Source organism: Sporosarcina siberiensis (assembly GCF_042681925.1).
Taxonomy (GTDB): Bacteria; Bacillota; Bacilli; order Bacillales_A; family Planococcaceae; genus Sporosarcina; species Sporosarcina siberiensis.
The window spans coordinates 57,672-114,920 of record NZ_JBHUGI010000035.1; the positions used below are offsets into that span (position 1 = coordinate 57,672).

Consider the following 57,249-nt stretch of genomic DNA (forward strand, 5'->3'; position numbering starts at 1 on the left):
ACGGTATTGTAATTTATTTTCACAACATGTTCCCAAGAAGCGACTCCCACTTTTGGCAAAGTCATAAGCACAACTCCTATTAAAGCCGGGATACTTGGATGCATTCCATGGATTGGTTCAGTTAACCACAAAACGACCAAAAAAATCAGGATAATGAAACAGCGAATTTCTTCCCTGCCTACAGACCCTAATTCTTTGAGTCTATCATTCATTTCAGATTCAATTTCAGGAAAGAATTGCTGCTCCTTAGGCAATGGAAACACTTTTAGTAGGAGAAGCCATATGGATGGAATTAGGATCAGCCACAAAGGAAATGTATAGAAAAACCATTGGAAATAGGATATTTTAATACCCGCAAACCGATTTAGAAGTTCTACGGTTAAAATATTTCCAATTGCAGCAGTCATGACGGCGGTTCCACTAATAGTACCGCCATAAGCCACACCAAGTACAATCATTTTTCTTAAATTACTTCCAGGCTTAGCATCTACCGTTTCAATAATCATCTTAGAGACCGGCAACATAAGGGCCGATCGGACAGCGGTTGCAGGAATAAAAAATGCTTGAATTTGCTGAATGATGATAATGCTCCCTAATAACCCCTTTGAAGTACTTCCCCACCTTTTCAATATTTTATAAGACATTCTCTTAATCAGAGATGTTTCGTTCACAGCGGTTGCAAGCATCATCCCACCGACAATCAAATACGTAGCGGGAGAAGAAAATCCGCTAAAAACAATAGAGGTTTCCGCCACATTAAATATAAGCATTAATATTAAAATAATGAGTGCAGTTAGTCCCATAGGTATTGGTTCAAAGCTCCATAAGATGATTCCCAGAGTAATAATACCTGTCATTATCTTGGCAGAACTGGAAAAAGTATCGGGCAAGAATAAAATCATAACTAAAAAACCTGAAATAGCAAAGGCTAGACTCGTAAACGTTTTGATATTTTCATTCTTATATATTGTCAAAACTCTTAGCCACCTCACTATCAAACTATCAATAGCATATGTGTAATTCTAATTGTCTGTCAAGTTTGCATAGGAGTATTGCTCCGCAAAATAAAAAGCACAGTCAAAAGACAGTGCTCAAATTTAAATTCACATTTATATTTCAAATGCCCTAAAACTCCCTTCGTCATCAAAATCTTGAATTTGGACAACTTTATCTGAAAAGGATTCTACTGAATCTACGCAATCGCCTATTACTAGGGACAGTACATTAAACTCCTTTTCTTTCTTTTGCTTCACAAATTCTTCCAGAAATAAATTTTCTAAGCAATCTTCACCATCCGTAACAAAAATTAAATCAGCTTCTTTAAACGCACTTTCATTAATTGTATTCACCGCTTGAGTCAAAGCAAGTGTAAAATCTGTGCCTCCACCTAAGAATGTTTGGGCTAAAGTGATCATATCCGAACTTTTTATAGACCCTTTTCCATATGTCAGTACTTGAGTACGAGTAGAGAATAAAATCAAACAAAAATTCCGCCTTTGTTTTTTTGCAATCGACATAAGCGCTAGCGTAAAACCTTTAGACTGAGCGTCTAACTTATCCATACTCCCAGACTGATCCAAACAAAGTATGATGGGTCCTTTCCCTAACACCTCACGTCCCTTTTGCTCATATTGCATCGTTTGACCGTCTACAAAACGGCGTAAGAAATCCTTTCTTGTGAGTGGATGTATGTAAAAACCCAATTCCATTGGCAACAATCTTTCAATGTGATTCCCTAAAGTAACGCCGCTTCTTTCCATTGAAGTGCTGCGCTTGGTTTTTTGCTTTTTACGGACGACCTGTTTAAAACGACCGGCCCACTCTGCAATTTCTTTCATTTTTTTAGTTGATGCGATTTTTTCAGCTAACGCGAGTTGGTCTCTCAAGGGAATCTTTTTGAGTTCTGCTTCACCACTTCCCGCACTGCAGCCGCCAAACAAAGACTTTAAGCCTTCATTCACCTGCCTAGTCTCTTCTACAGCTAAAGCCAACTCTTGTGAAAAACTCTCACTATTGTCTTGAAGCATCTGTTTCAATTTTTCATTCAAGTTCGTGGAAGCTTCTATTAATTCTCCCTCCAATTGTTCATTCATTTGGAGTTCCATGTAAATTGGGTGAATTTGAGCCAGCTGTTTTTGAAAGTCATCATCATTAATTATTTGCTCTGCTAGCCACTGGTTCGTTTTCTCTCCCAATTTCACCGTACCAATTGCAGACGCCAAGTCATCCAGTTTCGTGAAATTCCTGAAGTGGGTATAGGACTCATCCGTCATAATTCTTTCTAGCACTAATTTATTCACTTTAAGGTCACTGTCTACTTCATCTACCGTAATTTCAGGTTTCATCTTATATAATGAAGCCCAAATATCGGCAAGTAAGTGCTCAAACATCGGTAAGACTCCTTCGCCCCTAATTCTTTGAAGGGCAGAAGACATCTCAAAGATTTCTTTGAAGCGTCTCTTGTCGAATGCATCTGTGTTCAGCACGGAATGATTGTCCTTGTGATGCTTATGGATCTTCACGGCGAACACTCCCTTTCATAGTTAAAAAAAGACGCTGGTAGACTTTCTTTTTCCCTTTTGTGCCTCAAAGTAATACGGATCTAAAATACGATCTAAGATTTCATGTTGCATTGAGGTCACTTTATCGATTAATCCATTGATGTCGGCTTTTCTACTTTGATTGTGGGTTTTAAGTTGATTCAAATCAGCTAATAAAGCTTTCATTTTTACATTCGCTTCCATTCCAGCTTCTGGCGAGTGATCTTGCACCATGGAATAATAAACGTCCGTCGCTTCATTTTGTATGGTGTACAGAGATTGAGTAACAGCGTTTTGAGAGTGATTTCGAATTACGTTAGAGACGGTACTTATTTGGTCAACCGTTTCCCAAAGAGCATTTTCAAGAATTTCGATATCGTCTATGTTGACAACTTGCCTTTGGTTAAGCAACGCCTTCGCTTGCAACACACTTAAGGACTGCTTGAACCTCCGATCTGACGGCCGAATGCCTTCATCTCGCAATTCTATGCGGATCCTAGATAGAGCTTCATACACTTCGTCCGGAATGAATACCTCATCCGTCAACAACTGAAGTTGCGTCAGTTCTTCCTTAGTGATGGACGGCATTTCCTGAGTTTGTCCAATGCCTTTCATCATAGAAACAAAGTTCGTTTCATCTGCGATAAAATCGATTTCAAAGCGTAAAAGGAAACGATCGAATAACGCTTCAAGCCCTTCCCCCTCCTCAGGGTATTCATTGGACGCCCCTATAACAGACATCAAGGGAACTTGAACCGGCGAGCCGTCGTTATAAAAGAGTCTTTCATTAATAAGAGTTAGTAGACTGTTTAAAATTGCAGAATTCGCTTTAAAGATTTCATCCAAAAAAACGAGATGGGCTTCCGGCATTTTTGTCGTTGTAACTCTCTTGTATATTCCCTTTTCAAGGTCTTTTAAAGACAGTGGACCAAAGACTTCTTCTGGAGTACTGAACCGAGTGAGCAACCACTGAAAATACGTCGTTCCATTTATAATCTTTGCCAATTCCACCGACAATGCCGACTTAGCAGTTCCCGCTGGACCAATCATCAACATATGTTGCCTAGAAAGGAGAGCCACAAGAATTCCCTCCACTTGTTTTTCACGTTCATAAAACTTTGAATTGAGAGCATCTCTAATTTCCGCTAACTTTCTAAGATTTGGATTCTTCATTTTGGTTAACTCCTTCAATTGAAATGAAAATGGCAAAGTCCCTCATAGTACAGTGTGTTTCAAAAGAAGTATTCTATACTTTTTATCTTGCGGTGCCAGTCACTCACACGATTTAGACTCAATTCAGAAGAACAAAACCTAAGTGTTCATAGAAACCGACAATAGAGCCAAAACCAGGCTTTAAAATAGAAAAAACCACGTATGCAATCGACGATGATTGCATACGTGGTTTTGTACATATTTCGTCAAAAAGCTCCTGAACCGCCACCGCCGCCTCCAGTTCCTCCACCTGAATAGGAACTTGAAGAGTCACTGGCTGCTGTGTTCGTATTCGCGCTTACAAAAGAAGAGGTCATCATAATTGGATTGAAATAGATGAAGCTCATGTTTCCAAAGTTGGAACTTTCACGATTTGTTCGGGTTTCGGCTTCTGCAAATTCGGTGAACTGTTTGCCAAAGCTTTTATCTCCACAACCGATTGCATACGTGTATGAACGGAACTTGTCATCTGTCGATAGTCGTTTCCATTCATCAAGGTCTAGATCACGAAACGCTTTTTTAAACTGATGCCATTCTTGGAATATACGATATCCCTCTTTGTTTCTGGGTTTATAAAAAATCGCAAACGATAATCCAATGATCATCAACACAATTGTAATCGCCATATACATAAAGAGGTCATAAATTCCAAACTGAATCGTGACAACAATCATCGCCGTACTCAACAAAGCGATAATCCATCTCAATCCCACTTTTTGCTCGTATAGCTCTTTTGACTTTATTTCCTCTGTAATGCCCTCACGCCATTTTAACAGCGCTGCATTATACGATGCATGATTCTTCTTGTTTTTCGTATACACTTCTAAATCCTTAATTTTGAAGATTTCATCTTTACCGATATAGCCAAATAATAACTTAATCAATCTTTCTTCATGAGGATAATCGACATCCCGACTAATACATTCGAATTCATCATCCGACAATTGCTTTACATACCCTTTTCGAACGAGATCGAGTAAAGCAGCCGACGTCGCCTCCGGACTGAAACCGTTACCCGTCGTATAATGGATTGTTGCCGGCATGCTCATTTCACCTGCCGGAACTGAAAATTCTGCTTCCCTAACTTTTACATTGCTCTTTTTCCGACGTGATGAAATCGTTCCCCAGCCGATTAAACCAAGAAGAAACACTCCGAATCCAGCCATTAGAGGGAAGCCATAGTTCGCCGTATTCGCACGTCCTACAATAAACGCCGCTTCCTTATCCGCCATCTTCGTTTCTTCCGCAATCAGTTCATCACGAATGGTACCTTTAAGTGCTGTCGCATCTGGAAACAATTCCGATTCATAAACAACACGCACATCACCATTTTCACCTGACGGAACATATCCCATCGCAAAAGTTACCATTCCTTCTAAATCCAACGAACCTTTTTTATAAGCCACATCGTAACCAAGGTACTGTACGTCATTTGCTGGTGACGGTGGAAATACTTCAATCGTCATATTTTTATAGTCTGTTTCATTTCGATTATCAAAGAATGGCCAGTAAAACTCAGCTCCATCATCATATTTCTGCACCGCATTCACAATCTCGTAATGCATTTCAACTACAACAGTTTCATCATTGCCCGATCTAAAAACCTTATATTCTCCCTTATTCTGTTCCACTTCAAGAGTTTCACCATTTTCATAAGCCTTGAAGTCTGCAATTGCCGACCCTTTTTTGGCAATCAACGTACGGATAATCCCTTTAAATTTACTGTCAAAGACATATGTATGCTTTTCAATAACAACCGCATCTCCGCTAGGTTGCAAATCGACAGTAATCATGACGTCCGATATTTCAAAATCCACAGCGAATGCAGCTGTCGGAAATAAAACTGCAACGAGAAATAGAAACAAAATCATCGTTCTCTTCATTACGGTCACTCCTTTATATACTTACGGATTTGCGATGAAAAAGTTTCAAAAAGAAAATGATATACAAATCAGACTTTTATCGGAATCTTAAGTAGTCTCACTATCGTCCTATTTGTAAGAACTAACAAGAAACGAGTGAATGATATGAAAAAGAAAATCGTTATTGCTGGTGGAACAGGCTTTTTAGGTCACTATTTTGAGAAGAAATTTACGAACTTAGGATATGAAGTACTGATTATTTCGAGGCAAGCACAACATCTTTCATGGACAGATCAGACGAGTATTATCAAAGCTTTGGAAGATGCGGAAATGCTTATCAATCTTGCAGGGAAGTCCGTCAATTGTCGTTACAACGAGAAGAACAAGAAAGAAATCCTTAATTCCAGAACCGAAACCACTCACATCCTTGGGAATGCACTGTTGGCTTGCAAAAACCCACCCTCTTTATGGATCAATTCAAGTACGGCTACAATTTACAGGCACGCTGAAGATTGTCCTATGACAGAATCGACAGGTGAAATTGGAACTGGTTTCTCAGTAGATGTAGCTAAAGCATGGGAAGAATCCTTATTTTCTTTCAATCTTCCTCAAACAAGGAAAGTTGCCTTAAGAATAGCCATCGTACTTGGGAAGGACGGCGGAGTGATGGAACCCTATCGCAACCTGGTTCGTTTCGGTCTCGGCGGTGTACAAGGATCAGGAAAACAAATGTTCAGCTGGATTCATATTGAAGATGTATTCCGCATTATTTTGTTCATTCAAAAAAACAAACAGTTGACTGGAGTTTTCAATTGTTCAGCCCCCCACCCCATCACGAACCAGGAATTTATGTCACAACTGCGAAAGTCGATGGACCGAAAGATAGGTTTTCCAGCACCGAAATGGATGCTTGAAATGGGTTCAGTCTTTCTGCGCACAGAAACCGAATTGGTGCTTAAAAGTCGTTGGGTTGTTCCCGAAAGGTTAGATAAGGAAGGATTTAAGTTTACTTATTCTACGATGGATAAAGCGTTGGAACATATACTGTGAAATCAGGTTTTGAAAGAGCAACATATCCATACGATTATGACTACTGGTGCCTGCACGTCTCACGACTGGTTAAACAATTCATTTGTTTACTAGTTGTGTGGCGAGAGGCATCATTTTCTATGATGGATGAAAAAATGAGAGTCCACTGCCTGAATTCCAAAATACCCTTGACTACATAAGCACATGCTTATATAGTAATAATGGAACGGAGGGTTATATTTGAATAAGACTGAAACGATTGATATTCATCGTGCGTCACAATTATTAAAACTACTCGGTGATCCAACTCGTTTGACGATGATGAAGTTACTCAAGTCACACGAATGCTGTGTGTGTGAATTTGTGGAGATTTTTAAAATGAGTCAGCCCGCAATTAGCCAGCACTTGCGTAAACTTAGAGATATTAAATTAGTAAAAGAAGAACGTAAAGGACAATGGATCTTCTTCTCAATCAATGAAAGCCATGAAGATTATCCATTTGTTAAAAGCATTCTAGAATATCTTCCAGAACAAAGTGATTCAATCACTGAATTGAAAACAAAAGGACTTCGGGTCTGTTGTGAATAGGGAGGAGAAAGTCCATTGGTTTCAGTTATTACCGCTTCATTAATTTTCATAATTACACTCATTTTTGTTATATGGCAGCCTAGAAACTTGTCTATTGGATGGTCTGCATGTATCGGCGCACTCATTGCTTTGCTATTAGGAGTTGTCAATTTTCAGGACGTCATTGACGTTACAGGAATCGTCTGGAATGCAACGCTTGCTTTTATCGCTATCATTATTATTTCATTAATTTTAGATGAAATCGGATTCTTCGAGTGGTCTGCCCTACATATGGCAAGATTAGCAAAAGGCAGCGGGATTCGCATGTTTATTTACGTCAGTATTCTAGGAGCTGCAGTTGCGGCGTTATTCGCAAATGACGGGGCTGCCCTTATACTAACGCCAATTGTGCTTGCAATGGTACGAAATTTGAATTTCAATGAAAAAATGATTTTCCCTTTCATCATTGCCAGTGGTTTTATTGCAGATACAACCTCGCTACCTTTAGTCGTAAGTAACTTAGTCAATATTGTCTCGGCAGACTTTTTCGGAATTGGCTTTGTCGAATATGCTTCTCGAATGATTGTTCCTAATCTTTTTGCTTTAGTGGCAAGTATTTTAGTCCTGTTGTTATTCTTCCGCAAAAGCATACCTAAAAACTATAATGTCTCCGATTTAAAACAACCAAAAGAAGCGATTAAGGATTTAAAAATGTTTCGTCTCTCTTGGGTAATATTAAGCGTATTACTCATTGGTTATTTCTCTAGCGGACTTACAGGACTTCCTGTTTCAATTATTGCTGGAATTACGGCTCTCTTTTTTATGATCATGGCGCAAAGAAGTGCTGCTGTTCAAACGAAACAAGTGTTAAAAAGTGCACCTTGGGCAATCGTATTCTTCTCTGTTGGTATGTATGTCGTTGTCTACGGATTGCGTAATGTTGGTTTAACAAGTGTCTTGGCAGATGTCATTCAAGTGGCTGCCAATCAGGGACTCTTTGTTGCAACGATTTCAATGGGGTTTATTGCAGCAATCTTATCCTCCATTATGAATAATATGCCTACAGTTATGATTAATGCATTAGCAATATCAGAAACGAGTACATCAGAGCCCATTCGTGAAGCTTTGATTTATGCAAATATCATCGGGTCGGATTTAGGTCCCAAAATCACACCAATCGGATCCTTGGCTACCTTATTATGGCTGCATGTACTCTCTCAAAAAGGTATAAAGATCTCATGGGGTCGCTATTTTAAGATTGGAATACTTTTAACAGTCCCTACACTCCTAATTACACTAATCGGACTGTATTTATGGCTATCATTTATTCAATAAACTAAAAAGGAGATGTTCATTATGTCTAAAAAGACACTCTATTTCTTATGTACAGGAAACTCATGCCGTAGCCAAATGGCTGAAGGATGGGGTAAGAAATATCTTGGGAACGAGTGGCAAGTTCTTAGTGCAGGAATTGAAGCACATGGTGTCAATCCAAGCGCTGTTAAAGCGATGAATGAAGCCGGTGTCGATATTTCGAGTCAAACTTCGGATCGTATTGATCTGGAAATTTTACACAATGCAGATTTTATCGTCACACTTTGCGGAGATGCCGCTGACAAGTGTCCAATGACGCCACCTGGAACTAAACGAGCTCATTGGGGTTTTGATGACCCTGCTAAAGCGGAAGGAACAGAGGATGAGATATGGGCATTCTTCGAGCGAGTACGCGATGAAATTGGTGCGAGAATTGAACGTTTTGCTAAAACAGGAGAATAACATCTTTTTATAGGAACAGTTGAACTTTACCGATATTGAGCACGTTTCAAAACTAAAAGCACTTATGAAATCAATAATGATTTCATAAGTGCTTTTAGTTGTTTACTCTATTAAATCATTGACACCCTCCTAAAATACACGTACACTATTAAAAGGTTTAACGGTTAAAGTATATATTCATTAAAGTGATTAGAAAGAAGGGTATAAATGGACCGACTGGAACAATTTCGTGAGTTTGAAATTCTTTTCTGGCAGTTATCTAGAAAAACGGAATATTTATGGAAAGATATTTATGCAAAAACCTTTCCAGGTTCACAATCGCGGATTATGTATTTGCTTGAACAAAATGGCCCTATGAAAATGTCCGAGTTTGCAAGTTCTTTGCATATTACTGCTGGGGCTGTCACAACTGCTTCAAATCTATTAATTGAAAATGGCTACATTTCTCGATTACGAAATGAAACAGATCGCCGAGTCGTCCGCTTAGTATTGACGGACAAAGGTAGAGAAACACTTAATGCTCTAAAAAGCGAAGGTAAAGAGATGATGAATTTAGTATTCAAGGACATCTCAGATTCGGACTTGAATACGCTACGCACAATCTTTAAACAAGCGACTATCAATATCGATACTATGTGAAAAATAGATTCACATAGTACCCGTTCAACTAATTTATTTTTTTAAAAAGGAAGCGATTATGATTAACAAAATGCTTAAACCAACAATTTTATCCATTGGGATGGCTACAGTAATGGCTGGTGCTGCAATTTCCCCCGCGCTAGCACTCATTGCAAAAGCCTTTCCAGAGGCAAGTCCGACGATGATTAAACTCATCTTAACCGCTCCCTCTATAATGATTATTCCATTTTCATTTCTATCCAGCTATTTAACCTCTAAGTTAACGAAGAGAACAATTATATTGATTGGATTGGTTATTTACTTAATCGGTGGGATTGGCCCACAGTTTGTACCGACGATTGAATTACTATTACTCTTTCGTTTAATTTTAGGTGCCGGTGTTGGACTTGTGATGCCTCTATCTATGTCACTTATCAATGACTATTATATAGGTAGGGAACGAACAAAAATGATGGGCTACAACTCCGCCTTTAGTAATTTAGGTGGAATCTTAACGATGTTACTTGCCGGTTGGCTTGCGACATTTGGCTGGCGAGTTCCTTTTAATGTGTACTTTTTAGGACTCTTCATCTTTATATTAGTTTTCTTCTTTTTACCTAAAGGTGAACTACAAAAGCCGAAAAAGAATGAGAAGAAATCGAGGCTACCGCTAGCTGTGTTCGGTTTTGCACTTGCAATGGGTGGGATTATGTTAGCCTATTATTCCATTGCCACAAACATCGCTATTTACTTAGAACAAAGCGAGTTAGGTGGCACAGCACTTGCCGGGACAGTCATATCTTTCACGACCGTTGGTGGTATGATTACGAGCTTATTACTCGTTCAAATTGAATTGACACTTAAAAATTACGCCATACCCATTATGCTTTCAGGGATGGGTATCGCTTTTCTTTTATTAACATTTACCCATAGTGTTCCAATCGTTATGTTAAGTGTTTGTCTCATCGGATTTGGACAAGGTTCCTTATTCCCTATCCTTGTCTTAAAAGCCCTTGATAGTGTACCCTTCCATCAGGCGGACCAAGCAATTGCAGTGACTTCCAGCTTTACATTTTTAGGACAATTTTTGTCGCCAATTGTGCTCGACGGAATCGGGAAACTTGCAAACCAAGACAGCATTCGCTTCCAATACGGAACACTTTCCGTTACGATTTTAATCATCGTTGCAATCAGTACTTGGACGATAGTACGGAACAATAAACAAACACCTTCTCTTACTTAAGAATGAGTTTTAGTGGGTTGTAAACGTATCATTTCATAGAAAAAAGCCTAATCCCTTCTACTTTTCAGTTGGGAATTAGGCTTTTTTCGTCTATATTCTTTATGCTCAAATCAATCATTCTCTCGGTTGTTCGGATTTTCTCTATACCCTTCCAACAGCTCATCATTCTCCATAATAAAAGGCTTTGCCGTTGGTTGGTCCCAAGAGATGTCGTATTTATTCATTAAGTAATCATTTAATTCAACGCGCTTGTTGAATTTCAATGCTTGATAAGGCTCTTGTAAACCTATCTTCTCAAGGAACAACAGCTTACCATCCTCAGTTGGTATGAGGACACCGATATGACCGATAAATAAGTATCCTTCTTCATCATGAAAAAACACAGAAATAAGTGAGGTCTTGTCATCGTTTGTAAATTGAATCTCTTTCTCTTTCCAGTCTTCTTGTATGTTCTTCACATGAACGGCTATGTCTTTAGTGCTTTCTGTCGGTACAAAAGAATATAACGTTCTAAATTGTTCTTGTTCGACTTCGTCAAATAACTTTTCCGGACTGTGCTCCAAAGCCATCTCATCAAACATTAACCAATCCGCATTTTCGACATCCGGTTGGCCAATCGATATCGAATCTTTCATTAAATCATACGAAGTGATCCGGCAATTGTATCCGAGGAACTCGGGGTTTTTTGCATCCCACATATCCAGCATTGCGAGTTGATCATATTCAGGTTCTAGGCTATCAATCGTTGTAAATCCTTTTTCAGTCAAGCCTTCTTCCTTAATTGTACTATTAAAATGGTCAACCCCTCGAAAAAAAGTATCGACATTTTCTGTTGGAACTCCAGCGTACTCAAGAGCTTCTTTCACTTCATCTCGACTTGTCGCATCCGTCAAATTTGAGTAGGTCAAACTCTGCGCATAGTCCTCTTCTTCTTTAGTGTTTGAAGCATTTGAACAACTCGCCAATGTTAACAAGGACATAACAGCGATTAGTAGAAACGATGTGTGTTTTTTCATAAATTTCCTAATCTCCTTATGTATGTAGATGGTGGACACAACTTGATGTAAGATATCGTTCTAGAACAGACTTACTTTATATGTCTCCAAACTATTGGACGTGAAGCTAGAACATAAAGTTTTCAAATCGAATGAAATAAAGTGCAAGTTTGAGAAACCTAAAACAAATACAACTCTCTTATTTTGTCTATGGATAGCTTTCCCACTGTACTCATATCAATAAAATAAGGCAACTGCCATTTTTGGGTGTTCTTCGCTTGGATACTAGTCGGGAAATCCCAACTCGGATAAACTCTGATTGCCATTTTGCCTTTTGTTGAAGCGGATTTAAGAATGTTTTGCTCGTAAAGGATTTCTTTAGGAAAAACAAATTGTCCTAATTCATTTTCATTATTAAACGTAGTTATCACTAATAAATCAGGGAATTCTTCATAGGAATAAGGTTGGTTTTTATTATTTTCATCTTTTTCCCAAAAAGCAACGAACTGTCCTATTTTAGTAGGAGTTATCTTCGCAACTCTAAATCGAACTGTTTTAGAAGATACCTCAAATCTACCCCCACCATACTTACAATTTTGTTTTTCTTCTTGAATCAACTTTACAGTTAAGTGATTCGGTTCATAAATCGTCTTATTAACATACGATAATGCAGTATGAAACTGCTTCATTTCTCCACTCCTCAAAACATCAACTATAATGCCCATACGGCAATGACCATATTTCACTGCAACTATGGATTCCGTGGCTTTTCTAATTTTAACGATATGAACAGGTAAATCATAATTCCTCCAAAAGTAATAATAGTACTTATAATTAATTGTGTTTCGTATTGTAGAGAACCTAAACTTAATACATATTCCGGAACTGTTAACAATACCAAGATCACAACTAGTACCCAAGACTTCGCCCAAATGGATATTCCTACTATGAATAGCGTTGTGATCACGCCGATGATAAGACTTCCTATACTACCAAAATGAATGGTTGGAGAGTCCATAATTCTGTTCAAATAGATCAGGCCCACAAATGAGGAGATTGGTAATAACGCTAGCCCAAAGTATAACAAACTTTGTTTTACAACTGATTTCCCCATTGTAGATATATATTTAAATGCAGTGAAAACAGCAGCAATAAATAGAGTTACAACAACCAAATGTCCCACAATTTCTAAAATAGAATAAGAGAGATTCCCTTGCATTAAATCTGTGAAAATCTTAAAGGAAAAGGACCCAAATACGATAAGAACAATATATTTCGTCCATTCTCGATAATCAACATCCATTTCCTTTGCAATCATTTCTACATATTCTTTAGGGGATTCACCTATTATCTTTTCAATTGATTTCCCATTTTTCTCGGCTTCCGATAAATGAGCTTCCAATTCATCTAATATCTCTTCCATCTCATCAGACTTTTTTCCACTAGAAAATAAATAAACGCGTAAGTTTTCTAAGAACTCTTGACTTTTCTTGGACAGTTCCACTTCATTTTTCAATTGTCTCATCTCCTTTAGCGTCTAATTCTCTTTGGAGCACATTGTTCACGTTTTTTTGTAATCCGCTCCAGCGATTCTTAAATTCTTTCAACTCAAGCTCGCCACGGGGTGTAAGTGAGTAATATTTCCTTTTCGGTCCAGCTGTGGATTTTTTCAACCTTGATGTTACCAATTCTTCCTTTTGCATTCGCATTAATAAAGGATAAATTGTACCTTCACTAAAAGACTCGAATCCATAACTCTCCAGTTTTTCAGCCAATTCGTATCCATAGACTTCTTTGTTTTTTATTATTGCGAGCAAACAGCCTTCAATTATGCCCTTCAGCATTTGTGTCGATGACAAATGGACACCCCCTTCACAGTACCTTGCATTGCAAGAGTATTGATTTCGAACTACCTTGCATTACAAGTTACTCTTACTATATCGCAAGCACTCTTGTATTGCAAGGTAGCTGTATAAGTGTATCGAATTATTTAAAAACTGCACAGAATTACGGTATCATCCTATGCCCTTCTTCTTAAAAAGACACTACGACCATTCTCTAGAACGTTTTGTATTATAGAAACCCAAACATTATGGTTTGGATTTGGAGATTTAGATTTTCCGATTCTGGCTAACTGCTGTTCATACCAACCAATTTCTAACAACGAAGCACTTTTATCTATTAGTTTAATCCCTGTTTTGATGGGTTTAGCATCAACAGTTTTATAACTGCCGTTAAAGATTCTATTTGCCAAGTCTGGCACTAAGACAAAAGGTCTTGCGATTCCAACCATATCAATTTCTCCGTTTGCAATAGCTTCTTCCATCCCTTTTTGTGAACGAAAGCCGCCTGTGACTACTATTGGAGTGGAGATTAATTCCTGAGCCTTTTGAGCATACTCTATAAAATAAGCTTCTCTTTTTTTGTTGAGTCTTTTACATCTGCACCCATCATTATCGGATTCTCGTAATTTCCACCCGAAATTTCAATGAGATCAATCCCTATTTCGGACATTTTCTGAAGAACATCCATAGACTCATCTTCAGTGAATCCACCTTTTTGAAAATCAGCTGAGTTCAATTTAATTCCGATTGGAAATGAGTTCCCGACTTGTTTTCGGATTTCATGATATGTTTCTTCCAAAAACCTCATTCGATTTTCTAAGGTTCCTCCCCATTCATCTGTGCGCTGATTGTGGTGAGAGGATAAAAACTGGTTGAAAAGGTATCCGTGTGCTGCATGAATCTGAACGCCAGTAAAGCCTGCTTTCTTCGCAATTCTTGCCGCTTCTCCAAATCGGTTAATCAAGTCTTCAATTTCCGACAGCTTAAGAGCACGTGGCTCGTTAAAGAAACGTTTTAACCCCCCTGTAAGAGGGACCGCACTTGGTGCTACAGGTTCTTTTGAAATCATTTTAGGTGATTGCTTTCCTGGATGGTTCAGTTGCATCCAAAGGTGGGTTCCATTTTCAGTTCCAGCTTTCGCCCATTCCATTAACATCTCTATATCACGTTCATCTTCTATAGCAACGTTATTCGGCTCACCTAAAGCATTTCGATCTATCATAACGTTACCCGTCATGACAATACCCGCACCACCGTCAGCCCAGGTTTTATATAAAGTAACCAATGATTGACTCGGATTTTGATGCGTCGTTCCCAGCGCTTCACTCATCGCAGATTTAAAAATTCTATTCTTAATGATTGTTCCATTAGGAAGTTGAAGTGAATTCCCCAAAACGGACTTTGACTGATTCATTTTTAGTCTGTCTCCTTAGTATTGTTGAATCCAATTTTATAGAAAATGTTGCCGCTTCTAAGCAAGTATAAGCCCAATAACAAATTAACGACTGTTGAAACAAGGTTCTGAACAATATAGTTCATTTGATTGCTTGTCCCGATTATTTTGGCTGATGAAATAAATAATACATTGGATAAAAGTTGAAATGCAGTTGGAATGGAATAAATGATTAAAACTAGCCCAGCAAGCTTCATAAACAACCTAAACAATTGACCAATACCCTCTTCATTTTTTTCATCCCAGCCACGAAAAGCGAATTGAATTAAAGCTTCACCACTTTTAAGCAAATAAACCCCAATACTCACAAGCACAATAGGGTAGACAACTTGAAAGATCAGGGACAACCGATAATTACTTAAATCGTTTGCCGGCATCATATCCGGCTGGTTATAAACATAATAAAACTGAAGAACTACTGGAGCAATCTGAACAAAACTCCAAACGATTGTTAACACACCGAGAATTTTCAAACCAGCTATAAAAAAACTTTTAGGTTGAAACATTTGGGACCCTCCTTCAATACTTTTATTCTGCACAATTTTTACACAATTGGTTATCTTCTATAGATTGTAACACTTAAAGTAGATACAGATATACGATTTTCCTGATTAAACATAAGACACACGATATCTTATAGCTAGTTTCAACTCAGAGCCTTTCGGATCCTGTTTTTTAAAAAAACCTAACCCAATAATGATGTGCACCTCGCTAGTTAGGATTACGATCTAACTTGCGGGATGCACATCTAAGGTGTGTTATCTATATAATACAATTCTAAAGTTCCCGGTTCCTTACCACTCATTGATTACTAAAGTAGTTCTTTGGATTATTATTGCTTCACTTACATTCACATCGATACGTTTCCGAGCATGTTGGACATACACCCGAGAGATCATTCACTTCTTTAGAAGAGGATTTACAAGTACATAACAATTTGCAATCGCATCTTCGCTCGACAACTTCGAATGGGCGCATCATATCATAATCTTCATGCTCTAAAATGTGACAATGGTATACATAACGACCTGTGAATGGACCGAATTTCATAATGACACGGGTGACAAAACCTGGGGGAGATTGAACTGTATCTTTCCAACCGCATTCATTTCTAGCAGGTGATTGCGGTGGACCCGTAAAGTGTAACAGTCCATTTGAAGTGAATCCTTGCACATCGAATGGGAGTCGATCTAGAATTTGGAATTGTATAAGGTGGATATGCATTGGATGAGTCGCACCTGCCGTATTTATAAATCGCCATATCTCAGTATCATTCAGTTTCGGCTTCACATCGATTCGTTCCATAAATCCCTTATTGCTTAATGAAAAATTAAAGCGTCCGTACATATCAATACTTGCATCCAAAGTTATATCGCGCGTGCGAGTTGCATCGCACTCCTTCAACTTGGGGATATTGCTTAGAATGAAAGGCACTTTGCTCGTATCCTTTCCATTTAGCTGAATTACTCTAAACTGCATGACGAGCCCATCTTTATTAGGGTCTGGGGGTGTACCAATTGGTGGCGGAAAATTGAATGGTGAGTTTGCTGTATTCTTTATGACAATTTCTGTTCCCGGCTCATATTTAGAAAAGTCTATAACTACATCCATTCGTTCAGACGGCCCTATTGTTAATTCATTCATATAAACAGGTTTCTCCAATAGTCCACCATCCGAGCCAATTTGGATAAACTTCTGATCATTTGAAAGGCTCATTCGATAGAAACGTTCATTGGATGAATTCAGAATACGAAATCGGTATTTTCGCTGTTCCACTTCTAAAAATGGCCACACCTTACCATTCACTGTAACGTTCTCGAAAGTTTCGCCTGGCGTTACTGAAGGTTGGGGGAATTCCTTGCCGGGTTCAAGTGTGCCTGGTCTTACATTCGTCGTATCAGGATAAAATAGCGATCCATCCTCATTGAAGCCTTTATCCGAAATGACTATCGGTATTTCATACGCCCCAGAAGGAAGATTCAACTTCCGCTCTTCTTCATCCCGAATAATATACATCCCAACAAGACCTGAATAGACGTTCAGACGAGTAATTCCAATTGCGTGGTCGTGGTACCACAATGCGCCGGCACGTTGTTTATTATTGTATTTATATATGGGTGAATCAAATACAGGTCCAACAAATTTATAATCATTCGTAAACCAAGCTTCCGGATAGCCATCACTTTCCGGCTCTACTTCAGCACCGTGTAAATGCACGACAGTCCGAACTTCTGGCATATGTTCACTTGTACCATGAAGTGTCCGGTCGATTGGTAACAGATGCTTCTCGGGCAGTTGATTCATCCACTTCACATGTGCACATTCTCCTTGATTGACATTGATGACGGGGCCTGGGAATTGACCATCAAATCCCCATATTTTTGTAGGGGCTAAATCTCGATGAAATGAATGATGAAATTCCTTCATAGCAATCTCGTAATACGTAAAATCTTTATGCCGTTCCTTTGGTGAAATGTATTGTGGGATAGGTAACGGATCAACAAAGGGTGTCAAATCCATAACATCGTGTCCTTTCTTTCAAATTAGGCTTATGGATTAGTTAATGCGAGGAAGTTGGGTTATGTGCAAAGAATTAAAATGGCTCTATTATTGAATGGTAGTACACTAATTATCTATATTATTTTAGCAGCAGTCAGTCTAATCAACGGTAGTCAAAAAGCTAGAACCCAATAATGCTTTTGCTTACCTCTTCCTACCCGTTCATCTTTTTCATCCATCATAGAAAAGGGTGCCTGCTCATCACACAACTAATGAATAACTTAAAATCTTTCACTAGTTATAGGACATACAGGCACCATTAATTAAACTTCTTTCAGCATGCGCAAGCCATTGAAGATGACAATGAGCGTGCTGCCTTCATGAATTATTACAGCGGAAGTCATGTCGATATTGCCTGTTAAGTTGACAATGACTAGGAATACAACAACCGCAAGCGCGATGAATATATTTTGTATAACGATTCTCCGTAATTTTTTTGCAACCCGGTGGGTGTAGGAAAACTTCATTAGATCATTTTTCATCAACACGGCATCTGCCACGTCAATTGCAATATCCGTTCCATCTCCCATTGCTATTCCAATGTCGGCTGCTACAAGTGCAGGCGCATCATTGACGCCATCGCCGACCATTGCAATCACGGGGTACTTTTGTTTCAACTCCGTAATGATGTTCGCCTTTTCTTCAGGCATCACGTTCCCACGTACTTCATCGATTCCAAGCGTGCGGCCGATCGCTTCTCCCGTTCGTTTTGCATCTCCTGTAATCATGATTGTATGGATATGTTGCTCTTTCAAGTATTGAATTGCTTCCATTGATGTCTCCTTAGGAATATCTTGAATAGCGAGAAGCAGAAGAACCTCTTCTTCAGAACCGAAGTAGACAACTGTTTTTCCTTCTTCTTCAAAAATTCTGGTCTGTTTTTGAAGAACATCTGAAATCTTTTTGTATGAGGTCGGCTTACCGATTTTGTATGTTGTTCCGTCCGCCTGAGCGAGTAATCCGACACCAATTACGTTTTCCACTTCCAGTTCATAAGGTGATACCATATCGTAGAAATTCAAAATCGCCTGCGCCAGCGGATGATTCGATTTACTTTCCATAGATACGATGAGCTGGATGAAATCTTCTAACTGTTCATCTGTCAATTCTTCCGCGGAATACGTATCCGTTACAACAGGTTTTCCTGTCGTAAGTGTACCGGTTTTATCGAACGCGACGGCTTTCAAATCAGCAAGGTTCGACAAATATGAGCCGCCCTTGAACAATACACCTCGTTTTGCGAGATTACTAATTGATGAGAGAGTCGCCGGAATATCTGTCGCAGCAAGTGCACACGGCGAAGTGGCAATCAGAAAAACCATCGTTCGGTAGAAGCTTTCGTACGCTGACCACTGGAGGATGTAGAAACCGAGCAAGAAGAAAAATGGTGTCAACATAAGGACAACATTCACATATATCGGTTCCACTCTTTTAATGAGTGCGGCAGTGCGTGATACGTTATTTTGCGTCTGACTCACAAGCTCGATAATCTTCGAAATGACCGTATCGGAGCTGTCCTTTGTAACTTCCATAGTCATTGTCCCTGTACCGTTGATGGTACTTCCGAACAGCACATCGTCTTCGAACTTTTCGACCGGTATGCTTTCCCCCGTAATGGAAGACTGATCGACAGATGAGCTACCTGAAAGGACGATACCATCCGTCGGAATTTGGTCTCCATTCAATATAGAAAGCCGATCGCCAATCTTTAACTCTGTTACTTCAACCATTTCTATATCTCCATCGGCTTTTATACGCCGAGCATTTGTAGGGTTCAGCTTCAGTAAGCTTGTAATCTCTTTCTTGCTTTTCGATTTGGCATAATCCTCGAGATAATGAGCTCCCGCAAAAATGAGTATCAATAGGGCTGCCTCTCTGTACTCACCAATAATAACTGCGCCGACTGCAGCGAGCGTCATTAGAATATGGATGTTTGGCGTGAGTTTCCTCTTCTTTACCGTCTGTCGAAACGAATCAAGAAATCCTTCAATGATAATTTGATAGCCGGACAAACCGAGCGTGATCAGATACAATATCGAACTCCACAGTTCGGAGCCAATCACCAGACCAACGAGAAATAGAACCAGCCCAATAAAATAGAACTTCGTCGCCACGGATCCACCATGAGAGTGATCATGATTGTCATTGTGGTCGTGCGACAAAGTAGGTTGATTCAATAAATGCTTACTCATAATTATAATTCTCCTTTACGTGTTCAATCGCCATGTCAAAAATCATATGGACGTGATCGTCATCCAATTGATAGATCATTTCCCTGCCATGCTTCTGATTCCGCACAAGCCGGGCAAACTTCAACTCTCGCAGCTGATGAGAAACTCCGCTTTGCGACACGTCGAGCCTATTGCAAATCTGTGTTACCGTAAGCGACTGCTGTTTCAGCAAATAAAGGATCTTAATTCGTGTTGGATTAGACAGCGCACTGAACAAATTTGCTACATCCACTTCGAGCTTCTGATCCAACATACCCGTTTCATTGACGTCTTCTTGTTCCATCATCTTCATCACCTATTCTATAGATATTAATACATGAACATATCCTCATATATTAATATCTTTTATTTTATCATGTATTATCTGAAAATGTTTGTCAATTGAACATCTGTTTTTTTTAATATTACTCAGTGCATACTTTCTGTACATATTGCAATACTAAGCATTGGATTACAATATGCACGGAGAGGAGAGAGGATAAATGGCGAAAAAATCAGATATAAGTTGGAAAAAAGATAATCCGAGTACTTTTTTAAACAACTCGGTTCAAAAGGCGGATCGTGCAGTAAAGCAAGTGATGTCACACCCAGAAGAGATTGCAGTTGAGCATGCTTTTAATTCAATAGCCCATGCAGAAAATGCGCTCTCAAATGCAGAAGAACGCCAGGAGCATATGAATACAGCGGAACAAAGTAAAGAACAGTTAGCGATGATAAAACAGCAATTGCACGAAGCTGATGAGATTATGAATAAATAGTTGAAAAATGAAAAATAAGCAAAAAGCTGTTCAATCAATGCTATTTAAAAGAAGTAGAAGAACTGAAAAAAAGTCTAGGTATACACAAAGGCGTTTTTCCGGAACGTAGACCACATTGTTCAAGGTACCTAAGGCTTTAATGACCTCGTTACACAGCGTCGTGGGTCTTGTTTCAAAAATACGAATAAAACACAAGACCATTCAAGTTGCGGAAAAACGCCATTATAGTGTTCTGTGATAGTTAAGTTTCAAAAAAACACCATTATGATGCTTTGGTTTCGTGAGCCAAAATCTATTTTCATAGTGCTTGACTTATTTCACATTAAACGCTGTGCATAAGGTAATCTGAATATACACTACAATTACATATTTATTAGATATATACTAAAAAATCACTACCTCAAAATTTTATCCATTGCTTTCCCTTTTGCCAGTTCGTCAATCAACTTATCCAAATAACGGATTTCCTGCATTACTGGTTCTTCAATATCTTCTACGCGGACGCCGCAGATAACACCTTTAATTGAAGCTCGTGAAGGGTTCATTTCGGGCGCTTCTGCAAAGAACGTTTCGAAGTCTGTCTGTTTTTCCAGTAGTCCTTCTAATTCTTCCTGACTATACCCCGTCAGCCAATGGATGATTTCATCAACCTCCGCTTTCGTACGCCCTTTTTTCTCTACCTTTGCAATATAAAGTGGGTAGACTTTTGCAAAACTCATTGTTTAAATCTTATGTTTTTCCATGATACATCCTCCTTTATTTATTCTTACAAATGGTTGTATTGTACGTTGTTGCTCCTGACATATATCTCATATCCTATACCGCACTCTGAAAATATTGAATGACCCCGACCTACTCCCACTTCTTAAACGAAACTTCAAGTATAAAGTCATCTCCAGTAACATCAGCGACCGCGTTACCACCTTGTTTCTCGATAAGCTGCTGAACAATATGCAACCCTAAACCAAGTTGCTCGCCGGTGCGACTGGAGTCCATCCTGAATGTCCTATCAAAAATTCGTTGAAGTTCTGTAACATTAAAAGTATCCACGTCATTTGTAACCCTTAATCGGATATACCCATTATCTTCTATCAGATTTATCGTTACAGTACTTTTACTGTAGAATAGCGCATTTTGAATGATATTGGCTACAATTCGTTCTGTAGCTTTCCTATCAGCCAGAACAGGTGAAGCTACATGTTCATCTATCTGTACTTGCAACTGCTTCTTCTCAAACTCACCATAAAACGTCAGCATTGCTTCCACCACTATTTCATCCAAAAAGTTCTTCTCCAAGACCATTTTTTTATCCAAGGAATCCAGTTGTGAGAGTTCATAGAACAAATCTACAACATTGGTCAGATTATCGATTTTCATTTGAACAACGGCCAGATACTCGTCCTTTTCCGGTTCAGTTAACAACGGATTAGATAACAATTCCGAAAACCCTTTGATGGACGTTAATGGTGTTCGTAAATCATGTGAGATATTAGTGATTTCCCTTTTCAGATTCATCTCTTTGGCGTGCTTGCGCTGTTGATCCTGCTTAAACAAATGAATGAGCTGGTTGATTTTTGCAGCAAATCGTGCCAGGTTCTTATTATGGGTATGGGTGCGAACGACTTCATTTGTCCCGAAGTTCTTAATGATTTCCTCTAATTGCTTCGTCATCTTTTTAATATCCCAATGAAGTACTAGAGATATTCCAGTCATAACGACCAGCAATGAAATTAGTAGGATCATCAACCAACTGGTCACATTGATTCATCCTTTCTTAAATCGTTTGTTTCGCAAACTTTGTGACACCCATCAGTAAAGCAATCACAGAAAGCAGCGCACCTATAATCCAGTATTGGTAACCGAATTGTACAGTTTGATTCATGAAGTTTAGTAAGTTATCTTGTAATAAGGCATCTGGTGCATACTTATATACGTCTTGTAAACTTGTAAACGGTCGAAATAAGATCCGCAGCAAGTCACCCAAAAATACATAGAAGAACAGCATAAGAATAAAGATATAGACTTCACCGACCTTCAACATTTTCAGTGAATGAATCATGAAGAATGCACTGAGTATTATCGGAACCATATTACTGATTGCTATCAAAAAGTCTTTGACCGACTCACGATCACCAGACATCAGCCACTCACCCAGCCCAATCATTAAACAAACCCCGATGACACTAATGAACAGAAAATAACTTAAAGTCAGGATCAGTTTGGACCAGAAGATGGTGTTCCTGGATATTCCAAATGACACTCCATTTTTCAGCACACCCGTATCCTTTCCTGTAAGACTGAAATTAAAAAGAAAACTTACAATGATGATAAGCCCACCGCTTCCGATTACATTTGAATAGAAAAACCGATTTGTAGCATATGGGAAATTCGGATCGGCTTGTTGAGAATAGTACAGCACAGCCGCTACAGCCACAATTAGCAATAAGCAAACGAGACTGGTAATATGCAGTGATTTTTTACGCAATAAGCGGTATTGTTCGCTTTTTAAATAATTAATCATGACCATTCCCCCCAACAAGTTCCAGGAAGTATTCTTCCAAATTCCGCGCTTCTATTCGGAACTCCCTTACAGATACTCCATTATCCAGTAGTAAACGATTGATGTCCCCGCTACTCTCGACATAATTGTGGATGATGATCACTTGATTGGGAAGCACTATGAATTCGATATCTGCATATGCACGTTCTAATAATTGCACTGTTTTGGCTGGATCATCGACCGTAAGTTGAAGTTGTTTCCGACTTTTTTCAAGCAGTTTCTCTTTACTGACATCCTCAACAATGACACCATTTTTAATAAAAACAAAACGTGTCGCCAGTAAATGTAGCTCGGTTAAAATATGACTTGAAATAAAGATTGTTATCTGCTTTTCTTGATTCAATTTTATCAACAAATTACGAATTTCCCGAATCCCTTCAGCATCCAACCCATTGATTGGCTCATCCAGCACTAAACAATCAGGACTACTCAACAAGCAAAGAGCGATACCTAATCGTTGTTTCATGCCCATAGAATAGTCTTTAAACCGCTTCTTCTTTTCTTTTGCGAGATTAACAATCTTCAAAACTTCATCTACCCGCTTCTTTTCAACAACGCCGCGCTGAATTCGGAAATACTCCAGATTTTGAGAAGCAGTAAAATCCGGAAAGAAGACAGGTGTTTCTACTAAGAAGCCCATCCTTCTCCTTGCCTGTTCTACGTCTCTCCCAGTTTTTCCAAACAAGTGAATGTCTCCTGTAGTTGGATGTAATTGGCCTGCAAGCATTTTAAAGAGCGTCGATTTCCCTGATCCATTCTGTCCGATTAAAGCACAAATTTCTCCTTTACGTAATGAGAAATTAAGGGGTTTGATGATGGTCGCATTTTTAAACGTTTTTGTTAGTTGATACGTTTGAATAATAGTCTCCATGTTAACGACTCCTTTGCTAAACTTCTTGATATCTATACTTTAGCGTAGAACTCTTTAACATACTTTAAGCTAACCATAAAGAAATCATAAGGAATTACACAAGCATGAACCCAATCCCCCAAATCGTCTTGATATACTCATCAGAAGTAAGTACCGCAATCTTCTTGCGCAGATTCGAAACATGAACACTTATCGTGTTGTCATCCCCAAAGTACGTTCCTTTCCAAATACTTTCATAAATTTCCTTTTTAGAAAACGCTCGCTCCGGATTACGCATGAACAAAGACAAAATATCAAATTCCGAATTGGTCAACTGTAATTCTTGTTGATCTAAAGACACAGACAGTTTCTCTGTGTTTAGATTCAGCTTTCGCCACACCATCTTCTTTGTCTGCAGCGATTGCAGACTCGACTTCCGTAATTGAACTTCCACTCTCGCTATGACCTCTTGTTGATTAAACGGCTTGGTTATATAATCATCCGCGCCCAACTTCAATACGTTCACTTTACTCTCAATATCCACTTTGGCTGATATAACAATGATTGGAATTGTACTATCTACTCGAATCTCTCCTATCAATTCTTCTCCGCTTTTTCCCGGCAGCATTAAGTCCAATACAATTAAGTCAAAACTAGTAGTTTTCAATTGCAGTAGACCTTCTGTTCCAGAATAAGCTAACACAGTAACTGTACCTGCTGTTGTTAACATAACGCTTAGCAGCTTACTGATTTCTTGATCGTCTTCAATTATTAAAACTCTTTTACCCTCAATCATTATGATCACCTATCTTTACCTGTATAGTGTGTGGTTGTATTTCTCTAGAGTATACCTAACTTTTGCTATTATCTCACCGACTAAAATACACCCATTATCAAAACTTACAATCTTAAGTGAACTCCATGACCAACAGAAAGTACCCGTGCGTGAAATCTTCTCGCACGGGTACTTTGTTTGCCTCTACGACATCAGATATTCCACTATCCGGCCAATTTGTTCCACATAAGAATGGTGGCTCTGCTCCAACTAGAAATCTAGAAGGGTCTTTTTCTAGCTGTGCAATCAACTCGGGATTGAGATTATAACCTACAAATTCAATTATCATTCCTCTTATACATTCGTGATTTCTTTATCCATTCAATAAATATAAATAGAAAAAATAGGAATACAGAAATTCCTGCATTTTCGGTCCAACGTATTTCTGGTTTAAATAACCACTGGAAAACGGTGATTATAATATAAAATGCTACAACAAATTTTATACCTTTTTTAATCATATTGCTCCCCCTTAATTACTTCTCTATATCGTTATTCATAATTCTACTACTGATACATGCATCTGCTGTAAAAGGTTTTATTTTCCAGAAGGTTCTGAACTCTAGACGCTGTGTTTAGTCTTCCTTATTAAGAGTTTAATAAGAAAGCATCGTAAAATGGTATGCTCATCAGCTTATCACTTCATTTTCAAGCCCCTTCAATCATATCCCGTTTTGAATACCCTAGGTACCCGACAACCATCAGAGCAATACTGATCACAGTTATTGTAGTAAATGTCAGTGGATCAAATTCCTTTAGTGGCATTTGAGGTATCCAACTTTGAATGGCCGTCTTGAAAAACCAGTCCGGTAAATCCAAGATACCCCCGAAATAATTTAATATAAAAGAATATCCAAGGTATGCATAAACCACTTTTCCTAGTTTCGGTGCCCAACCAAGTGCTAGAGAAGCTAAACCTATAAAAAAGAGTACTGATGGCAAAAAGTTGTAACCCGCTGCAAGAAAGTCCAATAGATTCATTGTGGAGCTCCCACCCATTGCTGCAAGAGCTGTACTTCCTAGGCCTACTGCAGCTAATAAAATACCAATTAAGCTTGCAAAAACTGCTATCCCAATACTCGTCCAATACAATTGACCACGAGATACTTTTGTCGCATGGAGCTGACTTAAATGTAAGCGTGTTTCTTCAGTGAACAATTTATTGACAATGACAATCGGTAATATTGAAACCAATCCTGTCAAGACCATCATGATTGTTCCGGTAAATGATTCTTCAATGGAAGCACCGGTTAGCGTAAACATCTGCTTTATCATTTCATTACTTTCAAGAAAGGTCTGCATGTCTCCATAAATCGCTCCATAGACGGCTCCCAAAATCCCAAAACCAATGAACCAGCTAATAATGACGCCTTTATTAATTTTGATAAATAATCCATGGACAGACAATAAAGAGTTCTTTGCATTCCCTCGACCTTCTCTTACCGGCAAATAGCCAGCCCCCATATCGCGGTTTCCTTCAAGAACAAAAGCAATACTTATCGTAATGACACTAAAAATCATAGAAAAAACAAGGGGTGTCCAATTATTTTCCGTAAATGGATACGTTAAATATGTCCAACTTAGGGGATTGATAATGGATAAGTCGACATTGGAGACGTCTGTTCCAGCGCGAACAATATAAAGAAATCCTATAATTCCAAGGGAGGAACTTGTTGCTCCAGATGACGTTGACATAATTTGAGCCATCACTAAAGCAATCCCAGCTCCGATGACCCCGGCCATTCCGACCGATGCTCCAAATAATAGGGAGCCTTCAACAGTAATCGTATCTCCACCAAAGCTCAACATTAGTCCAGTAATAAAAAGTGCTAATAAAACATTAATGAAAAGCGTCTCAATCATTGTAGCAAGAGCGTTTGCTTGTCGACCTACTTGAAAAGAGCGCACAAGTTCAGTGAGACCAAGATCTTCCTCTTTACGCGTATGGCTGATCACATGTAAAACGGAAATAATCATTGCAAATAAACCACTGAATAAGAGTATTTCATGTGCGTACATCGCTCCTAATGTATAGTCGATCGCAGTCTCCGCTGGTGTAGGTCCAACCATTGATATCATCGCAGGATTATTTAATGTTTCAAACATTGCCGCTAATCCTTCGCCTTTTGCAATTTCCTTAAAGGCTGGAATAAAAGCAGCTGAAAACAACCCAAGGCCCAAAACCCATAGGACAATTTTTCTCCAATCACGTTTTAGATAGTGCAGAAATAATGTATCCCAACTCGCGAACTTTTCGTTCATTATCGTTTCCCCTCCTTTTCAAAACCTACCCTTTATAATGACGCATGAACAAATCTTCAAGAGTTGGTGGTACGCATTCAAAACTTTTAACACCTAATGTACTCACCTTCACTAGCACATCGTTAAGAAATTCATTATCAGCAAAAAATGTTGCTTTATTACCTTTTAATGTGAAATCATGCACTCCATTTACAGTGATTATTTCATTCACATCCCCTTCTGTTGTTAACGTTATGGTGGAACGGGCTAAATGACGCAGTTCTTGAAGGGTTCCCGTTTCCACAATTTCACCTTGACGAATGATGACCACTTTATCCGCCAATCGTTCTACTTCGCTCAAAATATGGGAAGACAGTAAGATGGCCTTACCAGCTACTTTAATCTTTTCAACTTCTTCTTGAAAAATTGCTTCCATTAATGGGTCCAGGCCTGAAGTCGGTTCATCAAAAATATATAAATCCGAGTCAACAGACAACGCTGCTATCAAACCAACTTTTTGACGATTCCCTTTTGAATAACCTTTAGCTTTTTTCTTAGGATCCAACTCAAAGCGTTCAATTAAATAATCACGTTTTTGTTGATTTCCACCGCCATGCAGTTTAATGAATAAGTCAATAATCTCCCCACCTGTTAGACTTCCCCACAACGAGACATCTCCAGGTACATAGGAAATACGTTTATGAATTTCAATACTATCTTTCCAAACGTCCTTACCAAATATTTCTACAATACCGGCATCCCGCTTGATAATTCCCAATAAAGTGCGGATTGTTGTAGATTTGCCTGAACCATTAGGGCCGATAAAACCCACAACTTCACCAGCCTCAACCGTGAATGTTACGTTACTTAATGCTTGAAACTTTCCAAACCTTTTTTGTAAACCTTGCACTTTTATGATTTCTGGCATAACACCAACACTCTCCTACTTCAAAATATGATCACTTTTTATAAAAGCTGTTCTTCAGTAGTTCAGAATAACTCATCCATTCCTCGAGATATCGGTTCCCAAATTCCTTGATATTACCAATACCTTTTAGTTCTTTAATACCTTTCTCCCCGAATCCGGACATCGTCCAATTCAGTATTTCAATCGCTTTCTCCACATCGACGTCTTCACGGAACTTGGAATAATCAATGTGTTCATACATCTTATTTGTTCCTTTATCATAAATGGGTTCCAGTTTTTGTTTGACGATTTCCTTTACTTCAATCGATTCTTCTTGTATCGAAGAAGCGAGAAAATCAAATACTTGAGGATGTTCTAGCTGAATATGTAGTTTCTGTACTCCTATATTTTCGATTCTTTTAAAAATATCGGTTTCACCATAATCGATTTGTTCATAAACTTTCTCCGTAACTTGAATGCTGTAATCGATTAAAAATATATAAAGACCCTTCTTGCTAGTAAAATAATTAAACAACGAGCCTTTAGAGATTTTCGCACCTCTCACAATTTCATTTGTAGAGGCTTTTTCAAAACCTACTTGAACAAATTCCTTTAGTGCTGCGTTTATAATGAGCTCTTGTTTCTCGGTTTTCAAGTTATCAAACGTGGAATAAATAGTCATACTCTCCTTTCCATCATCGCAATAGTGACCAATCTGGTCAATCCTTGGGTTTCACTTCGGCATTGTTAGCCAAAATCCCTTTATTTTAATCAAATCCATCGAAAAAAAGGAACTTCCATAAGCAATGGAAGTTCCTTTTTCCTATCTTTTACAAAAGTCGGTTTGGATCTATTAGTGATTTAGCCAGTAAACGTTCTCTTTCTAATTCGGGGTCGAATTTTTCATGTTTACCAACAATATGATCTTCATTGAGCGCTGTATGTTCAGTTATTTCTATTTCATCTTCCATCTTGGGAATATCTTCAGCATCATTATGGACTGGTTGGCTTTCCATATTTACTTCATCAAAAGAGACAGGAACTTCCATTATCGGTTGTTCTGCAATGATAGGTTTTTCGGAATTTCCTTCGCCCGCTTGAATCTGTTCATTATTCCCCATTAATCGTCCTTCTTGCATACGCAGACGGTCTTCTTGCTCAATAGTGGCATCTATATCGGCATAAATATTCTTCGAATTGCCTGAATAATCTACAGTCGAATTTGAACCAACATTTGCATCTAAATGTTCATTTACAATTTCCGAGTCATGAGAATATGCTACGTGATTATAATCACGATCCACATACAACAAGATTCTACCTCGTTTTACTTCATTATAAAAACGATCAGACTCTTCTTCTGTGAAGCCCATATTTGAAAACGCAGCCTTTACGGGTTCGTCACCACTTATAAAAGCGATGAATCGATCCATCCAAGTCCCTTCCGATGATTTCAAATCAACATCCGTTCTTCCTCGAACCATAGAAAGTGAATCCGTATCACTTGTAACTACATAAATATCATTTTCTGAAAACCCTTGAACTCTTAACTCATCAATTTTATCCAATACCTCGTGTTCTGATTGGTACGTACCTATAATTTTTTTATCAGCCATTGTTAAATTTCCTCCTTATTTTTTTCAAGCAATTGTATTACTCTATAAATACCCGTGTTAATTGATTTGAAACAAAGCCTGACTTTTCAAAACAATTTCTCACACAAAGTCAAGATTACTTCATAGATGAATGTTTCAGTAAAAATGAAACCATTTCTTGAAATGCCATTTCAGATGATCCTTTATTGTAATTGGGTGAGTATGGGTCGGCAAATCCATGTTGTCCATTAAATGTATGGAGTTCAACATTTCGATAATCCAAATTAGAAACAAGTTCATCCACATTAAAGGACTTTTCCTCTTTCGGAAAAAAGAGCAGCGCGGGGCATTGAGGTGTTACTTCTATGTAATCTCTAATGCGCGAACCATAATAAGCTACGATTCCCTGAACACCTTTCAAATCGCTACACAACCAAGAAACAGTCGCACCTACACTAAATCCGATAACAAATACTTTTTCATAATTCTTCTTTACATCGGTCACCAAACTCTTCATCTTATTCGACGCGTTAATAAACCCCACATTTTCCATGAAGTTTTGATAGGCCAATTCTTCTTGTGAATAACTAAAAGGAATCTTTACATCCAACAAATCAGGACATATGACATCAAAATCATACTTCGATATCGATTCACTAAAATGTTCAATATGCGGGTTCACACCGTAAATTTCATGAATGACAATAACAGCAGTCTTATCTCTTTTAGTAGTAGTCATCACTTCCCCCTGACTTTCGTATCCTTTTTCATACTAGCTGAACTTGGAATGAATGATTGTACGTATGGAATCTGAAACTTGATTTGCATCAATGTCAAAAACACATTTTTCTTATAAACTAAGGTAACAAGCTCATTCTGTTTATCCAGTAGACCAATGCAACTAATTCTTTCATATATGAAAGGTGTGTTTTCGATGAAAAAAGTTCTTATTCTATATATAAGTACAACGGGTAATACTGAACAAATAGCCCATCTCTTAAATGAAGCTCTAAGTGACAATGATTTCGATATCACAACGATGAGTTTTGACTTCACTAATTTGGATGCTTTGGATCTTCTTCAATACGATGGCATTCTGTTTGGTACACATACGTATAACGACGGGGATTTACCTTTTGAAACCGATGTTTTCCTAGATACACTTTTGACATTAGACTTAAATAATAAAATCGTTGGTATTTTCGGTTCAGGGGATACCTCTTATTCCTATTTCTGCGAAGCAGTAGAAATAATGAAGGATGAGTTCGCACTTAGAAATGCAATCGTTCTAGAACATACTGTGAGAGTAAATCTTTATCCCGACTTGGATCAAGACCTATTATCGATTCATAAACTTGCGTCTTTATTTCAAGAAGCCTTATTGGAGTGAAATAAAAATCCATATAGAACTCCTATACGCAATTAAAAAATGACCTATCGAACTTCGATAAGTCATTCACACAGATTGTATATTACTTCGCCAACGCATTATTTATATGTGCTAAGTGGTGATTTTCATGCCAAGCCAACTTCGCAATTTTTTTCGCAACGGAGACTTCACCGTTTATCGCGTGAATAAAGGTCCGACCTAGTTGCTCTTCAGTCAAACTGTTCCCTAAAGCTACGATGCGTTCATTAATTCCCTCGAGCATCTTGATGGAACTTTCTACAGGAAGCTCCGTATCCGGCTCTACCGCCCATTTATCCTGATTAAAATCCGGTACTGTCGGATTATTGTCTGTTAAAGCCAATTTAAGTCTTTGGTACATGTTCAATTGGGAATCGGCAATATGATGAACCAATTGACGAACTGTCCAGCTGCCTTCACGATACGTTTTGCTTAATTCTTCATCCTTCAATGAATCAACAGCTTCTCTTAATCGAGTGGTGTATGTTTCAATATTTTTTAGCCACTCTTGAATGTTTTCTAGCGTCACGTGTTCAGGAACTTGTAATTGTCCAATCGGAAATCTAACATCCATACTATAATCCCTCTTTTCCTATTCTTCACTTACTCTATTATCGCACTAATTACCTGAAAAATCTATTTCCTCATCAGTAATGATTAATTTAAACTCGGGCATAATAATCCATATAGAAAAACACTTACTCTTTAATAAAGTAAGTGCCTTTCTATAACTTTACAATTTATAGTTTTGACAAAGCTCGTTTTTTATTTCTGCGATATGCCATTTAGTTCAGCAGTTTTAGCAGCAAGTAAATCCATTAACTCAGGTGAAAGGACATCATACGTAGGCAATCCAATATGATTTAACTCTTTTCGGATATCATCCATTTTTGAAGGGGGTGTGCCCGTTTCAATTATAGACGAAACAAATGCTGCAAATTGTGGTGCAGACCACCCTTTATCATCTGATAACTCCGTATGAACAAAATCTAAGCCATAAAATGCATGATCCTTATTTTCTATCCGACCAAATAAATGAGCGTTGCATTCTGTACAGAAATGTCTTTGAATTGCCGCTGCTTCATCAACAATCTTTAGCTTGTCAGCGTTATTAATAACCTGAACTTTTTCACGTGATACTACAGCAACTATAGAAAAAGTAGCTCCATCTGGTTTCCAACACTTAGAACAACCACATGCATGATTGTGCGCAGTCTGTGAATCTACGTGGACTTCGACTTTATTTGTTTCACAAAGACACTTTAGCGTTCCACCAGAAAAGTCTGGTACCTCTGGATAATCAGTAATCCCATTATCTAATCTCGGATGTAATTTAATAGTTGTAGTAGTCATATTCATTTCCTCCTAGAATATTTTTTATTTCTTCCAATTCCCCAACATGAAACAGTAGAAGATGGTCTATAATACCGCAATTGTAAAATAACTATGATCATTACCTTTTGCAATCGAAATAGGACCTCTTTATTTACCTGTTCCTCCTTGTAAATTCATTGTACTATATAGAGAATTATTAGTTAATACTGACAAATTCGTCACTATCATTTAAAACTAAGTAAAGAAAAATAAAAAATCCTGACTTAAATGAACTGTGTGATCACACTTCATTTAAACCAGGAACATTTTGTAGCTATAAATGAGCTCGAATACCGAAGCCCACTGTTTGTACTTGAATTATTTATTCATAAACGCTTTGATTTCATCTTCGGACATACCTGATTCGCATTTAACGTTTACTGTATCACCCTTAGTATAAATGAGACCAGGAACCGTCGGAATGCTGTATTTATTGCGGAAAGCCGAAATTCCATCCATATCATCGTTTTCAACACTATTGACATAATAAATCTGAGTGTCCGTTTCCTCAGCAACTTTTCTAAGTTTCGGAACGAATAATTGACAATAAGGACATACTGCCTTGCCTATATAAATGACTGCTTCGGCTTCACCATTTACCAAGGCTTGTGCTTGTGCAGAATCAATCTTTTCAAAAGCAGCTATATTTTTTTCATAAGACATTATTCATCAATCTCCTTTTTCTAATCTAATATTTTCTAAATAATAGATCTATGTTGAAATAAGTTATGTGTACATGCCTGAATATCCAATTTTATCAAAAATAAATATGAAATACAAAAAATTAAACTTCTACAGAATAGTTTACGACTTAATATTCAATGGGTACTTTATCAACCTGTTCACCAAAAACTTCTGCAAAATCATCTCCCCAATCACAGATTGACGTTACAACCGGTTCCAGGCGAAGACCAATTTCGCTTAGTTGATATTCAACTTTAGGAGGTACAACAGGATATACCGTTCGAGTAATTACTTTATCCTCTTCTAATTCTCTTAGTTGCCTAATTAACATGCGTTGATTGACTTGAGGTAATATTCTTTGCATTTCGCTCAATCTTAATGGAGACTGGTGTAGTAAACACCAAATAATCGCTATTTTCCAACGACCTCCTATAACAGATAAAGCTAGGTCTTTTCCATTGAAAAAAACTTTTTCTTTATAATGAATCGACATTTTTTTTCACTCCTTAGACTAAGCATACTACACACTGACAAATTTGTCAGTATTGTTTAATACTGACTTGTATGTAATTATGGATATGTAGATAAGATAAAAATAGAAAGAAGGAATTCATATGAAAAGTAGAGCAGCGGTAGCATTTGGACCAGGAGAACCACTCAAAATCGTAGAAATTGATGTAGAAGCACCAAAAGCAGGAGAGGTCTTAGTAAAGATTTTGTACACTTCCGTCTGTCATACAGATGCTTACACATTATCAGGTGCTGATCCAGAAGGGGTATTTCCTGCCGTACTCGGCCACGAAGGTGGAGGCGTTGTTGTCTCTGTCGGCGAAGGCGTAACTTCAGTAAAAGCAGGAGATCATGTTATTCCACTTTACACACCCGAGTGTGGTAAATGTAAATTCTGTCTTTCGGGTAAAACGAACTTATGCGGTGCGATACGTGAAACACAAGGTAAAGGGTTAATGCCTGACGGAACGACTCGTTTTTCTTATAACGGAGAGCCCATTTATCACTATATGGGAACAAGTACGTTTAGTGAGTACACAGTCGTCTCTGAATTCTCCTTAGCATTAGTAGAAAACAAAGATGTACCTCTTAATAAAGTTGCTCTATTAGGATGTGGTGTTACTACAGGGATTGGCGCCGTTCACAACACAGCAAAAGTTGAAGAAGGTGCTGTGGCAGCGGTATTTGGTTTAGGAGCTATTGGATTAGCCGCAATTCAAGGATTGGTTCAGGCGAAAGCAAGTCGAATTATCGCCATTGATATGAATGAAGATAAGTTTGAATTAGCTAAAAAAATGGGCGCGACTGATTTCCTTAATCCCTCTAAGTTTGATAAGCCAATCCAAGAAGTCATTGTTGAAATGACGGACGGTGGAGTAGATTACAGCTTTGAGTGTATTGGTAATGTTGATGTCATGCGCTCTGCCCTTGAATGTTGTCATAAAGGTTGGGGCGAAAGTATTATTATCGGTGTAGCAGCTGGTGGAAAAGTGATTCAGACACGTCCATTCCAGTTAGTAACAGGTCGAGTTTGGAAAGGTTCAGCTTTCGGTGGAGTTAAGGGAAGAACTGAATTACCCGGAATGATTGAAGACTTTATGAATGGTAAGATCGATTTAGATTCGTTTATTACACACAACTTAAACTTTACGGATATCAATGAGGCATTTGACTTGCTTCACAAAGGCGAATCAATTCGCACAATGTTAACATATGGAGAGTGAAATAATGAGTCTTAAACTAATAGAAAATAAACGTTCTTTTGATGGAGAACAATGCAAGTACACCCATTATTCAGAGGCCTTACAATGTGATATGACATTTAGTATCTATTTACCTTCAAATAAGGAAAACAAAGAAATTCCTCTTATTTGGTGGCTGTCTGGTTTAACTTGTACAGATGATAACTTTAGCCAAAAAAGTGGCTTTCAAGCACTGGCTTCAAAATACCAAGTAGCTGTTATGATTCCAGACACTTCACCGCGTGGAGAAGATGTTGCAGATGACGAAGCTTACGATCTTGGAAAAGGTGCAGGTTTTTATGTAAATGCAACTCAAAGTCCATGGGCAAAAAATTATAATATGTATACGTATATCACAGATGAATTATCAGAAATCGCTTCCACATTAGTCCCTAATTTTTCAGGAAAAGAAAGCATTATGGGACACTCAATGGGTGGTCACGGTGCTTTAGTAATTGGGATGAAAAATGCTTCGAGATTCAAAGCGATTTCCGCTTTTGCTCCTATTACAAATCCGATTCAAGTCCCTTGGGGAATTAAAGCATTCTCTACTTATTTAGGTGAGGACAAAGCAACTTGGAAAGAATGGGATGCTTCAGAACTCATTAAAGAAACAGGCATGCCACCCATTCTTATTTCACAAGGAACTGCAGATAATTTTTATCCAGAACAATTAGAAGAAACTACTTTCTTAGATAATGCTCGAGAAAACAAACAAGAAGTAACATATAAAAAAGCTGAAGGTTATGACCACAGCTATTTCTTTATCTCGACTTTCTTAGATGAACATTTTGCTTTCCATTTAAAGAACTTAAAATGACTTTCTTTTAGTAATAAGGTATAGAATGAAGAATATCCACGTTTGGGTCAAATGTGGATATTCTTTATATTTCATCATTTATAAAAAACGAGTGAACTAGGAGGTGTAGTTGATATGGATATCAAAAAAATGTTACAGAGTGACCATGTTAAACCTTACATATCAAAAGCACGATATGGTATTGAGAAAGAAGGACAAAGGGTTGATTTATCAGGTGATTTAGCTACAACTGATCACCCTGAAAAGATTTCAATCAATGATGAAAACCCATATATTCAGCGTGACTTTTCGGAAACACAAATGGAACTCATCACACCGGTTACGGATTCACTTGAGGAACTGTTTAGTTACTTATCTGCTATCCATGAAGTTGCGTACCGTTCAATGGATGAAAATGAGATGCTCTGGCCATTAAGTATGCCACCAAGCCTACCTAAAAAAGAAGAAGACATCATTATTGCGAAGTTAACAAGTGCTGACAACGTTTTATATCGCCGGCATTTAGCTACTACGTATGGCCGTCGTAAACAAATGATTAGTGGTATTCATTTCAACTTTCAATTCGGCGATGAGCTCATCGAAGCCCTATTTAAATCTCAATCGGAGACGAATGATTATAAACAATTTAAATCCGATATTTACATGAAAACCACACGAAATTACTTAAAGCATCAGTGGTTAATTACTTATTTATTTGGTGCTACTCCTAGCAGCGAAGAGAATTTTTTCGAAGAAAACTCTGTAAATGAACCCGTAAGGAGTATTCGAAACAGTAAAAATGGATATACGAATGATGAAGACGTTCAAGTATCGTTTATCAGTTTACAAACCTATATAGCCGATATTTCTTCTATGGTTCATAAAGGACTATTGATTGAAGAAAAAGAGTTTTATTCAGCTGTGCGCTTGAGAGGCGGTCAGCAGGTTTCAGATTTAGAAGATGATGGTGTTAAATACATCGAACTCCGAAACATCGATTTAAACCCTTTTGAAACGTATGGAATTAGCTATGAACAAGCAGAATTCCTACATCTTTTCTTACTTTATTCACTATGGAAAGATGAAGGCGCGAATTGCGATGAATCCATGAATGTAGGTGAATCCAATAATGAGATTGTCGCACTCGAACATCCATTAGAACCTACACAATTTAAACAAGAGGCTGAACACATTCTTGATGAATTGGAAAGTTTAGTAACAACTTTACATCTCACAGTTTCAGAAGAATTATTTGTCAACTTGCGTGAAATGTTAATAGATCCAAGTAAAACTTTGGCAGGAAGACTTTATTCCGAAAGTAAAAAAAGCAGCCAAGGTCAAGTTGCTACAAGTATTGCTAAAGAAAACTATGACAAGTCATGGGATAAACCCTATCAATTAACAGGATTTACAGATATGGAGTTGTCCACTCAGAATTTAATGTTTGATGCAATTCAGCATGGCATCCAAGTTGATATATTGGATCGACATGACCAGTTTTTGAAGCTCCAATTAAATGATCATGTAGAATTTGTGAAAAATGGGAATATGACAAGTAAGGATAGTTATATTTCTACTTTAATTATGGAAAACAAAACAGTTACGAAGAAGATCCTTCATCAACATGGGTTTCGTGTACCAGGCGGTGAAGAATTCAACAATATAGAACAAGCTATGCGTTCATACGAACTGTTCTCTTCCAAACCTTTTGTTGTGAAACCAAAATCAACGAACTACGGTTTAGGGATTTCAATTTTTAAAGAAGGCGCAAGTTTCGAAGATTATCAAAAAGCTCTCACAATCGCATTTAAAGAAGATTCATCTGTATTAATAGAAGAGTTTCTTAATGGCACGGAATACCGTTTCTTTGTGTTGAACGATAAAACGCTTGCCATTTTATCACGTATTCCAGCGAATGTTAAAGGTGATGGTACACTTACAATCGAGCAGTTGGTCAATCAAAAGAACCAAGATCCACTTCGAGGATTAGACCACAGAACACCTTTAGAAACGATACAATTAGGTGAACTGGAGGTTCTTATGCTCAAAGGACAAGGCTATGAATTGGATTCGATTCCCAAAAAGGATGCCATCATCTATTTACGTGAAAACTCCAATGTCAGCACAGGTGGAGACTCAATTGATGTGACCGATTTAATTTCAGAGGACTACAAAAAAATCGCAGTAGATGCAGTATCTGCACTTGGAGCTAAAATTAGTGGAATCGACTTGATTATTGAAGACCTAAAAGTTCCCGCCGCGACTGAAAATGCGTATGGAATTATAGAAGCAAACTTTAATCCATCCATGTATATGCATGCTTATCCCTACCAAGGAAAATCTAGACGTTTGACTTTGAATGTATTGCATTACTTATTCCCTGAACTTTTACAAAATCAAGAATAATATAGAATTCAAAAAAAGGAAGACCCCTTTGCTGGAATTAGTTATTGCAATCTAATTCCAGCAAGGTAAGGTCTTCCTTTTCTATAAAGAAATTGATTTCTCCATCTGACTGTTTCAATTTATGTCTGTTACATACACGCCTAACCGTTATATACACTCTCACAAGTCCCTCCGATAGGCTCATAGAAGCAATGGTCTTTGAATTGACCCGTAAAGGGCTGATTGTACCATGTTGGAGGACAGGGTGCATAAGGGTTGAAGTACCAAAGTGCATAATGCGCTGGATGCTGTCTCCAAGAATCCAAGTTTTGTTTTGCTAATTTCTTTTCGATACCTCTTGCCCGTTGGTAAAACAAATTTCCTTTTTGAACGGCTTCGAACGAATAATTCCCTCCTTGTATCTGAAAAACAACATCGTTTATTGTGCGTACCTCTTTAAAATCTAAACAATCTGCTACCGCTCGATTTACAATTACATTGCCAACATACAGCATTCCTTGTTTCCCTTCACCCTCGGCCTCAGCTCTCATCATCCTAGCCATTACATCAATATCTGAATCCCTGTATTTGACTCTCGGCATTTTTTCACCTCAACCCTATACTATGATAAAACATTTCAATTGTTGTCAATCCTTGATTAGACTAATCGAGTTATTTTCAGAGTAAGAATTTTTATTTACTTTTTACAACTGTTATACTGGTTAATCAAACAATACAGTAAATTAGAACGAGTAAAGGAGTAAGGTATCGTATGAAAAAATTTATTAATGCGAATATATACGGCAATCCAGGATCCAATGAGTTTTTAGTAGAAAATGGTCTATTTAAAGAAGTTGGTAACAATTTAGGAATTGCAGATGAAGTGATTGATTTACAAGGACGTTTAGTGTTGCCTCCTTATGTTGATCCTCATTTACACTTGGATTATATCTTTTCGGGGTTAGGTGAAGGAAATGCGAATGTTTCCGGCACGTTATTTGAAGGTATACAGCGCTGGAGTGATAATAAGAAATCATTGACTGAAGAAATGGTACGTGAACGTGCGATTAAAGGAATACAAAAAGAATTGAGTAAAGGCGTTCAATTCATTCGTACACATGTGGATATTACGGATCCTAATTTAACAGGGATGAAAGCTTTAATTAAACTGCGGGAAGAATTGAAAGATATCGTTACATTGCAAATTGTAGCATTTCCTCAAGAAGGGTTCTTTAGATATAAAGGGGCAGAACAGTTAATGGAAGATGCACTCGAAATGGGTGCTGACGTAGTCGGTGGGATCCCTCACTTTGAAATCTCATATGAACAAGGTGTTGAATCATTGCGACGTATTGTCAACATGGCGATAAAATATAACGTGATGATTGATATTCACTGTGATGAAAACGATGACCCAAATAGTCGGTTTTTAGAAGTGTTAAATGCGCTTGTAATGGAAAAAGACTATGGTGAATATACAACAGCAAGTCATACATGTAGCTTTGGTTCAGTAGATAACAGTTATGCCAATAAAATGTTAGGCCTATTTAAAGAATCAAAAATCAACTTTATTTCTTGTCCAACTGAAAACGCACATTTACAAGGACGTGGCGACAGTTATCCTAAACGCCGTGGCTTAACACGCGTAAAAGAGTTATTAGCTAATGGCAATAATGTTGCATTTGCACAGGATTCAATTGCAGATTACTGGTATCCACTAGGCAATGGAAATATGATGAATATTTTAGACAACGGGATCCATTTAGCACATTATACACACGTTGATGAAATCAATAAGGCGCTCGACCTGATCACATACCACGGTGCAAACCTTATGAGAGTTAATGATGAGTATGGTATTGAAGTGGGAAAACCAGCGAATTTTATCGTCTTAGATGCACAAGATCCTTATGAAGCCATTCGTGAACGTGCAGAAGTACTTCTATCTATGAGGAATGGTAAATACCTATTTAAACGTGAACCAAGAAAAAACGAAATTGAAATTGATTTCTTAAAACAATAAGACACAATCGGAACCAGTTCATAAATTAAATCGATTTAATCGTGACAGAGGATTGAATTAGAAAGGGCCAATCGAATATAATCGATTGGCCCTTTATTACTTATTGATTTCCCTTTTTAACCCATTCGGCAACAGTTGCTGTACGTTTTGCTTGATATTTTACTGCTGCTTCAACGTCCTCAATCATTTTACCGTCTTGACCTACTGTTACACTTGTACCATATGGGTTTCCGCCTGCTCCAAATACAACTGGATCACTGTATCCCGGAGTAGCAATAATTGCGCCCCAGTGCATCATAACTGTATATAAAGAATGCAATGTAGCTTCCTGACCACCATGCGGGTTTTGTGCAGATGTCATACCACTCACAACTTTATTGATTGTTTTACCGCTTGCCCATAGTCCACCTTGAAGATCGATGAACTGTTTCATTTGTGATGCCATCACACCAAATCGAGTTGGTGTACTGAAAATAATTGCATCTGCCCACTCAATGTCTGCTGAGGTAGCTACTGGAACGTCTTTTGTTGCATTTACAGTAGCTTTCCATGCTTCGTTGCCTTCAATAGCAGAATCCGGCGCTAATTCTTGTACTTTTAAGACTCTAACCTCAGCACCTGCTGCTTTTGCACCTTCTTCTGCCCACTTTGCTAATTGATAGTTTGTTCCACCCATACTATAAAAAACAACTGCTAATTTTACATTCGACATTTTTTCGATCTCCTTTGATTTTCCAAGTATTTTGTTTAAAAACCACATATTCACAGATTTTTAAATAGCTCCTTAACAACTCACCTCTCCGATATATAAATTCACAATACAGTACTGTTATACCCTTTGAAGAGGTACTTTAATCTAATATTGAATTTATATTTCTTCGGTTCACACTATTAGAGGTTATTAGAACTTCGTTAAGTTGGCCATTTAATAATCCGCTTTATCACTAATTAATTACTATTTACAGTAGAATACCATTTGCTAGCGGCTTCAACTTCCTCACCTGTTAGTTGATGACCTCTATCTTCCCAATGAAGTTCAATATTTGCATTCGCCTTTTTAAATATCTCATGCAGTTCTACCGTTTCTTCCGGGGGACAAATTGGATCGTTGCTGCCTGCTGCAATAAATACATTCTTTCCAGATAAATCCGGGAGATCCATTCCGCGTCTAGGGACCATTGGGTGGTGAAGAATAGCACCCTTTAAAGAATTTTGATAGTGAAACAATAAACTCGCAGCAATATTTGCACCGTTTGAGTACCCAATTGCAACCATATTATCTCTATCAAATTCGTACTTTTGTGCTGCTTCATCAAGGAACTCATTCAACTCTTTAGTTCGGAATATAAGGTCTTCTTCATCGAAAATCCCTTCTGCTAACCTCTTGAAATATCGAGGCATTCCATTTTCCAAAACATTTCCTCTTACACTTAATACAGATGCTTCCCCGTCGACTTGTTCCGCAATGGGTAACATTTGTAATTCATTTCCACCAGTTCCATGAAGTAAAAGTAAAGTTGGCTTATTCGGATCTTTTCCTTTATTAAATATATGTTTCATTCATTTTCCTCCTCTAAAATTTGAACCTTCTTAGAAGGCAACGTATTTTATAGTTCATATCGTTTGAATACTAACCACGAAAAACAAGAATTTACTACTTAGGTCTCTCAATTGAAAAAATATCACCAATTGCTGCATAACTAGAGCCTGCTAAACGACTAATAGCGTTTAAACCTCTTGGATCGATTCTTCCATTTTCATAAATTGCTTCATCAACATGAAAGCGAACAACTTCTCCTATAAATAAATCACTACCTGCTCCATCTCCACCTAAAGGAATAGCTTGTACTAGTCTGCATTCCATGCGAACTTTCGCTTCCTTTACTCCTGGCACAGATACATTTTCGCTGTCTACAAGCGTTAATTTCGCCAATTCAATTTCACTTTCAGTTGCAGGTAATGAAGCTGCTGTTTCATTGATTTTTGCTACATTCTTATCATCCACAATATGCACAACAAATTCACGACTGCTATAAATATTCCGAGCAGTGTCTTTTGGTTGATCATTAGGTCTTTGGATGGAAAGTGAAACCATTGGTGGGTTTGATGAAACAATATTGAAATAGCTAAAGGGTGCCCCGTTAACAATGCCATCTTCAGATTGAGTTGTGACAAAGGCAATAGGTCTTGGAATGATGGAACCAATTAGAAGTTTATAATTGTCTCGCTCACTATTTTTTTGCGGATCAATCGAAATCAATAAATTCATCTCCTTATTGCTTAACTTTTTCATTAATATCACGAAATAACTTATTTAAAAACCGATTATTTTACAAGTACTCTTTTTCTATTTCAAGTGTGCTACGCACTGTATCAATTGGTCTCACTAATGACTCAATTTCTTCACGTTTCGCCTCTAGAAATGGCGGTAACGATAAAATTTCTCCCACTGTTTCGTAAGGCTCATCACCCATAAAACCAGGACCATCTGTTGCCCACTCAAATAGGAGGCCAGGTGCTACACGTGCATATAATGATTCAAAGAAAAAGCGATCCACATACCCAGAAGTATTGAAACCAATAGCTTCCATGTGGTCAATCCATTCATGTAATACTTTTGCATCTTCTACACGAACAGCTAAATGATGAACGGTACCATAGCCTTGACGACCTTCCGGTAAAACCGTATTATGTTCTACAATTAGTTGTGCACCATTTCCGCCTTCGCCCATTTCAAATAAATGGAACGAACCTTCTTGTGCAATTTCACGCATGAACATCGCTTTCTCCAAAACCTCTTTAAAATTATCAAATTGCGCGATTCGAACATGAACCGGACCTAATCCTGTAATTGCAAATTCCAATGGTACAGGACCGTTCTGCCAAGGTGTTCCTGACTCAATCCCTTTGTTAAATTCGTCAGAAATCAACATATACTGCTGATCATCAAAGTCTACAAATGAAATGGTTTTCTTACCGAATACTTCTTCAATACCTGTGTTTTTCACTTCATACTTATCAAAACGTTTCAACCAGTAATCGAGAGCAGCATCTGTTGGGACACGGAAAGCCGTTTTATAAATCTCATTCGTTCCATGTGTCCCTTTTGGAATACCTGGGAAATCAAAGAATGTCATATCCGTACCTGCAGAACCTTTATCGTCCGCGAAGAATAAGTGATACGTTTGGACATCATCCTGATTGACCGTCTTCTTTACGAGACGCATTCCCAATATATATGTGAAGAACTCATAGTTCTTTTCTGCACTACTTGTTATCGCTGTTACGTGGTGAATTCCTTTTAAATGTTCCATTATGTTTCCTCCTATTAGTACCTAAGAATAAATGATTCTCTAATCCATTGCATTTTTCCAAAGGTTTTATATTATCTTTACATGTTGTCCAATTTTGTCTGAGCAATTCAATCTCATTCATACTATTTCCAGCTGTAAGCTGTTCAAATGTTATTTTCTTCTTTTTATACTGAGGAACAACTTAATCTAGAAGTATCTCGAATTAAGTTATCTTGAATTCAAGCTAAATATAACATGAATTCATTTCAGCGTCAACACTTTAGTTTTCTAACAATCCGTATTGAAGTCAGATCAGTATTTGTCAGAATAAATACTATACCCGTATATATAAATAAAAAACCTACTTGTAACCACAAGCTGTTCTTAAATTCACTTTAAATTCCAATGTTAATAAAATTACTTCTATAATAATAGGTAAAATAAATCTAAACGTAAATAGAGATGCAGACTTTCTACATCTCTAGCATTTCCTATAATGGGCGTTCACATAAATTATTTGCATCCATTCGCAATCCCCTACTCAGTTTGGAGAAGAGCATTTGGTTCTTTCATTTCTACTTCTTTTTTAGAATACCGAATTAATCTGACTGCGTTAAGAATAACGATTAATACACTCAATTCATGGATGAGCATACCTGATGCTAAGAATACTTTTCCGAATAGGACACCGGCAAGAAGGAGGAAAACCGTTCCGACTGCGAAATATGTGTTTTGCTTCATGTTGCGTATTGTTGCTTTGGCAAGAGCGTGCGCATGAGAGAACTGATCCAATCTGTCTGCCATCAGAACAACATCGGCAGTTTCCATTGAAATATCAGTTCCACCCTCACCCATTGCAAGCCCGATATGTGCCGTTGCAATTGCGGGTGCGTCGTTAATTCCATCACCAGCCATTGCGACTATATGACCTGCATCTTTTAACTTCTGAATCCAGGCAACTTTGTCTTCTGGCAGTAATTCCGCATGTATTTGATCAAGCCCGAGCTGTTTTCCGACAAGTTCAGCCGTGTGACGATTGTCTCCCGTTAACATGATGATTTGTTTAACACCATTTTGACGGAGCTCTTTGATTGCGCCCATGGCTTCAGGACGAATTTGGTCTGCAATCGATACGATGCCTTGAATCACACCATCAATGGCTGCAAATATGGCCGTGTTACCGGCTTTTTCACGATTTACTGCATAGGCTTCAACAGTATCCCCGATGACTATTCTATTCGCAGCCATCAGTTTACGATTTCCAACTGTAAGGACTTTACCTTCGATTTTAGCTCGAATTCCATTACCTTCAATGACTTCGGCTTCTTCGGGTTGATTGACAAGAGGTATTTCTCTTCTTCGAGCTTCTTTAACAATTGTTTGCCCGAGATGGTGTTCTGAAATCATTTCAGCCTCAGCAACAAGCCGTAGAAATTCATTTTCATCTCCTGAAAGTATATGGATATTTGTTACTTCAGGACGTCCACGTGTGAGTGTACCTGTTTTATCAAAGACGACTGTATCTATTTTAGCGAGGTTCTCCATAATTTCGCCGCCTTTGACGAGTACGCCGTTTCGAGCCCCATTTCCGATTCCAGCTACGATTGATACTGGAGCAGAAATAACGAGTGCACCTGGACATGCGACAACAAGGAATGTTAGTGTCATTTCAATGTTACGTGTAAAGATATAAACAAGTATAGATAAGATCACAATTGAAGGCGTGTAGACGTTTGCGAAGCGATCAAGAAACTTTTGTGTTTTCGATTTTGCTTCTTGGGCATCTTCTACAAGTTCGATAATGCGTGCAAATGTCGTATCGTCGCCTACGCGTTCTGCAATGACCTCAATATATCCATTATCGACCATCGTTCCGCTAAATACACGGTCTTCAATTGCTTTTGTCGCAGGAACTGATTCACCAGTAATTGCTGCTTCACTTAATGCCGCTTTACCTGCAACGATCACTCCATCTATGGCTACTTTTTCCCCAGAGCGGATTACGACCCGATCACCTTCAATTACATCTTCCACTGAAATGGTAATTGTTTCGCCATCTCGGATGACAGTTGCCTCGAGAGGTGCCAAATCGATAAGAGATTGCAGTGATGAGCGTGTTTTTTCTAATGTACGTACTTCGAGGTAAGCACCAAATAAGAAGAGAAATGTAACTGCGGCAGATTCCACGTATTCACCTATAAATAACGCACCAACTACCGCGATTGTTACAAGAAGTTCAATACTGAATGCTTTCATGCGCAAAGCTTGAATTGCTTTCCACGAAATCGGTAATCCAGCAATTACAGTTGCCGTAATGAGTGTCCATTGCCGCCATTCGTGAAGGCCTCCGAAATGGAGGCCGATTGCAATGGCAAGAAGTGCACCAGTTAAGGCGGTAATTTGAGAAGTTCTTTTAGCATTCACGTTGTTCCCACCTTTTTTTTTCTTCTGAACTCATGAGACTTTTTGTGATACTACGGGGTAACCCAGTTTAACAATTGTTTCTTGAATCTTATCTGCACTGACAACTTCTTCATCAAACTGTGTGCGTACTTTGTTGGAGTTGAACAGTACTTTTACCTCTTGTACCCCATCCATTTTGCTTAATGTGCTTTCAATTTTCTTAATACAAGTTGGACAGCTGAGTGGTTCTAAACTAAATACACCTTTTTTCATTATTTTCATCCTCCTAGTTTTTTGCTTACTTAACTTCTAACCTTAGTATAAAACGATTAGCGGAATCAAACCTTGACGTACATCAAGAGTCTGAATATAGGATAGGTTACAATCTCAAAAACAAAAAAGCATTCCTAGTTATATAGAAATGCTCGACAACTATTAACTATTCAATTTATATTTTGCAAATGAAATCGTATTTCTTCGTTTGTAACTATTTCAGATTACTCCGGCAAGTTCAACTGCCAGGATACTCCAAACTGATCATTCAACCATCCGAATTTCTTGCTGAACCCATAGTTATTGATTGGCATGAGTGCTGTGCCATTTTTCATCATTTTTTCATAAAGGTTGTCAATTTCCTCTTCGGTATCACACGTAAGATAGATAGAAAAAGACGGAGTAAACGTAAACTCGTGATTAATATGGCTATCGATACACATGAACTCCTGCCCTTTTAATGAAAACACAGCTTGTACAACGGTTCCTTCTTCACCAGGTCCTTCAGCACCATATCGAGTAATGCTTTTAATTTCTGAATCCTCGATAAGCGATGTGTAGTATGTCATAGCCTCTTCTGCAATACCGCCTTGAAACATTAAAAATGGTTGTACGTTCTTCATATTTAACTTCCCTTTCTTCATATAAATTTTATTTTCAGGTTACACCTATACTGGGAAGCGAACTTTAATGATATCACGAGTAGCTCCCCATTTTTAATATATAATAACCTAATATACATTTTTATCCGGTATGGCTAATTTTTAAGTTTACAGATTTTATTTTCGTGAAAATTTGGCTCTATTGAATCGTAACTCCAATTCAACAACAAAACACTATTATTCCGTTTTAATTTTCTATTACCGCAAAAAATCTTATGATTTATTTTATCTTGAATATTAAATTCAATCATTTTCTGAAGCAATTCATAATTTATCGGCTCATTCCACTTAATTCTAAACAAGCTTTTGGTAGCACTGTAGCCAGCTTGTGCAATGTCATCTGAAAAATTCGCAATTCCTAAATGTTCGGACGCTACACTAAAATGATGCTTTCCTGTGGAGAAACTAATAATAAATGTGCCAAGATTAGAAAACATCGGTGTATTCCATTTGATTATCGGTTCTAAATTTGGAAATTCATTAGCAACCCACTTTAAAACTTCCTCCTGAAATATATTACGTTAAGAACACGGCAAAATGGCACTATTACTGAATAGTAGCAGATCTTTTATTCCAGAATTGCACTCATTTGTTTGAGTGCAATTATATTCTTCGCCATAAAACATATGAAGAAGATGTCATAACTTTTAAATAGGACGTAGTTTTCCGGCTAAATCTTAAGCATAGATTGTTTTCTAAATGTCCTGAAAAGAATATAACTGCCTAAAACAAAAATAGTGAAAGCAATAATAAACTGAATTGCAAATTCATCTATTTCCGCTACTTGTTTTAACAATTGCAATGGGTTGAAGAGTATATCCCAACTATTGAAACGTAAAAACCTTCCAATATAGACGCCTATTCCTGTCAGTAAAGCTACCCCGAAAATACTGACATAACATATAATCTTTGAATAATTCTTTCTTATGATCTGTTCAAAAATATAGAACGACTCCAGTCCGACCAATATGGAAAAAAAGAAACCCATTCCAATAACAAACAACTTTGCCCAAACCATAATGTCATTACTGTATACAACACCTGAATCTTGGGAGTACCTTTCTACCTCTATCATCCACATGAACTTTTCGTTTGATATATGGATGAAATCAGTTACCATATATACTGAGTTTGGAAAGAAAAATAACCATAGAAACATCCAAAAGATAGACCCACCGATTTTCCTCTGCCCTACAGTCACTATAGCTTTTCCTACAATAAACAGCGGTAATACAGCCAACAGGACATTCCACGAAAGCATTGCATAAAGGAAATCAGTACTCTTAAAAAGCATTACGAGACAGATACAAAAATACATAAACATGAACAATAATATCCCTTTATATTTCTCAAAAAAGCTTCCCATAGAACCTCCGACTAATATGAATTCTATAAACTATGTATGTTAACCCTTTTATAAAAAAATAATAGAAAATCTCTCTTGAATGAAACTGCATAATCGCCCACGATAACTGAGTGAAAGAATAGTTCATTTAACTTTGTTGCGATTTTTTTCTCTTGAATTTATTATACGTTCAACAACAAAACCAACGACTAAACCGATTGCGATTGGTTTAATATATTATAGTTTTGCTAGAACAGAGCTAATAAAATCAGTTTTTTCGTCTGCATATTTGTGTTTATTATGTTTATTGACCTTCGAAAGCTTTATTTTAAGTTCTTCATACTCCATTTTTGCGTTATCATTGCTACGCAGGTAATTTCTGAATTTTAACTGCTCCACTAAAAACTTATTTCCTTTTTGGTACATATGAATTTGATGTGTCCTCGGTTCTGCCTTATTAAAGTAGTGTCTATCCGGGAGTATATTAATTCCCCTGTAAGAGTAACCTAGACTTTCCAAAGGAGCGATACAATGCTTACCATCGTTAAAATCCTTAATCTCAACAGCAATGTCAATGATAGGTTTAGCTTTTAGCCCTTTTACTGCTGTGCTGCCGATATGGTGAATACCAACAACATATTGACCAATTTCACTTTGTATTCTATCTTTCTCTAATAAAAATTCTTTTGGCCAATCTTCTGTCCAAGTTACTAAAAAAACCTCACCTTTAGGTAATCCAAGCATCTTATTATCCTCCTAACATAGACATCTATTGATTAATCTTTTTCCATTAAAGCTAGTTTGTATTGTATTAATTTAGTTTCAATATCTAAATATTCCTCAGAACCTATTCTGCTAACTTCCTTAAATCCTATTCTTTCCAGCATTCTTCTCGCTCGAATATTCGTCTCGTGTGTTTCAGCTTTGAAAACTGTAATACCAAAATGTGCAGAAGCATAATCAATCATACGTATACTGGAATTAAATCCAATTCCCTTTCCCCATAATGCACTTTCACCAACTGCAATTCCCAGTTCAGCTGAATTATCCTGAATATACGCTAAGTCTACATATCCGATTAACTTGTTTTCAATTTCGATTCCCATACGAATGAAATCTTCGGATAGATTACTTACGCAATGTAACCACCATTTATATAATTCCTGCTCGTTTCTATTTATATCCCAGTCGTTTGCCAAACAAAACCTATCGTTCGTACTCCATTTTAAAACGAAACCAAAGTCTTCTATAGTTATCGGTCTAATTCTTATAAGGTCACTAAAATCAGTCTTGAAATTCTTTTTCAATTTCATCATCACTCACCGAAATAACTTCATCTTTTACCCCATACTTCATTTTTATCAACTTACCAACCTCTGATCTGTCAATTCCATCCTTTACTGCTGTAAATATGACTACGTACAAAACAAATAAACCTACAATCCATAGTAAAATAGTTCCGAATATCATTTATCTTCCCTCCAGTAATTCGTTTCTTTATAACCGTTTGAAGTAACCTTATAGTATATTTTCAAATCTATTCCAAAAACTGTTGTTTTCTATTATGTAGTTGCCAGCAGATTTTGAGTTCGAGTTAAAGTGTTCTATCTTCATAAATAAATAATTCATCAACTGTTGTATTTAAAGTAGTTGCTAAGTCAAACGCAAGCACCAATGAAGGATCGTATTTGTTGTTTTCAATGGCATTAATTGTCTGACGGGAAACTTTACATTTTTTGGCCAACTCTTCTTGAGTTATCTTTTTAATTTTGCGTAAACTTTTTATTTTATTTTCCATTATAATCCCTACCTATATCTTTTCATTATGAAAAACTGGGTAACAGGATTCACAATGAAAAATAACCCCATAACTAGATACAGTGCCATTTTATGGCTCAGCAAAAAAATGTCAGAACTCATATAAGCTAATAATACTGTAATGACCAACATGATGAAATAACTAATATTCGAACTGGTCTTTTTGATGTGATTCCCCATTTCATCACTAGCTTCTTCAGATTCAGGTCCGTAAATACTACTGCTACCCCAAGTGATTAAATAAAAGAATCCACCAACCAATATGCCAATTGTAACGACATCATACATACCTAGCTCTTCCCCTTGATAAACTTGGATAACAGCAAAGGAAATAACGGCAATAATTGCAAGACTGAGTATGGAACCGAGAATTAATTTAGTCTTTTTGTTCATCTTATTAAAACACTCCTTTTATTTGAAATGTAAAAAGTCTTTGACATTATTAACTTTAAATTAATCACACAAGGATGTCAAACATGTTTTACATAAATGAATTAAAGTCATGCTATAACAAGGTATTTTATACAATGAATGGTAAATAACTTAAGATTGATGTTTTTTCAACTTCTGCTGCAAGTACTCTTCTGATTTTCCTTTTCGAATACTAAGTGTTTCCCAGTCCTCATCTTTTAATTGCTTCCCAATATAAACAATCTGACCAACATGATAAGCATAATGAGCCATTTGCCTTTCGATTGCTTCTAGAACAGTGAGGTTCTCACCACGAATGGTTATACTTTTCAACAAATCCTTACCCTCTAATTTGTTCAATGTATCTAGAAGTGTGGCCCACCCTTTTTCCCAATTAGTTTTCATTTCCTGCTTTGAAGAAATGTCATCTTCAAATTCCTGATCACGATTTCTTGAAAGTTTTTCTCCATCTGTTGTTAAAAAGTTCGACCATCTGGATATCATATTTCCACTTAAATGTTTTGCGATAGTCGCAATGCTATTTGAAGACTGGTTTAGCCTCCAGCGTATATCTTCCTCAGTTAATTGACTTATTGTTTTATCACCTAGATTCTTGACGCTTTCAAATCTTTCCTTCACGATCTTTAAGTATACATTTCCAAAATCCATCAGAATACTCCCCCTTCTATTCCCGAAAGTTGGTCCTATTACTGAAACGGTAACTATCCAACAAAATGAACCGATTCCAAATTATCATTCTTACAGAATATTCAGTACTACATTAGCAATTATAGCACTCGCAATTGCAAGTTCTAATGCTATCCATCTTTACCATTCATATTAAATTTGCAAAAGACACATCAAGATATTCCCGTTCTATCTAATTATCACCACCTATATAGGGTCAATTTGAAAGAATCAAAATAGCATTAACTATAAATAGTACGTTGTTTATTGATTGTGCTTAGAATAAGGCAATTATTTAATTTCAATTGGCGCTCTTTATCCAGAATAGTTTGAAATCATTAGATTTTTTTGTAATAATGAATACAATAGATCATTAAACCAGTATTCCGATACCAGGCCATTTTTTCGAAGAAGGGACGGGGCTTTATGAAAAGAATTGTCTTAATTGGATCAGGTGGATCGGGTAAATCAACCCTGGCTAGACAATTAGGAGATAAGCTTAAATTAAAGGTATATCACTTAGATGCACTATTTTGGAAGCGCAATTGGGTAGGTGTTCCAAAGAATGAACAAAAAGAAGTACAAAATGAATTAGTAAAAAAAGAAGAATGGATTATTGATGGAAATTATGGTGGAACGATGGATATAAGACTTAAATCGGCAGATACGATAATTTTTCTAGACGTTCATAGAATAATTTGTGTTTATCGTGCTTTTAAAAGAATGTTGCAGTACAGAAATAAAACTAGACCAGATATGGGTGAAGGTTGTAAGGAGAGGCTTGACTTCGGTTTTCTAAAATGGATTTGGGATTATCCGAAGACAAAAAGACCGGAAATTTTGAAGAAGATAGGGCAATTATCTAAAGAAAAACAAGTTATCATTTTAAGAACCCCTAAACAAATTCGAAAACTTTTGGAAGAATTATAATGTATTTGTATCCAATCCTCAGAAAGGTGCAATTACCGAAGAAGAATTAAGCCTACATCCGAGCACTTTATAACATATGTAAAGGAGAACTGAAATGGAAATTAACTTGATAGAAGTGCTATTTTTAATTATTGTTCTTTCTATACTTTTTACTGTTCTGAAAATTAATCGGCGTGTTAAAGGTATAAAATATAACCTATACCAGTTGTCTAAACAGAATGAAGTTCCAGAAAACCCGATAAATGATGAGTTACGGGAATTCATTGGCAAAGGTGACGATATTAAAGCGGAAAAAATAGCACGAAAACTATTGGGGCTTTCATTGCTGGAAGGCAAGCAATATGTTGATGATTTGAAGTTAGAGAAAAATAATTTCAATTGAAGGTTCGGTGACTTTGTAAAACTTCATAAACCTAGTTCCATAAAAAAAAGAAACGAGCTTATCGGGATCTTTCCGCTTAGCTCGTTTCTTTTGTTATTTTATTATAGCAAACCTATGCCCAAAGCCATTTCCCGAATTGATTTGAGTGCATCAAGAAAGGGATGATGTCGGCTGCTTATTCATCACGCCCCATTCACGTATTTCAGTAAAGTTCTGTGCCAATTGATTGGCCTGGGCAGTAATACATTCAGGATAATCAAGGACCTCTAACAGCTTAATAGCATTTCTTGTTATTGAAGGACCTGGATGAATTTTAAAATCAAATATCACTTTTCCATTTTCAATGGATTCCCTGAAATGATAATTCGTGTATACCTCTCTCGAAATTTCGGTAAGCTCGATATCATGTGAAGCAATTAAGGTCATGCCTTTGTTGACGGATAGCCACTCCATAATTGCAGCAGAAGCAGAAATTCTTTCAATCGTATTCGTTCCTTTTAAAATTTCATCTATAAATGAGATAATCGGCTTTTTTTCTTCACTGAATTTTATTATTCTTTTTAGCGATTTAATTTCCGCGATAAAATAACTATCCCCGTCCAATAAATTGTCCTGAATGGCCATTGATGTGACGATATAACTTGGTTTCATTGTCCATTCTTTGGCCAACACGGTGTTTATTGTTTGCGCCAAAATGGCATTTATTGCGACAGATTTTATGTAAGTAGATTTTCCAGAGGCATTAGAACCTGTAACAAGCACCGCTTTACCGAGCACTGAAGAATTTGTCACTGGATTATCTAGTAGGGGATGCGCCAATTCTTCAAATGAAAGTTCCTCCTTAGTCACAAAACCAGGTTTTGTATAAGAAGTAAGCGATCTTCGGTAAAATGCTACTGCAATCGCAGCATCGAGTTCACCAGTCATCTCCCATAATTCCTTGTAAGCATTCTGATGAGTAACAATGGTTTTTACGATTTGATTATAAGCTATAAAATCCAGCAAAAATAGTATGCGAATGTATTCGAACAGCACATCAAAATCTCCGCCACTATTGCTTCCTAGGGACAACACTTTGCCAAATAAAGAAATTCTTCTTAACCCTTTACCTTCTTCTTTAAACAGACGACTGAATGTTGTAAACTTCGGATGGCGAATAGCAGCTAAACTTTTTCCTGCATTTACAATTGAAGCTACGTAGGTAATTGAATGTAAATCATTTTCTAATGATCGCTGATTGCGATAATAAACAAAAACATTTAGTAAGAACGCGCAGAACAAACTGGCTAGTCCATACTTCAAACTAAAAAATATAAGAATGATGGATAACACCGGTAAACATGCCAGAATGATATACAAATACGCATGTTTTATCTTATGGTTTTTGAATTTATAAAAGTAAGAGGAGGAATCTGTATAATTACGTTTTCCAAGGCTTATCAAAATAAGTTGCACTTTCTCCCTAAGCTGTTGATCAGTTGAAAACAAAGTGTATAGTTGTTCTTTTTTATCCGTGCGTGTATGTTTCGGGTCGATGTCTCGTAATTGGTTAAATAAATATTCCGAACCTACAGTGGACTTTGTATAATTAAGCTTTTCAAATACGTCCTGCATGGATAAGTCATTCCAAGTAAGCTGGTCAACACCTGTATAAAACGTATTGGTATCTTTCTTATTCATCCAATAGGAAGAAACGGATTTAACGTCCTCACTTAATGCAAAATACACCCCATTTTCCCACTCTTGTCGCAAACTTTTTAATTTCCTTTTATCTCTAATTAAAAAGTTATACGCAATCACAAAAACCACAGCTATAATAAATAGCACGATTACCTTCTCCAAGACAACACCTTCTTTCTAATACTTTTTAAAAGATGTGATTATTTTTTCAACCGATGATATACGGTGGCCAAATACGTCATAACGGAAGGAACCGCGAGAATGAGAGCACAATTGAAGAAAAACAGACTAACATTTTGAATCGATCCCGATGTGAATTTCATCAGTATCCCAAAAAGGATGGTTAAGCCAACAATAAGAACGGTAAATTTCTTCACCGGGATAGCCAAACGGTTGATTTTATCACGCGCAGACTCCGCATCACTGTATATCGGCACAGTCCCTTTATCCGCTTTGAAAATATGCATATTGTATTCCGAGCAAACAGGCGTCCAACCGCCTACGGTAAACATTTCAAAGTATTCATCTTTCTCGTCGGGCTCCAATAGACGATAGTCAATACTATAGATCAGATCTTCGCTTTCGCCTTTTTCAAACTCATAACCAGCACAACGAAATCGTTTTAGATGCCATCCTTCTAGCGATTTACGTCGTAATTTTTTCATGTCGGCCGCCTCTGTAAAAGCCAATCCACCCGACATCATATACTTTGTCTTTCCCATTATATACTCCCCCTTTCAAGCCCTTTTTCGGCTATCTCAATCATTACTTTGCGGCGTGCGATATCCGCCTCTAGCGTTTGCCTTCCCAAGTCTGTTAATACGTACACTTTCCGGCGGGAATCCGATTCATTGTGCAAAACGATCATCTGCTCCTTCAGCAGTTTCTTAATAATCGTATACAACGAAGCAGGACCAATCACGAATGCTCCTTTTGTCGTTTCTTCAACCAAACTCATCACGACATACCCATGTCGAGGCTCGGTAAGCAAAGCCATTATATAAAAAACAGAATCCGTCAATGGCTCAAATGATTTCAATCTGTTAACCTCCTCATGTATCGCTTTGTGATATACCTAATTATGTTATATCACAAAGTGATACATCATAGCAACATAAATCCTTCTGCTATAAATCAGCTTTCATAGATGCTTTTCTTTCACTACATACCCAATTAAACTTCCTCAGTCTTAACCTCTCGTTCATGTTGCGTTCATATTGGAGGTTTAAAGTAAGAGTATATTCAGAAATGAACAGGGGGAATAAAGCATGCAAGAAAAATGGAGTTTACGGCTTATTCGTATTGCGGCACTCTTTGGTTTGATTGGAACAGTATTAGGATCTCATATGGCGGGATCAGGTTCTTACGCATTCCGTCCAATTCACGCACATATTTTATTAGTCGGTTGGCTGTCGATGTTCGCATGGGGTGTGTTTTATCGCATCTATAAAGTACATGCGATAAAACTTGTGACTGCACACGGTTGGACGGCGATTATCGGTTCAATCGGACTTACAACAGGTATGTGGCTGCAATTTATGAAACCGTTTAGCGTGAATGAAACACTAGCACTTATCTTCTATATTATTGGAGGAACAATTTTACTCGTAAGTTTTGGACTATTCGTTATCATTACATTTTTAACTGACAAGGGAGGAAATAGATGATGGCCAAAGGAAAACGTATATGGTGGTTGTCTTTAAGTATTTGGATAGCATTAATGGTGATTCTATCGGGGTTTGCACCCGGAGCCAAGGAGTTCGTTCAAGCTAATAAAGACGCAGGGCTTCCTGCAGATGCCGAATCCATTATTGCGGATCGGCAGTTAGAGAAATACTTCCCTTCTGAGGGTGGTATGCCATTATTTGCAGTGTTTCATAATGAGGATGGATTAACGGAAGAAGATGTCCTCTCCTACGCAGCAGTGCTTGAATCGCTTGAAACGGAATCGTCTCATGGCGTTGTAGATGTCATTCCATTGACTGAACTAAAACCTGAACAACGTGCATCTTTTTTGGCTGAAAATGAAAAAACATTTTTTGTTCCCATTACATTGCCAAAAGGATTGGAAGGAAACGACTTACATGAACTTGTTGTCTCTATTAAAAGCGAGGTAGCGAAAAAGATTGACAGCGATGTAGAAGTATCGTGGACTGGGCCAGCAGGAATTGCGTCAGATGCAATTGAATTGTTCAGTCAAGCCGACGTTGTTTTATTATTGTCAACGGTCGGATTAATATTGGTCTTGTTACTGGTCATCTATAGATCGCCTTTACTAACACTTATTCCACTTATCGGTGCTGCAATTGTATACGCAGTCGTGGATCGAGTGATCGGTTTATCTGCTTCGTCAGGGCTATTTACAGCGGAAAGTCAAGCCCTGTCCATAATGACCATATTGCTATTTGCAGTCGTGACGGACTATTCCCTACTCATCTTTTCACGTTATCGTGAAGAATTGAAAAAGCATGAGTCGGTCAATGATGCCATGCGTGAAACAATGCGTCATGTTCGAGAACCAATATTTTTTAGTGGAAGTACAATCGTTCTCGGTATGGCAACGCTATTCTTCGCAATTTACGAGCCTTATCGTAACTTCGCACCTGTGTTTGCTATTGCAGCTGGAGCGATGTTGATTGCGGGACTAACGCTCTTGCCTGCACTCTTTGCATTGATTGGTCGAAAAGCATTTTGGCCAATAATCCCAAAATATGGGGACGAGACGATTGAAAAGAAGACGGTTTGGGGTAAAGTTGCAAATGTTGTGACGAAAAAACCGTTATTGTTCATGATTCCAATAATGCTTCTGCTTCTACTAGGTGCATGGAATGTTACAAACATTGACGAGTCGTATGATATGATCGAATCTTTCCCAGAAGACCTCTCATCTCGTATTGGTTATGATCATCTTGGGAAATCATTTTCGCAAGGAAGCTTAGCACCGGGCACACTATTGTTTGTTTCTGATGAAAAACTGGACATGGAAAAGCTCATGACGGTTGTAGAAGAAATTGAAAGTAAGACGGGTATTGATAAAGTAACCGTTCAAAGCAATCCGATTACGGAAGATGAAAAGAATGCAAAGTTCTCCGTAACGTTTACTGGAAATCCGTATAGTGTAAAAGCATTCGATACCGTACTTGAACTTCGTAGTGAAAGCAATGCACTGTTGAATGAAGCCGGCCTAGCCGATGCGCAGCTATTTATAGCAGGTGAAAGTGCCAAGAATGCAGATTTACGAGATATTAACAACCGAGATACATGGC

At 37.6% G+C, this 57,249-nt stretch carries 64 protein-coding genes and 1 pseudogene (2 of these 65 running past the window's edge); 16 read left to right on the top strand and 49 right to left on the bottom strand.

Features of this window, described 5'->3' with window-relative positions; all coding sequences use genetic code 11:
* The 4 genes from ACFSFY_RS15890 to ACFSFY_RS15905 form a co-directional block, all read right to left on the bottom strand.
* Positions 1-974, bottom strand: the 5' portion of a protein-coding gene (locus tag ACFSFY_RS15890) for an SLC13 family permease (protein ID WP_381539747.1). Its footprint begins 454 nt before the window's first position; the window shows 974 of its 1,428 coding nt (coding positions 1-974); it begins with the start codon at positions 972-974; its stop codon lies off the left edge, out of view.
* 135 nt (positions 975-1,109) lie between these two features.
* Positions 1,110-2,522: a VWA domain-containing protein gene (locus ACFSFY_RS15895; RefSeq protein ID WP_381539749.1), complete on the bottom strand. Its 1,413-nt coding sequence runs from the start codon at positions 2,520-2,522 to the stop codon at positions 1,110-1,112.
* Between the two features lie 21 nt (positions 2,523-2,543).
* Positions 2,544-3,713 carry an AAA family ATPase gene (locus ACFSFY_RS15900; RefSeq protein WP_381539751.1) on the bottom strand — a complete coding sequence of 390 codons (1,170 nt, stop codon included), beginning with the start codon at positions 3,711-3,713 and terminating at the stop codon, positions 2,544-2,546.
* Between the two features lie 245 nt (positions 3,714-3,958).
* Positions 3,959-5,635 carry a DUF2207 domain-containing protein gene (locus ACFSFY_RS15905; RefSeq protein WP_381539753.1) on the bottom strand — a complete coding sequence of 559 codons (1,677 nt, stop codon included), beginning with the start codon at positions 5,633-5,635 and terminating at the stop codon, positions 3,959-3,961.
* A 144-nt stretch (positions 5,636-5,779) separates the two neighbouring features.
* Between ACFSFY_RS15905 and ACFSFY_RS15910 the strand changes: the two genes are divergently transcribed.
* From ACFSFY_RS15910 to ACFSFY_RS15935, 6 genes are all read left to right on the top strand, one after another.
* A complete protein-coding gene (locus ACFSFY_RS15910) occupies positions 5,780-6,664 on the top strand; it encodes a TIGR01777 family oxidoreductase (RefSeq protein WP_381539755.1) in 885 nt (294 codons plus the stop codon).
* A gap of 219 nt (positions 6,665-6,883) precedes the next feature.
* Complete coding sequence (locus ACFSFY_RS15915) at positions 6,884-7,231, top strand: ArsR/SmtB family transcription factor (protein ID WP_381539757.1); 348 nt, start codon at positions 6,884-6,886, stop codon at positions 7,229-7,231.
* 15 nt (positions 7,232-7,246) lie between these two features.
* Positions 7,247-8,545 (top strand): arsenic transporter, encoded by a 1,299-nt coding sequence (locus ACFSFY_RS15920; RefSeq protein ID WP_381539759.1) that lies wholly within the window; start codon positions 7,247-7,249, stop codon positions 8,543-8,545.
* Between the two features lie 21 nt (positions 8,546-8,566).
* Positions 8,567-8,986 carry an arsenate reductase (thioredoxin) gene (gene arsC, locus ACFSFY_RS15925; protein WP_381539761.1) on the top strand — a complete coding sequence of 140 codons (420 nt, stop codon included), beginning with the start codon at positions 8,567-8,569 and terminating at the stop codon, positions 8,984-8,986.
* Between the two features lie 207 nt (positions 8,987-9,193).
* Positions 9,194-9,625 carry a MarR family transcriptional regulator gene (locus ACFSFY_RS15930; RefSeq protein WP_381539763.1) on the top strand — a complete coding sequence of 144 codons (432 nt, stop codon included), beginning with the start codon at positions 9,194-9,196 and terminating at the stop codon, positions 9,623-9,625.
* Positions 9,626-9,683: 58 nt separating this feature from the next.
* On the top strand, positions 9,684-10,847 hold the full coding sequence (locus ACFSFY_RS15935; RefSeq protein WP_381539765.1) for an MFS transporter: 1,164 nt from the start codon (positions 9,684-9,686) through the stop codon (positions 10,845-10,847).
* Between the two features lie 110 nt (positions 10,848-10,957).
* Here ACFSFY_RS15935 and ACFSFY_RS15940 read toward each other — a convergent pair whose 3' ends face one another.
* From ACFSFY_RS15940 to ACFSFY_RS15985, 10 genes are all read right to left on the bottom strand, one after another.
* Positions 10,958-11,863, bottom strand: coding sequence for a DUF4300 family protein (locus ACFSFY_RS15940; RefSeq protein ID WP_381539767.1), 906 nt, complete (start codon positions 11,861-11,863; stop codon positions 10,958-10,960).
* Between the two features lie 158 nt (positions 11,864-12,021).
* Entirely contained in the window at positions 12,022-12,531 is a 510-nt protein-coding gene (locus ACFSFY_RS15945; RefSeq protein WP_381539769.1) for a MepB family protein, read from the bottom strand.
* Positions 12,532-12,593: 62 nt separating this feature from the next.
* Positions 12,594-13,358, bottom strand: a complete 765-nt coding sequence (locus tag ACFSFY_RS15950; protein WP_381539771.1) for an HAAS domain-containing protein — start codon at positions 13,356-13,358, stop codon at positions 12,594-12,596.
* Complete coding sequence (locus ACFSFY_RS15955) at positions 13,348-13,686, bottom strand: PadR family transcriptional regulator (RefSeq protein WP_381539922.1); 339 nt, start codon at positions 13,684-13,686, stop codon at positions 13,348-13,350. The genes ACFSFY_RS15950 and ACFSFY_RS15955 overlap by 11 nt, the downstream gene beginning before the upstream one ends.
* Before the next feature lie 176 nt (positions 13,687-13,862).
* Positions 13,863-14,246, bottom strand: a complete 384-nt coding sequence (locus ACFSFY_RS15960) for an oxidoreductase (RefSeq protein ID WP_381539924.1) — start codon at positions 14,244-14,246, stop codon at positions 13,863-13,865.
* Positions 14,243-15,100, bottom strand: a complete 858-nt coding sequence (locus ACFSFY_RS15965) for an NADH:flavin oxidoreductase/NADH oxidase family protein (RefSeq protein WP_381539772.1) — start codon at positions 15,098-15,100, stop codon at positions 14,243-14,245. The genes ACFSFY_RS15960 and ACFSFY_RS15965 overlap by 4 nt, the downstream gene beginning before the upstream one ends.
* A gap of 2 nt (positions 15,101-15,102) precedes the next feature.
* The gene (locus ACFSFY_RS15970) at positions 15,103-15,645 is read right to left on the bottom strand and encodes a hypothetical protein (RefSeq protein WP_381539774.1); all 543 of its coding nucleotides are present in this window, start codon (positions 15,643-15,645) and stop codon (positions 15,103-15,105) included.
* Between the two features lie 334 nt (positions 15,646-15,979).
* Entirely contained in the window at positions 15,980-17,659 is a 1,680-nt protein-coding gene (locus tag ACFSFY_RS15975; RefSeq protein WP_381539776.1) for a multicopper oxidase family protein, read from the bottom strand.
* A gap of 302 nt (positions 17,660-17,961) precedes the next feature.
* Positions 17,962-19,890 (bottom strand): heavy metal translocating P-type ATPase, encoded by a 1,929-nt coding sequence (locus ACFSFY_RS15980; protein ID WP_381539778.1) that lies wholly within the window; start codon positions 19,888-19,890, stop codon positions 17,962-17,964.
* A complete protein-coding gene (locus ACFSFY_RS15985) occupies positions 19,883-20,212 on the bottom strand; it encodes an ArsR/SmtB family transcription factor (protein WP_381539780.1) in 330 nt (109 codons plus the stop codon). The genes ACFSFY_RS15980 and ACFSFY_RS15985 overlap by 8 nt, the downstream gene beginning before the upstream one ends.
* Before the next feature lie 199 nt (positions 20,213-20,411).
* On the opposite strand from ACFSFY_RS15985, the gene ACFSFY_RS15990 reads away from it, so the two are divergent.
* The gene (locus ACFSFY_RS15990; protein ID WP_381539781.1) at positions 20,412-20,687 is read left to right on the top strand and encodes a hypothetical protein; all 276 of its coding nucleotides are present in this window, start codon (positions 20,412-20,414) and stop codon (positions 20,685-20,687) included.
* Between the two features lie 395 nt (positions 20,688-21,082).
* On the opposite strand, the gene ACFSFY_RS15995 is transcribed toward ACFSFY_RS15990, so the two are convergent.
* From ACFSFY_RS15995 to ACFSFY_RS16050, 12 genes are all read right to left on the bottom strand, one after another.
* A complete protein-coding gene (locus tag ACFSFY_RS15995; RefSeq protein WP_381539783.1) occupies positions 21,083-21,406 on the bottom strand; it encodes a DUF2200 domain-containing protein in 324 nt (107 codons plus the stop codon).
* A 133-nt stretch (positions 21,407-21,539) separates the two neighbouring features.
* A complete protein-coding gene (locus tag ACFSFY_RS16000) occupies positions 21,540-22,445 on the bottom strand; it encodes a sensor histidine kinase (protein WP_381539785.1) in 906 nt (301 codons plus the stop codon).
* Positions 22,446-22,461: 16 nt separating this feature from the next.
* On the bottom strand, positions 22,462-23,208 hold the full coding sequence (locus tag ACFSFY_RS16005) for an ABC transporter permease (protein ID WP_381539787.1): 747 nt from the start codon (positions 23,206-23,208) through the stop codon (positions 22,462-22,464).
* Positions 23,201-24,118, bottom strand: coding sequence for an ATP-binding cassette domain-containing protein (locus ACFSFY_RS16010; protein ID WP_381539788.1), 918 nt, complete (start codon positions 24,116-24,118; stop codon positions 23,201-23,203). The genes ACFSFY_RS16005 and ACFSFY_RS16010 overlap by 8 nt, the downstream gene beginning before the upstream one ends.
* A gap of 94 nt (positions 24,119-24,212) precedes the next feature.
* A complete protein-coding gene (locus tag ACFSFY_RS16015) occupies positions 24,213-24,893 on the bottom strand; it encodes a response regulator transcription factor (protein WP_381539789.1) in 681 nt (226 codons plus the stop codon).
* Between the two features lie 112 nt (positions 24,894-25,005).
* The gene (locus ACFSFY_RS16020; protein WP_381539792.1) at positions 25,006-25,221 is read right to left on the bottom strand and encodes a hypothetical protein; all 216 of its coding nucleotides are present in this window, start codon (positions 25,219-25,221) and stop codon (positions 25,006-25,008) included.
* Positions 25,211-25,393, bottom strand: a complete 183-nt coding sequence (locus tag ACFSFY_RS16025; protein ID WP_381539793.1) for a hypothetical protein — start codon at positions 25,391-25,393, stop codon at positions 25,211-25,213. Before ACFSFY_RS16025 ends, ACFSFY_RS16020 begins: the two co-directional genes overlap by 11 nt.
* A 187-nt stretch (positions 25,394-25,580) precedes the next feature.
* Positions 25,581-27,194 (bottom strand): ABC transporter permease, encoded by a 1,614-nt coding sequence (locus ACFSFY_RS16030; protein ID WP_381539795.1) that lies wholly within the window; start codon positions 27,192-27,194, stop codon positions 25,581-25,583.
* Between the two features lie 25 nt (positions 27,195-27,219).
* Entirely contained in the window at positions 27,220-28,101 is an 882-nt protein-coding gene (locus ACFSFY_RS16035) for an ABC transporter ATP-binding protein (RefSeq protein WP_381539797.1), read from the bottom strand.
* A 31-nt stretch (positions 28,102-28,132) separates the two neighbouring features.
* Entirely contained in the window at positions 28,133-28,762 is a 630-nt protein-coding gene (locus ACFSFY_RS16040) for a TetR/AcrR family transcriptional regulator (RefSeq protein ID WP_381539799.1), read from the bottom strand.
* Between the two features lie 148 nt (positions 28,763-28,910).
* Positions 28,911-29,696 carry a general stress protein gene (locus tag ACFSFY_RS16045; RefSeq protein ID WP_381539801.1) on the bottom strand — a complete coding sequence of 262 codons (786 nt, stop codon included), beginning with the start codon at positions 29,694-29,696 and terminating at the stop codon, positions 28,911-28,913.
* 115 nt (positions 29,697-29,811) lie between these two features.
* Positions 29,812-30,414, bottom strand: coding sequence for a dienelactone hydrolase family protein (locus ACFSFY_RS16050; protein WP_381539803.1), 603 nt, complete (start codon positions 30,412-30,414; stop codon positions 29,812-29,814).
* A 195-nt stretch (positions 30,415-30,609) separates the two neighbouring features.
* Here ACFSFY_RS16050 and ACFSFY_RS16055 point away from each other — a divergent pair, with 195 nt between their 5' ends.
* Positions 30,610-31,065: a flavodoxin domain-containing protein gene (locus tag ACFSFY_RS16055; RefSeq protein ID WP_381539805.1), complete on the top strand. Its 456-nt coding sequence runs from the start codon at positions 30,610-30,612 to the stop codon at positions 31,063-31,065.
* Positions 31,066-31,147: 82 nt separating this feature from the next.
* Here the strand turns inward: ACFSFY_RS16055 and ACFSFY_RS16060 are convergent, their stop codons facing one another.
* From ACFSFY_RS16060 to ACFSFY_RS16075, 4 genes are all read right to left on the bottom strand, one after another.
* Positions 31,148-31,657 (bottom strand): YfiT family bacillithiol transferase, encoded by a 510-nt coding sequence (locus tag ACFSFY_RS16060; RefSeq protein WP_381539807.1) that lies wholly within the window; start codon positions 31,655-31,657, stop codon positions 31,148-31,150.
* A gap of 191 nt (positions 31,658-31,848) precedes the next feature.
* A complete protein-coding gene (gfa, locus tag ACFSFY_RS16065) occupies positions 31,849-32,436 on the bottom strand; it encodes an S-(hydroxymethyl)glutathione synthase (RefSeq protein ID WP_381539809.1) in 588 nt (195 codons plus the stop codon).
* A gap of 339 nt (positions 32,437-32,775) precedes the next feature.
* Complete coding sequence (locus ACFSFY_RS16070) at positions 32,776-33,120, bottom strand: DUF6568 family protein (protein WP_381539810.1); 345 nt, start codon at positions 33,118-33,120, stop codon at positions 32,776-32,778.
* A 148-nt stretch (positions 33,121-33,268) separates the two neighbouring features.
* Positions 33,269-33,634, bottom strand: a complete 366-nt coding sequence (locus tag ACFSFY_RS16075) for a winged helix-turn-helix transcriptional regulator (RefSeq protein ID WP_381539812.1) — start codon at positions 33,632-33,634, stop codon at positions 33,269-33,271.
* Between the two features lie 121 nt (positions 33,635-33,755).
* Between ACFSFY_RS16075 and ACFSFY_RS16080 the strand changes: the two genes are divergently transcribed.
* The 3 genes from ACFSFY_RS16080 (at position 33,756) to gshAB (ending at position 38,097) form a co-directional block, all read left to right on the top strand.
* Complete coding sequence (locus tag ACFSFY_RS16080) at positions 33,756-34,874, top strand: S-(hydroxymethyl)glutathione dehydrogenase/class III alcohol dehydrogenase (protein WP_381539814.1); 1,119 nt, start codon at positions 33,756-33,758, stop codon at positions 34,872-34,874.
* A 4-nt stretch (positions 34,875-34,878) separates the two neighbouring features.
* Positions 34,879-35,712: an S-formylglutathione hydrolase gene (fghA, locus tag ACFSFY_RS16085; protein ID WP_381539816.1), complete on the top strand. Its 834-nt coding sequence runs from the start codon at positions 34,879-34,881 to the stop codon at positions 35,710-35,712.
* A 114-nt stretch (positions 35,713-35,826) separates the two neighbouring features.
* Entirely contained in the window at positions 35,827-38,097 is a 2,271-nt protein-coding gene (gshAB, locus tag ACFSFY_RS16090) for a bifunctional glutamate--cysteine ligase GshA/glutathione synthetase GshB (RefSeq protein ID WP_381539817.1), read from the top strand.
* 140 nt (positions 38,098-38,237) lie between these two features.
* Here gshAB and ACFSFY_RS16095 read toward each other — a convergent pair whose 3' ends face one another.
* A complete protein-coding gene (locus tag ACFSFY_RS16095; protein WP_381539819.1) occupies positions 38,238-38,678 on the bottom strand; it encodes a cell wall hydrolase in 441 nt (146 codons plus the stop codon).
* Between the two features lie 170 nt (positions 38,679-38,848).
* Here ACFSFY_RS16095 and ACFSFY_RS16100 point away from each other — a divergent pair, with 170 nt between their 5' ends.
* Complete coding sequence (locus tag ACFSFY_RS16100; protein WP_381539821.1) at positions 38,849-40,099, top strand: amidohydrolase family protein; 1,251 nt, start codon at positions 38,849-38,851, stop codon at positions 40,097-40,099.
* 100 nt (positions 40,100-40,199) lie between these two features.
* Here ACFSFY_RS16100 and wrbA read toward each other — a convergent pair whose 3' ends face one another.
* The 15 genes and pseudogenes from wrbA to ACFSFY_RS16175 all read right to left on the bottom strand — a co-directional run bounded on the left by wrbA (position 40,200) and on the right by ACFSFY_RS16175 (position 50,973).
* A complete protein-coding gene (gene wrbA, locus ACFSFY_RS16105) occupies positions 40,200-40,811 on the bottom strand; it encodes an NAD(P)H:quinone oxidoreductase (RefSeq protein ID WP_381539823.1) in 612 nt (203 codons plus the stop codon).
* A gap of 236 nt (positions 40,812-41,047) precedes the next feature.
* Positions 41,048-41,659 carry an alpha/beta hydrolase gene (locus ACFSFY_RS16110; protein WP_381539825.1) on the bottom strand — a complete coding sequence of 204 codons (612 nt, stop codon included), beginning with the start codon at positions 41,657-41,659 and terminating at the stop codon, positions 41,048-41,050.
* A 94-nt stretch (positions 41,660-41,753) separates the two neighbouring features.
* A complete protein-coding gene (locus ACFSFY_RS16115) occupies positions 41,754-42,359 on the bottom strand; it encodes a flavin reductase family protein (RefSeq protein ID WP_381539827.1) in 606 nt (201 codons plus the stop codon).
* Positions 42,360-42,429: 70 nt separating this feature from the next.
* Complete coding sequence (locus ACFSFY_RS16120) at positions 42,430-43,413, bottom strand: ring-cleaving dioxygenase (protein ID WP_381539829.1); 984 nt, start codon at positions 43,411-43,413, stop codon at positions 42,430-42,432.
* Between the two features lie 516 nt (positions 43,414-43,929).
* Positions 43,930-45,816, bottom strand: a complete 1,887-nt coding sequence (locus tag ACFSFY_RS16125; RefSeq protein ID WP_381539830.1) for a heavy metal translocating P-type ATPase — start codon at positions 45,814-45,816, stop codon at positions 43,930-43,932.
* A 30-nt stretch (positions 45,817-45,846) separates the two neighbouring features.
* Positions 45,847-46,068, bottom strand: a complete 222-nt coding sequence (locus tag ACFSFY_RS16130) for a heavy-metal-associated domain-containing protein (RefSeq protein ID WP_381539832.1) — start codon at positions 46,066-46,068, stop codon at positions 45,847-45,849.
* Positions 46,069-46,292: 224 nt separating this feature from the next.
* On the bottom strand, positions 46,293-46,691 hold the full coding sequence (locus tag ACFSFY_RS16135) for a VOC family protein (RefSeq protein WP_381539834.1): 399 nt from the start codon (positions 46,689-46,691) through the stop codon (positions 46,293-46,295).
* 245 nt (positions 46,692-46,936) lie between these two features.
* Positions 46,937-47,245, bottom strand: a pseudogene (locus ACFSFY_RS16140) (iron chaperone); the annotation flags it as partial.
* Positions 47,246-47,400: 155 nt separating this feature from the next.
* Entirely contained in the window at positions 47,401-48,054 is a 654-nt protein-coding gene (locus ACFSFY_RS16145; protein ID WP_381539836.1) for a DUF1361 domain-containing protein, read from the bottom strand.
* Between the two features lie 258 nt (positions 48,055-48,312).
* Positions 48,313-48,819, bottom strand: coding sequence for a GrpB family protein (locus ACFSFY_RS16150; RefSeq protein WP_381539838.1), 507 nt, complete (start codon positions 48,817-48,819; stop codon positions 48,313-48,315).
* A gap of 32 nt (positions 48,820-48,851) precedes the next feature.
* Entirely contained in the window at positions 48,852-49,388 is a 537-nt protein-coding gene (locus ACFSFY_RS16155) for a GNAT family N-acetyltransferase (protein ID WP_381539840.1), read from the bottom strand.
* Complete coding sequence (locus tag ACFSFY_RS16160) at positions 49,360-49,545, bottom strand: hypothetical protein (protein WP_381539842.1); 186 nt, start codon at positions 49,543-49,545, stop codon at positions 49,360-49,362. The genes ACFSFY_RS16155 and ACFSFY_RS16160 overlap by 29 nt, the downstream gene beginning before the upstream one ends.
* Before the next feature lie 124 nt (positions 49,546-49,669).
* A complete protein-coding gene (locus ACFSFY_RS16165) occupies positions 49,670-49,873 on the bottom strand; it encodes a helix-turn-helix transcriptional regulator (protein ID WP_381539844.1) in 204 nt (67 codons plus the stop codon).
* Between the two features lie 8 nt (positions 49,874-49,881).
* Positions 49,882-50,286, bottom strand: coding sequence for a hypothetical protein (locus tag ACFSFY_RS16170; protein ID WP_381539846.1), 405 nt, complete (start codon positions 50,284-50,286; stop codon positions 49,882-49,884).
* A 150-nt stretch (positions 50,287-50,436) separates the two neighbouring features.
* Positions 50,437-50,973, bottom strand: a complete 537-nt coding sequence (locus ACFSFY_RS16175) for a DinB family protein (RefSeq protein ID WP_381539848.1) — start codon at positions 50,971-50,973, stop codon at positions 50,437-50,439.
* 444 nt (positions 50,974-51,417) lie between these two features.
* On the opposite strand from ACFSFY_RS16175, the gene ACFSFY_RS16180 reads away from it, so the two are divergent.
* Together ACFSFY_RS16180 and ACFSFY_RS16185 are read left to right on the top strand one after the other, a co-directional pair.
* Positions 51,418-51,921, top strand: a complete 504-nt coding sequence (locus ACFSFY_RS16180; RefSeq protein WP_381539850.1) for a DNA topology modulation protein — start codon at positions 51,418-51,420, stop codon at positions 51,919-51,921.
* A 94-nt stretch (positions 51,922-52,015) separates the two neighbouring features.
* Positions 52,016-52,303 (top strand): hypothetical protein, encoded by a 288-nt coding sequence (locus tag ACFSFY_RS16185; protein ID WP_381539852.1) that lies wholly within the window; start codon positions 52,016-52,018, stop codon positions 52,301-52,303.
* 150 nt (positions 52,304-52,453) lie between these two features.
* Here ACFSFY_RS16185 and ACFSFY_RS16190 read toward each other — a convergent pair whose 3' ends face one another.
* Genes ACFSFY_RS16190 through ACFSFY_RS16200 form a run of 3 tightly spaced genes read right to left on the bottom strand, consistent with a single transcriptional unit; the run spans position 52,454 to position 55,022 of the window.
* Positions 52,454-54,145 (bottom strand): MutS-related protein, encoded by a 1,692-nt coding sequence (locus ACFSFY_RS16190; RefSeq protein ID WP_381539854.1) that lies wholly within the window; start codon positions 54,143-54,145, stop codon positions 52,454-52,456.
* 38 nt (positions 54,146-54,183) lie between these two features.
* Entirely contained in the window at positions 54,184-54,705 is a 522-nt protein-coding gene (locus ACFSFY_RS16195; RefSeq protein WP_381539856.1) for a DUF2812 domain-containing protein, read from the bottom strand.
* The gene (locus tag ACFSFY_RS16200; RefSeq protein ID WP_381539858.1) at positions 54,705-55,022 is read right to left on the bottom strand and encodes a PadR family transcriptional regulator; all 318 of its coding nucleotides are present in this window, start codon (positions 55,020-55,022) and stop codon (positions 54,705-54,707) included. The genes ACFSFY_RS16195 and ACFSFY_RS16200 overlap by 1 nt, the downstream gene beginning before the upstream one ends.
* 229 nt (positions 55,023-55,251) lie before the next feature.
* Here ACFSFY_RS16200 and ACFSFY_RS16205 point away from each other — a divergent pair, with 229 nt between their 5' ends.
* Both ACFSFY_RS16205 and ACFSFY_RS16210 read left to right on the top strand, forming a co-directional pair.
* Positions 55,252-55,650, top strand: coding sequence for a hypothetical protein (locus ACFSFY_RS16205; RefSeq protein ID WP_381539860.1), 399 nt, complete (start codon positions 55,252-55,254; stop codon positions 55,648-55,650).
* Positions 55,650-57,249: the 5' portion of an MMPL family transporter gene (locus tag ACFSFY_RS16210; RefSeq protein ID WP_381539862.1), read on the top strand. The gene runs 506 nt beyond the window's last position; 1,600 of the gene's 2,106 nt are visible here — the first part of the coding sequence; its start codon is at positions 55,650-55,652; its stop codon lies beyond the right edge, outside the window. Before ACFSFY_RS16205 ends, ACFSFY_RS16210 begins: the two co-directional genes overlap by 1 nt.

Excerpts from the sequence above, each read along its gene's own strand:
- ACFSFY_RS15900 (WP_381539751.1), bottom strand. The coding sequence starts at position 3,713 with ATGAAGAATCCAAATCTTAGAAAGTTAGCGGAAATTAGAGATGCTCTC.
- ACFSFY_RS15905 (WP_381539753.1), bottom strand. The coding sequence starts at position 5,635 with ATGAAGAGAACGATGATTTTGTTTCTATTTCTCGTTGCAGTTTTATTT.
- ACFSFY_RS15910 (WP_381539755.1), top strand. The coding sequence starts at position 5,780 with ATGAAAAAGAAAATCGTTATTGCTGGTGGAACAGGCTTTTTAGGTCAC.
- arsC (WP_381539761.1), top strand. The coding sequence starts at position 8,567 with ATGTCTAAAAAGACACTCTATTTCTTATGTACAGGAAACTCATGCCGT.
- ACFSFY_RS15930 (WP_381539763.1), top strand. The coding sequence starts at position 9,194 with ATGGACCGACTGGAACAATTTCGTGAGTTTGAAATTCTTTTCTGGCAG.
- ACFSFY_RS15935 (WP_381539765.1), top strand. The coding sequence starts at position 9,684 with ATGATTAACAAAATGCTTAAACCAACAATTTTATCCATTGGGATGGCT.
- ACFSFY_RS15940 (WP_381539767.1), bottom strand. The coding sequence starts at position 11,863 with ATGAAAAAACACACATCGTTTCTACTAATCGCTGTTATGTCCTTGTTA.
- ACFSFY_RS15945 (WP_381539769.1), bottom strand. The coding sequence starts at position 12,531 with ATGAAGCAGTTTCATACTGCATTATCGTATGTTAATAAGACGATTTAT.
- ACFSFY_RS15955 (WP_381539922.1), bottom strand. The coding sequence starts at position 13,686 with ATGCTGAAGGGCATAATTGAAGGCTGTTTGCTCGCAATAATAAAAAAC.
- ACFSFY_RS15965 (WP_381539772.1), bottom strand. The coding sequence starts at position 15,100 with ATGAATCAGTCAAAGTCCGTTTTGGGGAATTCACTTCAACTTCCTAAT.
- ACFSFY_RS15970 (WP_381539774.1), bottom strand. The coding sequence starts at position 15,645 with ATGTTTCAACCTAAAAGTTTTTTTATAGCTGGTTTGAAAATTCTCGGT.
- ACFSFY_RS15975 (WP_381539776.1), bottom strand. The coding sequence starts at position 17,659 with ATGGATTTGACACCCTTTGTTGATCCGTTACCTATCCCACAATACATT.
- ACFSFY_RS15980 (WP_381539778.1), bottom strand. The coding sequence starts at position 19,890 with ATGAGTAAGCATTTATTGAATCAACCTACTTTGTCGCACGACCACAAT.
- ACFSFY_RS15985 (WP_381539780.1), bottom strand. The coding sequence starts at position 20,212 with ATGGAACAAGAAGACGTCAATGAAACGGGTATGTTGGATCAGAAGCTC.
- ACFSFY_RS15990 (WP_381539781.1), top strand. The coding sequence starts at position 20,412 with ATGGCGAAAAAATCAGATATAAGTTGGAAAAAAGATAATCCGAGTACT.
- ACFSFY_RS15995 (WP_381539783.1), bottom strand. The coding sequence starts at position 21,406 with ATGAGTTTTGCAAAAGTCTACCCACTTTATATTGCAAAGGTAGAGAAA.
- ACFSFY_RS16005 (WP_381539787.1), bottom strand. The coding sequence starts at position 23,208 with ATGATTAATTATTTAAAAAGCGAACAATACCGCTTATTGCGTAAAAAA.
- ACFSFY_RS16010 (WP_381539788.1), bottom strand. The coding sequence starts at position 24,118 with ATGGAGACTATTATTCAAACGTATCAACTAACAAAAACGTTTAAAAAT.
- ACFSFY_RS16015 (WP_381539789.1), bottom strand. The coding sequence starts at position 24,893 with ATGATTGAGGGTAAAAGAGTTTTAATAATTGAAGACGATCAAGAAATC.
- ACFSFY_RS16020 (WP_381539792.1), bottom strand. The coding sequence starts at position 25,221 with ATGATAATTGAATTTGTAGGTTATAATCTCAATCCCGAGTTGATTGCA.
- ACFSFY_RS16025 (WP_381539793.1), bottom strand. The coding sequence starts at position 25,393 with ATGATTAAAAAAGGTATAAAATTTGTTGTAGCATTTTATATTATAATC.
- ACFSFY_RS16030 (WP_381539795.1), bottom strand. The coding sequence starts at position 27,194 with ATGAACGAAAAGTTCGCGAGTTGGGATACATTATTTCTGCACTATCTA.
- ACFSFY_RS16035 (WP_381539797.1), bottom strand. The coding sequence starts at position 28,101 with ATGCCAGAAATCATAAAAGTGCAAGGTTTACAAAAAAGGTTTGGAAAG.
- ACFSFY_RS16040 (WP_381539799.1), bottom strand. The coding sequence starts at position 28,762 with ATGACTATTTATTCCACGTTTGATAACTTGAAAACCGAGAAACAAGAG.
- ACFSFY_RS16045 (WP_381539801.1), bottom strand. The coding sequence starts at position 29,696 with ATGGCTGATAAAAAAATTATAGGTACGTACCAATCAGAACACGAGGTA.
- ACFSFY_RS16050 (WP_381539803.1), bottom strand. The coding sequence starts at position 30,414 with ATGACTACTACTAAAAGAGATAAGACTGCTGTTATTGTCATTCATGAA.
- ACFSFY_RS16055 (WP_381539805.1), top strand. The coding sequence starts at position 30,610 with ATGAAAAAAGTTCTTATTCTATATATAAGTACAACGGGTAATACTGAA.
- ACFSFY_RS16060 (WP_381539807.1), bottom strand. The coding sequence starts at position 31,657 with ATGGATGTTAGATTTCCGATTGGACAATTACAAGTTCCTGAACACGTG.
- gfa (WP_381539809.1), bottom strand. The coding sequence starts at position 32,436 with ATGACTACTACAACTATTAAATTACATCCGAGATTAGATAATGGGATT.
- ACFSFY_RS16070 (WP_381539810.1), bottom strand. The coding sequence starts at position 33,120 with ATGTCTTATGAAAAAAATATAGCTGCTTTTGAAAAGATTGATTCTGCA.
- ACFSFY_RS16075 (WP_381539812.1), bottom strand. The coding sequence starts at position 33,634 with ATGTCGATTCATTATAAAGAAAAAGTTTTTTTCAATGGAAAAGACCTA.
- ACFSFY_RS16080 (WP_381539814.1), top strand. The coding sequence starts at position 33,756 with ATGAAAAGTAGAGCAGCGGTAGCATTTGGACCAGGAGAACCACTCAAA.
- fghA (WP_381539816.1), top strand. The coding sequence starts at position 34,879 with ATGAGTCTTAAACTAATAGAAAATAAACGTTCTTTTGATGGAGAACAA.
- gshAB (WP_381539817.1), top strand. The coding sequence starts at position 35,827 with ATGGATATCAAAAAAATGTTACAGAGTGACCATGTTAAACCTTACATA.
- ACFSFY_RS16095 (WP_381539819.1), bottom strand. The coding sequence starts at position 38,678 with ATGCCGAGAGTCAAATACAGGGATTCAGATATTGATGTAATGGCTAGG.
- ACFSFY_RS16100 (WP_381539821.1), top strand. The coding sequence starts at position 38,849 with ATGAAAAAATTTATTAATGCGAATATATACGGCAATCCAGGATCCAAT.
- wrbA (WP_381539823.1), bottom strand. The coding sequence starts at position 40,811 with ATGTCGAATGTAAAATTAGCAGTTGTTTTTTATAGTATGGGTGGAACA.
- ACFSFY_RS16110 (WP_381539825.1), bottom strand. The coding sequence starts at position 41,659 with ATGAAACATATATTTAATAAAGGAAAAGATCCGAATAAGCCAACTTTA.
- ACFSFY_RS16120 (WP_381539829.1), bottom strand. The coding sequence starts at position 43,413 with ATGGAACATTTAAAAGGAATTCACCACGTAACAGCGATAACAAGTAGT.
- ACFSFY_RS16130 (WP_381539832.1), bottom strand. The coding sequence starts at position 46,068 with ATGAAAAAAGGTGTATTTAGTTTAGAACCACTCAGCTGTCCAACTTGT.
- ACFSFY_RS16135 (WP_381539834.1), bottom strand. The coding sequence starts at position 46,691 with ATGAAGAACGTACAACCATTTTTAATGTTTCAAGGCGGTATTGCAGAA.
- ACFSFY_RS16145 (WP_381539836.1), bottom strand. The coding sequence starts at position 48,054 with ATGTTTATGTATTTTTGTATCTGTCTCGTAATGCTTTTTAAGAGTACT.
- ACFSFY_RS16150 (WP_381539838.1), bottom strand. The coding sequence starts at position 48,819 with ATGCTTGGATTACCTAAAGGTGAGGTTTTTTTAGTAACTTGGACAGAA.
- ACFSFY_RS16155 (WP_381539840.1), bottom strand. The coding sequence starts at position 49,388 with ATGAAATTGAAAAAGAATTTCAAGACTGATTTTAGTGACCTTATAAGA.
- ACFSFY_RS16160 (WP_381539842.1), bottom strand. The coding sequence starts at position 49,545 with ATGATATTCGGAACTATTTTACTATGGATTGTAGGTTTATTTGTTTTG.
- ACFSFY_RS16165 (WP_381539844.1), bottom strand. The coding sequence starts at position 49,873 with ATGGAAAATAAAATAAAAAGTTTACGCAAAATTAAAAAGATAACTCAA.
- ACFSFY_RS16170 (WP_381539846.1), bottom strand. The coding sequence starts at position 50,286 with ATGAACAAAAAGACTAAATTAATTCTCGGTTCCATACTCAGTCTTGCA.
- ACFSFY_RS16175 (WP_381539848.1), bottom strand. The coding sequence starts at position 50,973 with ATGGATTTTGGAAATGTATACTTAAAGATCGTGAAGGAAAGATTTGAA.
- ACFSFY_RS16180 (WP_381539850.1), top strand. The coding sequence starts at position 51,418 with ATGAAAAGAATTGTCTTAATTGGATCAGGTGGATCGGGTAAATCAACC.
- ACFSFY_RS16185 (WP_381539852.1), top strand. The coding sequence starts at position 52,016 with ATGGAAATTAACTTGATAGAAGTGCTATTTTTAATTATTGTTCTTTCT.
- ACFSFY_RS16195 (WP_381539856.1), bottom strand. The coding sequence starts at position 54,705 with ATGGGAAAGACAAAGTATATGATGTCGGGTGGATTGGCTTTTACAGAG.
- ACFSFY_RS16205 (WP_381539860.1), top strand. The coding sequence starts at position 55,252 with ATGCAAGAAAAATGGAGTTTACGGCTTATTCGTATTGCGGCACTCTTT.